At 72.0% G+C, this 57,671-nt stretch carries 40 protein-coding genes (1 of these 40 running past the window's edge); 14 read left to right on the plus strand and 26 right to left on the minus strand.

Annotation, left to right across the window (positions count from 1 at the left end; genetic code table 11):
* Nucleotides 1–464: 464 nt before the first annotated feature.
* A complete protein-coding gene (locus tag AC07A4_RS21640) occupies nucleotides 465–647 on the minus strand; it encodes a hypothetical protein (protein WP_478601089.1) in 183 nt (60 codons plus the stop codon).
* Nucleotides 648–803: 156 nt separating this feature from the next.
* Entirely contained in the window at nucleotides 804–1,856 is a 1,053-nt protein-coding gene (locus tag AC07A4_RS21645; protein WP_478601091.1) for a fatty acid desaturase family protein, read from the minus strand.
* A 248-nt stretch (nucleotides 1,857–2,104) separates the two neighbouring features.
* Between AC07A4_RS21645 and AC07A4_RS21650 the strand changes: the two genes are divergently transcribed.
* From AC07A4_RS21650 to AC07A4_RS21660, 3 genes are all read left to right on the plus strand, one after another.
* On the plus strand, nucleotides 2,105–4,975 hold the full coding sequence (locus AC07A4_RS21650) for an SNF2-related protein (protein WP_478601093.1): 2,871 nt from the start codon (nucleotides 2,105–2,107) through the stop codon (nucleotides 4,973–4,975).
* A complete protein-coding gene (locus AC07A4_RS21655) occupies nucleotides 4,972–6,342 on the plus strand; it encodes an SWIM zinc finger family protein (protein ID WP_478601095.1) in 1,371 nt (456 codons plus the stop codon). Before AC07A4_RS21650 ends, AC07A4_RS21655 begins: the two co-directional genes overlap by 4 nt.
* A gap of 479 nt (nucleotides 6,343–6,821) precedes the next feature.
* Nucleotides 6,822–8,192: an esterase-like activity of phytase family protein gene (locus AC07A4_RS21660; protein ID WP_478601097.1), complete on the plus strand. Its 1,371-nt coding sequence runs from the start codon at nucleotides 6,822–6,824 to the stop codon at nucleotides 8,190–8,192.
* A gap of 105 nt (nucleotides 8,193–8,297) precedes the next feature.
* On the opposite strand, the gene AC07A4_RS21665 is transcribed toward AC07A4_RS21660, so the two are convergent.
* Both AC07A4_RS21665 and xylA read right to left on the minus strand, forming a co-directional pair.
* A complete protein-coding gene (locus AC07A4_RS21665; protein ID WP_478601099.1) occupies nucleotides 8,298–8,543 on the minus strand; it encodes a hypothetical protein in 246 nt (81 codons plus the stop codon).
* 369 nt (nucleotides 8,544–8,912) lie between these two features.
* A complete protein-coding gene (gene xylA / locus AC07A4_RS21670; RefSeq protein ID WP_478601101.1) occupies nucleotides 8,913–10,079 on the minus strand; it encodes a xylose isomerase in 1,167 nt (388 codons plus the stop codon).
* Between the two features lie 296 nt (nucleotides 10,080–10,375).
* On the opposite strand from xylA, the gene xylB reads away from it, so the two are divergent.
* From xylB to exaC, 5 genes are all read left to right on the plus strand, one after another.
* The gene (gene xylB / locus AC07A4_RS21675; RefSeq protein ID WP_478601103.1) at nucleotides 10,376–11,842 is read left to right on the plus strand and encodes a xylulokinase; all 1,467 of its coding nucleotides are present in this window, start codon (nucleotides 10,376–10,378) and stop codon (nucleotides 11,840–11,842) included.
* 168 nt (nucleotides 11,843–12,010) lie between these two features.
* The gene (locus AC07A4_RS21680; RefSeq protein WP_478601105.1) at nucleotides 12,011–13,252 is read left to right on the plus strand and encodes an ROK family protein; all 1,242 of its coding nucleotides are present in this window, start codon (nucleotides 12,011–12,013) and stop codon (nucleotides 13,250–13,252) included.
* Nucleotides 13,253–14,344: 1,092 nt separating this feature from the next.
* Nucleotides 14,345–15,016 carry an N-acetylmuramoyl-L-alanine amidase gene (locus AC07A4_RS21685; protein WP_478601107.1) on the plus strand — a complete coding sequence of 224 codons (672 nt, stop codon included), beginning with the start codon at nucleotides 14,345–14,347 and terminating at the stop codon, nucleotides 15,014–15,016.
* A gap of 231 nt (nucleotides 15,017–15,247) precedes the next feature.
* Nucleotides 15,248–16,546, plus strand: coding sequence for a winged helix-turn-helix domain-containing protein (locus AC07A4_RS21690; RefSeq protein ID WP_478601109.1), 1,299 nt, complete (start codon nucleotides 15,248–15,250; stop codon nucleotides 16,544–16,546).
* Between the two features lie 279 nt (nucleotides 16,547–16,825).
* Nucleotides 16,826–18,349, plus strand: coding sequence for an acetaldehyde dehydrogenase ExaC (exaC, locus tag AC07A4_RS21695; protein WP_478601111.1), 1,524 nt, complete (start codon nucleotides 16,826–16,828; stop codon nucleotides 18,347–18,349).
* Nucleotides 18,350–19,400: 1,051 nt separating this feature from the next.
* On the opposite strand, the gene AC07A4_RS21700 is transcribed toward exaC, so the two are convergent.
* The gene (locus AC07A4_RS21700; protein WP_478601113.1) at nucleotides 19,401–20,363 is read right to left on the minus strand and encodes a WD40 repeat domain-containing protein; all 963 of its coding nucleotides are present in this window, start codon (nucleotides 20,361–20,363) and stop codon (nucleotides 19,401–19,403) included.
* 388 nt (nucleotides 20,364–20,751) lie between these two features.
* Between AC07A4_RS21700 and AC07A4_RS21705 the strand changes: the two genes are divergently transcribed.
* A complete protein-coding gene (locus tag AC07A4_RS21705) occupies nucleotides 20,752–21,156 on the plus strand; it encodes an FKBP-type peptidyl-prolyl cis-trans isomerase (protein WP_478601115.1) in 405 nt (134 codons plus the stop codon).
* Between the two features lie 305 nt (nucleotides 21,157–21,461).
* Here the strand turns inward: AC07A4_RS21705 and AC07A4_RS21710 are convergent, their stop codons facing one another.
* The 3 genes from AC07A4_RS21710 to AC07A4_RS21720 form a co-directional block, all read right to left on the minus strand.
* Nucleotides 21,462–24,329, minus strand: coding sequence for an AfsR/SARP family transcriptional regulator (locus AC07A4_RS21710; RefSeq protein WP_478601117.1), 2,868 nt, complete (start codon nucleotides 24,327–24,329; stop codon nucleotides 21,462–21,464).
* 404 nt (nucleotides 24,330–24,733) lie between these two features.
* Entirely contained in the window at nucleotides 24,734–27,679 is a 2,946-nt protein-coding gene (locus AC07A4_RS21715; RefSeq protein WP_478601119.1) for an AfsR/SARP family transcriptional regulator, read from the minus strand.
* A gap of 382 nt (nucleotides 27,680–28,061) precedes the next feature.
* On the minus strand, nucleotides 28,062–28,697 hold the full coding sequence (locus AC07A4_RS21720; protein WP_478601121.1) for a helix-turn-helix domain-containing protein: 636 nt from the start codon (nucleotides 28,695–28,697) through the stop codon (nucleotides 28,062–28,064).
* A 145-nt stretch (nucleotides 28,698–28,842) separates the two neighbouring features.
* Here AC07A4_RS21720 and AC07A4_RS21725 point away from each other — a divergent pair, with 145 nt between their 5' ends.
* Nucleotides 28,843–29,928, plus strand: coding sequence for an alpha/beta fold hydrolase (locus AC07A4_RS21725; RefSeq protein ID WP_478601123.1), 1,086 nt, complete (start codon nucleotides 28,843–28,845; stop codon nucleotides 29,926–29,928).
* A complete protein-coding gene (locus AC07A4_RS21730; protein WP_478601125.1) occupies nucleotides 29,925–31,094 on the plus strand; it encodes a serine hydrolase domain-containing protein in 1,170 nt (389 codons plus the stop codon). The genes AC07A4_RS21725 and AC07A4_RS21730 overlap by 4 nt, the downstream gene beginning before the upstream one ends.
* 164 nt (nucleotides 31,095–31,258) lie before the next feature.
* Here AC07A4_RS21730 and AC07A4_RS21735 read toward each other — a convergent pair whose 3' ends face one another.
* The 5 genes from AC07A4_RS21735 to rsgA form a co-directional block, all read right to left on the minus strand.
* Nucleotides 31,259–32,770: a carboxypeptidase M32 gene (locus AC07A4_RS21735; RefSeq protein WP_478601127.1), complete on the minus strand. Its 1,512-nt coding sequence runs from the start codon at nucleotides 32,768–32,770 to the stop codon at nucleotides 31,259–31,261.
* A gap of 40 nt (nucleotides 32,771–32,810) precedes the next feature.
* Nucleotides 32,811–34,052, minus strand: a complete 1,242-nt coding sequence (locus AC07A4_RS21740) for an aspartate aminotransferase family protein (protein WP_478601129.1) — start codon at nucleotides 34,050–34,052, stop codon at nucleotides 32,811–32,813.
* A 48-nt stretch (nucleotides 34,053–34,100) separates the two neighbouring features.
* Complete coding sequence (locus AC07A4_RS21745) at nucleotides 34,101–35,402, minus strand: MFS transporter (RefSeq protein WP_478601131.1); 1,302 nt, start codon at nucleotides 35,400–35,402, stop codon at nucleotides 34,101–34,103.
* 276 nt (nucleotides 35,403–35,678) lie between these two features.
* Nucleotides 35,679–38,909, minus strand: a complete 3,231-nt coding sequence (locus AC07A4_RS21750; RefSeq protein ID WP_478601133.1) for a non-ribosomal peptide synthetase — start codon at nucleotides 38,907–38,909, stop codon at nucleotides 35,679–35,681.
* Between the two features lie 147 nt (nucleotides 38,910–39,056).
* A complete protein-coding gene (gene rsgA, locus AC07A4_RS21755; protein WP_478601135.1) occupies nucleotides 39,057–40,085 on the minus strand; it encodes a ribosome small subunit-dependent GTPase A in 1,029 nt (342 codons plus the stop codon).
* A gap of 398 nt (nucleotides 40,086–40,483) precedes the next feature.
* On the opposite strand from rsgA, the gene AC07A4_RS21760 reads away from it, so the two are divergent.
* Nucleotides 40,484–41,317 carry an alpha/beta fold hydrolase gene (locus AC07A4_RS21760; RefSeq protein WP_478601137.1) on the plus strand — a complete coding sequence of 278 codons (834 nt, stop codon included), beginning with the start codon at nucleotides 40,484–40,486 and terminating at the stop codon, nucleotides 41,315–41,317.
* Between the two features lie 32 nt (nucleotides 41,318–41,349).
* On the opposite strand, the gene AC07A4_RS21765 is transcribed toward AC07A4_RS21760, so the two are convergent.
* The 5 genes from AC07A4_RS21765 to AC07A4_RS21785 all read right to left on the minus strand — a co-directional run bounded on the left by AC07A4_RS21765 (nucleotide 41,350) and on the right by AC07A4_RS21785 (nucleotide 47,336).
* Complete coding sequence (locus tag AC07A4_RS21765) at nucleotides 41,350–42,216, minus strand: acetoacetate decarboxylase family protein (RefSeq protein ID WP_478601139.1); 867 nt, start codon at nucleotides 42,214–42,216, stop codon at nucleotides 41,350–41,352.
* The gene (locus AC07A4_RS21770) at nucleotides 42,213–43,430 is read right to left on the minus strand and encodes an aminotransferase class I/II-fold pyridoxal phosphate-dependent enzyme (RefSeq protein WP_478601141.1); all 1,218 of its coding nucleotides are present in this window, start codon (nucleotides 43,428–43,430) and stop codon (nucleotides 42,213–42,215) included. Before AC07A4_RS21770 ends, AC07A4_RS21765 begins: the two co-directional genes overlap by 4 nt.
* A complete protein-coding gene (locus AC07A4_RS21775; protein ID WP_478601143.1) occupies nucleotides 43,423–44,556 on the minus strand; it encodes an aminotransferase class I/II-fold pyridoxal phosphate-dependent enzyme in 1,134 nt (377 codons plus the stop codon). Before AC07A4_RS21775 ends, AC07A4_RS21770 begins: the two co-directional genes overlap by 8 nt.
* Before the next feature lie 237 nt (nucleotides 44,557–44,793).
* Nucleotides 44,794–46,614 (minus strand): non-ribosomal peptide synthetase, encoded by a 1,821-nt coding sequence (locus AC07A4_RS21780; RefSeq protein ID WP_478601145.1) that lies wholly within the window; start codon nucleotides 46,612–46,614, stop codon nucleotides 44,794–44,796.
* A gap of 326 nt (nucleotides 46,615–46,940) precedes the next feature.
* On the minus strand, nucleotides 46,941–47,336 hold the full coding sequence (locus AC07A4_RS21785; protein WP_478601147.1) for a GNAT family N-acetyltransferase: 396 nt from the start codon (nucleotides 47,334–47,336) through the stop codon (nucleotides 46,941–46,943).
* Nucleotides 47,337–47,779: 443 nt separating this feature from the next.
* Between AC07A4_RS21785 and AC07A4_RS21790 the strand changes: the two genes are divergently transcribed.
* Nucleotides 47,780–49,144 (plus strand): condensation domain-containing protein, encoded by a 1,365-nt coding sequence (locus tag AC07A4_RS21790; RefSeq protein WP_478601149.1) that lies wholly within the window; start codon nucleotides 47,780–47,782, stop codon nucleotides 49,142–49,144.
* On the plus strand, nucleotides 49,137–49,415 hold the full coding sequence (locus AC07A4_RS21795; protein WP_478601151.1) for a hypothetical protein: 279 nt from the start codon (nucleotides 49,137–49,139) through the stop codon (nucleotides 49,413–49,415). The genes AC07A4_RS21790 and AC07A4_RS21795 overlap by 8 nt, the downstream gene beginning before the upstream one ends.
* 57 nt (nucleotides 49,416–49,472) lie before the next feature.
* Here AC07A4_RS21795 and AC07A4_RS21800 read toward each other — a convergent pair whose 3' ends face one another.
* From AC07A4_RS21800 to AC07A4_RS21835, 8 genes are all read right to left on the minus strand, one after another.
* Nucleotides 49,473–50,855: a GMC oxidoreductase gene (locus tag AC07A4_RS21800; RefSeq protein ID WP_478601153.1), complete on the minus strand. Its 1,383-nt coding sequence runs from the start codon at nucleotides 50,853–50,855 to the stop codon at nucleotides 49,473–49,475.
* Between the two features lie 58 nt (nucleotides 50,856–50,913).
* Nucleotides 50,914–52,131, minus strand: coding sequence for a non-hydrolyzing UDP-N-acetylglucosamine 2-epimerase (wecB, locus tag AC07A4_RS21805; protein ID WP_478601155.1), 1,218 nt, complete (start codon nucleotides 52,129–52,131; stop codon nucleotides 50,914–50,916).
* Nucleotides 52,128–52,781: an HAD family hydrolase gene (locus AC07A4_RS21810; RefSeq protein WP_478601157.1), complete on the minus strand. Its 654-nt coding sequence runs from the start codon at nucleotides 52,779–52,781 to the stop codon at nucleotides 52,128–52,130. The genes wecB and AC07A4_RS21810 overlap by 4 nt, the downstream gene beginning before the upstream one ends.
* Nucleotides 52,781–53,740 carry an NAD-dependent epimerase/dehydratase family protein gene (locus AC07A4_RS21815; protein ID WP_478601159.1) on the minus strand — a complete coding sequence of 320 codons (960 nt, stop codon included), beginning with the start codon at nucleotides 53,738–53,740 and terminating at the stop codon, nucleotides 52,781–52,783. Before AC07A4_RS21815 ends, AC07A4_RS21810 begins: the two co-directional genes overlap by 1 nt.
* Nucleotides 53,741–53,751: 11 nt before the next feature.
* Nucleotides 53,752–55,203 (minus strand): class-III pyridoxal-phosphate-dependent aminotransferase, encoded by a 1,452-nt coding sequence (locus tag AC07A4_RS21820; RefSeq protein ID WP_478601161.1) that lies wholly within the window; start codon nucleotides 55,201–55,203, stop codon nucleotides 53,752–53,754.
* Nucleotides 55,200–56,375 carry a hypothetical protein gene (locus AC07A4_RS21825; RefSeq protein ID WP_478601163.1) on the minus strand — a complete coding sequence of 392 codons (1,176 nt, stop codon included), beginning with the start codon at nucleotides 56,373–56,375 and terminating at the stop codon, nucleotides 55,200–55,202. Before AC07A4_RS21825 ends, AC07A4_RS21820 begins: the two co-directional genes overlap by 4 nt.
* 83 nt (nucleotides 56,376–56,458) lie before the next feature.
* Nucleotides 56,459–57,628, minus strand: coding sequence for a glycosyltransferase family 4 protein (locus AC07A4_RS21830; RefSeq protein WP_478601165.1), 1,170 nt, complete (start codon nucleotides 57,626–57,628; stop codon nucleotides 56,459–56,461).
* On the minus strand, nucleotides 57,625–57,671 hold the end of the coding sequence (locus tag AC07A4_RS21835; RefSeq protein ID WP_478601167.1) for a DegT/DnrJ/EryC1/StrS family aminotransferase. It continues 1,171 nt past the right edge of the window; the window shows 47 of its 1,218 coding nt (coding positions 1,172–1,218); its start codon lies off the right edge, out of view; its stop codon occupies nucleotides 57,625–57,627. The genes AC07A4_RS21830 and AC07A4_RS21835 overlap by 4 nt, the downstream gene beginning before the upstream one ends.

Here is a 57,671-nt window from a genome sequence, read left to right on the forward strand (position 1 = left end):
CCACCAGGTACGACAAGACCGCCCAGTCCTACACAGCAGCCGTCACCCTCGCATCACTCCTGATGTGGGCGTGACACTTTGACGACAACTCCTAGAGCCTACTCGCCCGCGGGTCTGCGATCCGCTCACCCACGGGATCTTCCACCTGCGGGCCCTCCACTCGCTCGCCCCTCGGATACGCGATCCGCCACGCCGGGGGCGCGCTCCGCCCGCCCGGGGCGTTCTCGACGCGCTCTGCTATCCGCTGATCGAGGCGCCCCGCCGTCCGCTGTCGAGACGCCCAGCCGTCCGCGAGGCGTCTGGTGCTCCGCCCCACGGCACAGCCGACGCCTGACGCGTGGCGAGGAGCCGTGACCGTTCGGGACGGATCCGCCCGCGTTCGAGACAGAGCCGTCCTCGCTCCGGGGAGCGGTCCTCGCCACTGATCCGCCACGGTCACCGCGGCGGCGTGGCTGCCCGTGCCCTCAGCGGCCGAGTTCCTTGCGGGTGATGCGGCGCAGCCTGCGCCGCTGCTCGGAGTCGAGCGCCAGATAGGCGGCCGCCGGGACGCCGAGCACGATCAAAAACGCGATCCACCAGGGCAGCCAGATCAGCAGAATGATCCCGACCGCCACGCCTCCCGCAGCGATCTTCGCTTTCTTCGACATGTCCGTCGCCTCCTTCGCGACCGTTGTCGCTCTCTGCCTTGAGAAACGGGATCGGCCCGTGTCCAGTTCCAGGTCACGACCCTGACCGATCCCTGAGGCGCGACCCCGAGGTGACCCTGAGAGTGCCTGCCCGCTGACGGGCGACGCCCTGTGGCATCACTCGGCCCTGAGAGGCTCACCCACCTCGTACATGTGGCGCAGCACCTGCCGGTAGGAATCGATCAGACCGGTCTCCGCATAAGACATACCCACAGCATGGCAGTGCGCGCGGACCAGTGGCTGGGCCAGCCGCAGATGGGGACGGGGCATGCTCGGGAACAGGTGGTGCTCGATCTGATAATTGAGGCCTCCGAGGAACCAGTCGGTGAGTGTGCCGCCCCGGATGTTCCGGGAGGTCAGCACCTGCCGCTGGAGGTGCCCCCAACGCTCGCCGTCCGGGTCGGGCATCTCCATGCCCTTGTGGTTGGGCGCGAAGGCCATGCCCAGGTGCAGACCGAAGAGGGCCTGATGGAGAGCGGCGAAGACGAGTGCGTGCCCCACAGGCATCGCGGCGAGCAGCAGCGTCACGTACCCCACGAGGTGAGCCACCAGGAGAGTGCCCTCCAGCGCCCGCCCACGGGGGCTCTGCCGCCGCAGGCTCTGGAAGCCGTAGACCTTCATGGCGATGCCTTGAAGCAGGGTGAGGGGGAAGAACAGCCAGGCCTGGTGGCGGGTGAGCCAGCGGCGGAAGCCGACACGGACCCTTGCCTGCTTGCTCGTGAACACCAGGACGTCGGCCGCGACGTCGGGGTCCTTCTCGATGTGGTTCGGGTTGGCGTGGTGGCGGTTGTGCTTGTCGTTCCACCAGCTCACGCTCATACCGAGCAGGAGGTTGCCGTGCACGAGACCGATGAGCCGGGCGACTGCGCGGTTGCCGGATATCTGGGCGTGTCCTGCATCGTGGCCGATGAACGCGGTCCTGACGCAGAGCACCGACAACGCGGGGGCGAGCAGCAGGACCCACCAGGTGTGCCCCAGGGCGAACAGGCCGAAGGCCACAGCCGTGAGCGCCGCGGCGTTGACCGCCATCGTGCGGACGTACCATCCGACGCGCCGTTCCAGGAGCCCGTGCGCCCTGACGGTGCGCAGGAGCGGGGCGAAGTCGCTCCCGGCGGGCCCTGGCCAAGAATCTGCGGGATGGTCCGCGACAGCGGTGGTGGCCTGGGGCATGGTCCGGTCTCCGGTCTGCGTGAGAACGTGCTGACCTGAGGAAACGTACGGATCAGTGACCCGCGGCAACCATGAGGTCACCACCCGGATCCGGTGGGGTGTCAGCCCCAGACCATAGGGGTGGTGGATACACCCCACCCTCCATTAGTGATCAGGATCACAACCCTGCGCCCCCCATCCGGTTGGAGTGTGATGTACTCTCGGCCGCTCCGGTCTCATTAGTCAAATTTGAGGAATGCGCCATCCCTGTGCCCAGGCTCCCCGCTGTCACTCCCTCCGAGATCTCCGAACTCTCTCAGTGTTCTGTCGTGTTCGTGCCCGGCGACCCCTGGCGCAGCGGACACGTCGCCTTCTGGCGCCCTGACGGCGACACCCCGCCGACCCCGGCCGCGAGCACTGTGGAGGACCTGACCGTCGCCGTACCGGGCGACGCCGGTGTTGAGCTGAGCGTCGTCCCGGCGGCGCTGCTGCCGGTACGCGCCGCGCTGCCCGTCCTGACCCGCGCGCGGGCCTCCTCGGGCACCCACCCGACCGCCGCCTTCTGGGGCACCGCAGCCGTGCTCGCCCTGCAGCTCGCCGCCCGCGGCCTGCTGCTGCCGGGGCTGACGGACAGCGACCACGACGCATGGCGCGCGGGTCCGCTCGGCGCCGCCGACCTGGAGCGGCTGCGCGAGCTCGCCGCCGCGATGCCGCCCAGCGCGCACGCGGTCCCGCTGGAGGGGTCCGCTCCCCCGCGGCTGCCCGCTCCGGAGCGGCTGCTGCGGGAGTTCCTGGACGCGGTCGCCGACACCCTGCCCCGCTCCCCCGCCGCCGTCGCGGCCGCGGGCCACCGCGCCTTCGCCGCGCCGGAGCCCCAGCACGTGCCGGAACAGCGGCCCTGGGCCACCGATGTCGCGGCCGGGCACGACGCGGGGGTGCGCATCTCACTGCGCGTCGAGGTGCCCGGTCTGCTGGCCGAGGCCTCCGAGGACACACGGCTGCCGTTCCGGGCCGTGGTGCAGATCCACAGTGTCAGTGACCCGACGCTCGTGGCGGATGCCGCCGAGATCTGGGCGGGCGCCGGGGCTGCGGAGAACTTCGGTCCGCGCGCGCGTATGGACGCGCTGCTGGCGTTGCGCCGTGCCACGCGCGCGTGGGCTCCGCTCGGCCCGCTGCTGCAGGCGACGGTGCCCGACGCCATCGAGCTGGCCGACGAGGAGGTCACCGAACTCCTCGGCGAGGGGGCGCGGATGCTCGCGGTCGCGGGCGTCGACGTGCACTGGCCACGGGAGCTGGCCCGCAGCCTCACCGCACGCGCGGTGATCGGCCCGGCAGACGACGACGCCGACCCACAGGGCCCCGATCGGCTGTCGTCGGACACACCGTCCCACCTTTCCGCCGACGCGCTGCTCGCCTTCAACTGGCGCTTCGCGCTGGGCGATCAGGAGCTGAGCCGCGCGGAGCTGGACCGGCTCGCGGAGGCGAACCGTCCGGTGGTGCGCCTGCGCGACCAGTGGGTGCTCATCGACCCGGACGCCGCGCGGCGCGCGCTCGCGCAACAGGACCGCAAGGTCACCCCCGTCGACGCGCTGAGCGCCGTCCTGTCAGGCACCACGGACGTGGACGGACAACGCGTCGACGTGCAGCCCACGGGCTGGCTGGCGACGCTGCGCGAACGTCTGACGGACCCCGAGGGCATGGAGCCCGTAGGGCAGCCCGCCGCTCTCGCCGCGGAGCTGCGCGACTACCAGCTGCGCGGCCTCAACTGGCTGGCCCAGATGACCTCTTTGGGGCTCGGCAGCTGCCTCGCGGACGACATGGGCCTCGGCAAGACCATCACTCTGATCTCATTGCACCTGCACCGCCAGGGCGACACGGAGACGGCCGGGCCGACCCTCGTCGTGTGCCCCACGTCCCTGATGGGCAACTGGCAGCGGGAGATCCAGAAATTCGCGCCGGGAACGGCCGTGCGACGCTTCCACGGTGCCCAACGCGACCTGGAGGGCCTCGCGGACGGCGAGTTCGTCCTCACCACCTACGGGACGATGCGGCTCGACACTGACCGGCTCGCCGAGGTCCCCTGGGGCCTGGTGGTCGCCGATGAGGCGCAGCACGTCAAGAATCCCTACTCGGAGACGGCCAAGCAGCTGCGCGCCATCGGGGCACGTGCGCGCGTGGCGCTCACCGGCACCCCCGTGGAGAACAACCTCTCCGAGCTGTGGGCGATCCTCGACTGGACCACTCCAGGGCTGCTCGGCAAGCTGAGCACGTTCCGCACCCGCTATGCCCAGGCGGTGGAGAGCGGGACTGATCCAGCCACGGCCGAGCGGCTGGCCAAGCTGGTGCGCCCCTTCCTGCTGCGCCGCCGCAAGTCGGACCCGGGCATCGCGCCGGAGCTGCCGCCCAAGACGGAGACCGACCGTGCCGTCTCGCTCAGCACCGAACAGGCCGGCCTGTACGAAGCGGTGGTGCGCGAGGCGTTGGCGGAGATCTCCGGAGCCGACGGGTTCGCCCGCCGCGGGCTGATCGTCAAGCTGCTCACCGGCCTGAAGCAGATCTGCAACCACCCCGCGCAGTTCCTCAAGGAGGACAAGCCGCGCCTCACCGGTCGCTCGGGGAAGCTGGAACTCCTGGACGAGCTCCTGGACACGATCCTGGCCGAGGAGTCGAGCGTGCTCGTCTTCACGCAGTACGTGCAGATGGCGCGCCTCATCGAAGGGCACCTGGCGGCGCGTGGGGTCCCCACGCAGTTCTTGCACGGCGGAACCCCGGTGGCCGAGCGAGAGGCGATGGTGCAGCGCTTCCAGGACGGTGAGGTCCCGGTCTTCCTGCTGTCCCTGAAGGCGGCCGGTACCGGGCTCAACCTCACGCGCGCGGGTCACGTCGTGCACTACGACCGGTGGTGGAACCCGGCGGTCGAGGCGCAGGCGACCGACCGCGCGTACCGCATCGGGCAGACGCAGCCCGTGCAGGTGCACCGGCTGATCGCGGAAGGCACCATCGAGGACCGCATCGCCGAGATGCTGCTGCGCAAGCGCGAGCTGGCCGACGCCGTTCTGGGCTCCGGCGAGGCGGCGCTCACCGAACTCACCGACGCGGAGTTGGCCGACCTGGTGGAGCTGCGAGGAGGTGCGCGATGAGTGACGCGTACGACGGGACGTACACCAGGACGCACGAAGACCGCGGGGACAGCAGCAGGGGGAGCGACGACGTGACGGCGTACGACGCAGAATCGACAGCTGACGACAGCGAGCGCACCTTCGCCGCGCTGCCGCCCGCGCACGGGCGGGGTTTCGCCCAGACGTGGTGGGGCCGCGCCTGGCTTCAGGCGCTGGAGGACACGGCGCTGGATCTCCAGCAGCTCAAGACGGGCCGGAAGCTCGCGCGGGCGGGCTCCGTGGGCGCGGTCTCGGTACGCCCTGGGCGCATCACGGCGGTCGTCCAGGACAAGGACGGCACACCGCACCGCTCGGACGTGCTGCTTCAGCGCCTGGACGCGGAGCAGTGGGACCGGTTCCTGGGCATGACCGTCGAGCGCGCCGGGCACATCGCCGCGCTGCTCGACCGGGAGATGCCGCCCCACCTGGTGGAGGACGCCGCGGCGGCGGGCGTGGAGCTCCTGCCGGGCATCGGCGACCTGGAGCCGGAGTGCGACTGTGAGGCGTGGGACCACTGTGGGCACACGGCGGCACTGTGCTATCAGATGGCGCGACTGCTCGACGAAGATCCGTTCGTGCTGCTCCTGCTGCGCGGACGGGGCGAACGCGAGCTCCTCGACGACCTGCACGTCCGCAGCGTGGCCCGACAGGGCACCGTGGACGTCCCGCGGGTCGAGGAGCGGGAAGCCGCTCAGGACGGCGTAGACGCCGCCGAGGCGTACGAGGAGGGCATCATCCTTCCCCCGCTGCCCGAACCGCCCGCGCTGCCGTCAGAGCCGGGCATGCCGCCTTCCCTGGACACGGACACCGAGCCGGCGGCCGGAGTCGACGCCACCGCGCTCGCGTTCCTGGCGGCCCGCGCGGCGGCCGAGGCGCACCGGATGCTCACGGAGGCGCTGTCTCCGGGCCATGACCGGCGGCCCGTCGAGCCCGAGTTGACGCTCGCGGAGGACTGCGTGCGCCTCGCCGCGGGCCGACCGGAAGCCGCCATCTCGGCGCGCCTGGCGGAGAGCTCCGGCAGGGACAGGGATGGGCTCGCGTGCTCCGTGCGGGCCTGGGAGTACGGAGGACGTGCCGCACTCGCCGTCCTGGAGGAGGAGTGGACCCCAGAAGGCGATGTGCTCGCCCGCGCGCGTGCCGCGCTCGACGCCGCGTGGGACGAAGGCGAAGGGCCGACGCTGCGTGCCTCGCGCAACCGCTGGACGGCGGCAGGGGGCGACGCCCAGCTGCGCCATGGACGCGACGGCCGTTGGTGGCCGTATCGCAAGGAGAAGGGCCGCTGGGTGCCCGCTGGCCCCGCGGCACACGACCCCGCGACGGCTCTGGCGGTGGCGACAGGCGGAGAGTGAGCCGTCGAGGGCGCAGCCAGTGACGCGTGGGGGCGTGCGGCGCCCGGGAGGGCGTAGTCGGTTCACGTGGCTGCCGGTGGCCGAAACGTGTGCGGCGGCCACCGGCGTGCCCACGAGGTCATCGTGTGCGCCGGGAACACCGGCGCGCGCACTCGCCCCGGCCAGGGATTGAGCAAGGTCATGACATCAAGGACCGTGGAGCGCGCCGGTTCAGCTGTGCGGACCCAGCCGAGAGGGGAGATGGCGCAGTAGGTACCCCTGCCGCAGCTGATCGCCCGGTGATGGCCGACGGCGCCTCCTGCCCCTCGCGGGAGGCGCCGTCACCGCGTACCACGCCTGGGCCCCGTGATCCCGGCGGGTCCACGAGCTCCCAGCGATTCACCCACGGAGCCGCCGACGGTTCACCCTCGCGACACCTCGCGTTCGTCAGGGCCGCGAAGGGTGGCGCCGTCACCGATCTCGTGCCTCTGGAGGCCCTGATGTCCTCGCCCGTCGCCGGCCAGCGCCGTGTCCGCCGTGCCGTCTCTGTCGGCGTCCCGCTCGCTTTGGTCACCGCTGTCGCGGTGGCAGGCACCGCCATCGGTGCCCCGGGCGGGACGCCGCACGCGGGCTCGGAGGCGCGAGGTACGTCCCGTGTCGTCTCCCAGGCCATGCTCGGCGACATCCCATTGGGCGCTTTCAGTAACCGTCTGCTGCCCGGGACGGTGCGCGACGACCGGGGCGTCGATCTCGGTGGGATCGGCAGCGACATCTATCCGGCGGGCCGCAAGGGCGAGTTCTGGACGGTCACCGACCGAGGGCCGAACGGCCAGATCAAGGTGGACGGCACGAAGCGCCGGACGTTCCCGGTGCCCGGCTTCGACCCGGCGATCGTGAAGATCCGTGTTTCGGGCCGCTCCGTGAAGGTCGTGGACGCGCTCGCGATCACCACGCGTTCCGGGAAGCCGGTCACCGGTCTGCCCAACCAGAAGACGCGCGACGAAGCACCGTACTCCTATGACGCGAGCAAGCCCCTCTCGTACAACCCGAACGGTCTGGACACCGAAGGCATCGTCCGGGCCAAGGACGGCAGCTTCTGGCTGGTCGACGAGTACGGTCCGTCGCTGGTGCACGTCTCCGCGCGTGGGAAGGTCATCAAGCGCTATGTCCCCAAGGGGCTGAAGCTTCGGGGCGCCGACTACCCGGTCGTCGAGGCGCTGCCTGGCGTGCTTCTGCACCGGAAGGTCAATCGTGGCTTCGAAGGCCTCGCTCAGCTTCCGGGCGGTGACCTGGTGATGGCGGTGCAGAGTCCGCTGTCCCTGCCGGACACGGATGCGGGCGAAGGCTCGCGCACCGCCCGGCTCCTGCGGTTCTCGCCCGCCAAGCAGGCGATCACCGCCGAGTACGCGTACCGCTTCGACCCGGTGGGCGTCGTCGATCCCGGAGAGGACGACACCTCGGAACTGAAGATCTCTTCCGTCGTCGCTGTCAGCCGTGACCGGCTGCTCGTGGAGGAGCGCACCGACAAGGCGGCCCGACTGCAGTTGGTGCGCCTGGACCGTCGCGCGAACATCCTCGGCAAGCGGTGGGACGACCCCGCCACCCGGCCCTCCCTCGAGCAGCTCGACGATCCCGCGGCCAAGGGTGTGCCGGTGCTGCGCAAGCGCCTGGTCGTCGATCTCGGCGCCGTCAAGGGCGTGCCCGGAAAGATCGAGGGCGTCGCTCGGGTTGACCGCCGCACGCTGGCGCTCATCAATGACAACGACTTCGGGATGACGGACGGCCCGGAGGCCTTCGACAAGGACGGGCGCCTCGTGGACAGCGGCGTGGAGACGTCCGTGACGTACGTCCGGCTTCCCAAGGAGCTGTAGGCGTAGCCTCACTCCCTGCCGTACGCCTAGGAGACGCGCGGTACGAAGGGGCCTCTTCAGGGTGTGATGGTGCACCAGCATTCCTGAGCGGACGCCAAGGGTTCTCTACGGCACGTCGTTCGCCGCTGGTGTCGGGAAGAGGGAGTCGAGTTCGCTCGGCAGGCCCGTGGGCAGCGACGGGAAGTCGCTGGGCAGCCTAGTGGGCACCCTTGTGGGCAGATCGCTTGGCAGGCTCGTCGGGATCCGAGAAGGGATGCTCGGCGAGGGCTTGGGGCGCGGTTCACTGCTCCTGCTGCTCTCGGTGGGCTTCTTCTTGTCCGGCGAGTCGTCGCTGCCGGTGACGGCGAACACCGCGGTGGCGACGGCTCCGACGCCTACGAGGGCCGCGATCAGGATGAACAGCCCGCTGCGTCGGCCAGGCGGCCTTCCCTCTGGGGGCGGCTGCCATGCGCCACCTCCTGGAGGGGGTCCGTATCCGCCCGGAGGGGAACCGTATCCACCGGGCGGTGGCCCATAGCCCCCAGGAGGGGGTCCATAATCGCCACCTCCAGGAGGCGGAAGGTCACGGGGCGGCTGCGGTGGTTCGGGCGGCATGGTCATACCGTCAAGAGTCGGCGCGAACCGGTCACGCCGCGACCCCCGCGCGGAAGTTGCTACACAGGCGCCGCACGGACCGTACGATTCCGGCACGCTGCGGCTGTGCGGCCGCGTGCCGTGGTGTCAGCCCCGTACCCCCAACAGATGGTCCATGGCCAGCTGGTCGAGGTGCTCGAAGGCCATCCCGCGCGCGGCGGCCGCGGCCACGTCGAAGTCCTCGTAGGCGCCTCGGTCCGCGAGCAGCCCGGTGAGGCCGTCGGCGGCGGTGGGCTCGGCCAGCTCGTGCAGACGCGCCTCCCGCAGCGCTTCCTGCACCTCGGGGTCGGCACGGAAGGCGGCCGCGCGGTCGCGCAGGATGAGGTAGTTGCGCATGCACCCGGCAGCGGAGGCCCACACGCCGTCGTAGTCCTCGGTGCGCGGGGGCTTGAAGTCGAAGTGGCGCGGCCCGTCGTAACCGCCCCTCTCCAGGACGTCGACGACCCAGAAGGCGCTGCGCAGGTCGCCCGCGCCGAACCGCAGGTCCTGGTCGTACTTGATGCCGCTCTGGCCGTTGAGGTCGATGTGGAAGAGCTTGCCCGCCCACAGGGCCTGCGCGATGCCGTGCGGGAAGTTGAGGCCCGCCATCTGTTCATGGCCCACTTCGGGGTTCACTCCGTAGAGTTCGGGCCTCTCCAGGCGCTCGATGAACGCGAGGGCGTGCCCGACGGTGGGCAGCAGGATGTCGCCGCGCGGCTCGTTCGGTTTGGGCTCGATCGCGAACCGCAGGTCGTATCCCTGCTCGGTCACATAAGCACCGAGGAGATCGAACGCCTCCTTCATGCGCTCCAGGGCATCACGCACGTCCTTGGCCGCGCCGGACTCCGCACCCTCCCTGCCGCCCCAAGCCACGAAGGTCGGCGCGCCCAACTCCACCGCCAGGTCGATGTTGCGGATCGTCTTGCGCAGCGCGTACCGGCGGACGTCTCGGTCGTTGGCGGTGAACGCGCCGTCCTTGAACACGGGGTGCGTGAACAGGTTCGTGGTCACCATCGGGACGACGAGACCGGTGGCGTCAAGGGCCTGGCGGAAGCGCTTGACGTGGGTCGCCCGATCGGCGTCCGAGGAGCCGAACGGAATGAGGTCGTCGTCGTGGAACGTCACTCCGTAGGCACCGAGTTCCGCGAGACGGCGCACGGACTCGGTCGGGTCCAGCGGCGCCCTGGTGGCATCGCCGAACGGGTCCCTGCCCTGCCAGCCGACGGTCCACAGTCCGAAGCTGAACTTGTCGTCCGGGGTGGGCTGGTACGTCATGTGCGACTCCTTGACGGCTCCTGGACTATTTCGTCATGGCGATTGACAAATTAGTATCCCGACGAGCGCCTGAGAAGACCGTGGGCACGATCGGGTACGTCCGCGGGGACAGAGCGACAGGTACGCGTACGGGCACGGGCACGACTTCTGGGGCAATGGCTTACCTAGGGGCACGCGCGCGTCCCTGGAGAGCCTCCCCGGAGAGCGTCCCTGGAGGGCGGGAGAAACCCTGGTCCCCTGCCGGAGGGTCCGGGTCCGCACCGGGAAGCACAGAGCCAGCCTGAACGGAGACTTGCATGTCGTCAGCGTCAGCAGCCGAAGGTCCTCTCGTCGTCGGGGTGGACAGCTCCACGCAGTCCACGAAGGTTCTGGTCGTCGACGCGGCCACGGGGCAGGTCGTCGCGAGCGGGCAGGCGCCCCACACCGTCACCACCGGCACGCTCCGGGAGAGCGACCCGGAGCAGTGGTGGAGGGCCCTCGGCGAGGCGCTGCGCCAGTGCGGCGCGCCCGCGCACGAGGCCGCCGCCGTGTCCGTCGCCGGACAGCAGCACGGCCTCGTCACGCTGGACGAGCACGGGGATCCGGTGCGGCCCACCCTACTGTGGAACGACGTGCGCTCGGCGCCGCAGGCACAGCGCCTGGTCGAGCGGTTGGGCGGCGCCAAGGCCTGGGCCGACCGCGTCGGCAGCGTCCCCGGACCATCTTTCACCGTGGCCAAGTGGGCCTGGCTCACCGAGCACGAGCCCGCGTCAGCCCGCGCCACCACAGCGGTGCGCCTCCCTCACGACTACCTCACCCAGCGCCTCACTGGTTCCGGCACCACCGACCGCAGCGACGTGTCCGGTACCGGATGGTGGGCCTCGGCGAGCGAGTCGTACGACGACGAGATCCTGGAGCTGGTGGGCCTGGACCCCGCGGTGCTGCCGCGCGTGGCACGCCCGGGAGAGGTCGTCGGCACCGTGCGCGGCGACGGTGAGCTTCCCTTCTCGAAGGGCACCCTGGTGGCGCCCGGCTCCGGCGACAACGCGGCCGCCGCCCTCGGCCTCGGTCTGCGCCCCGGTACGCCCGTACTCAGCCTCGGCACTTCCGGAACGGTCTACGCGGTCTCGGAGCGCCGCTCCACCGACCCGACAGGCACGGTCGCCGGGTTCGCCGACGCACACGGCGGCTGGCTGCCGCTGGCCTGCACGCTCAACTGCACCATGGCCGTGGATCGTGTCGCGTCGCTCTTCGGCCTGGACCGCGAGGCCGTCGAAGGGGACGGGTCCGTCACCGTCCTGCCGTACCTCGACGGTGAACGCACGCCCGCCCTGCCGCACGCCTCAGGCCTGCTGCACGGTCTGCGGCACGACACGTCTCCCGGCCAGATCCTGCAGGCGGCCTACGACGGTGCCGTACATGCCCTCCTCGGCGCTCTGGACGCCGTCCTCGGCGTGGCGGCGGACCGTTCGGTGCCCTTGCTCCTCATCGGCGGCGGAGCCCGTGGAGCCGCCTGGCAGCAGACCGTACGGCGCCTGTCCGGGCGGCCTGTCCGGGTCCCCGAGGCGCGCGAGCTCGTAGCTCTCGGTGCTGCAGCCCAGGCGGCGGGGCTGCTGACCGGCGAGGATCCGGCATCGGTGGCACGGCGCTGGGACACGGCGCGCGGACGCGAGCTCGACCCCGTGGAACGGGACGAGGCGACGCTCTCCAGGATCACGGAGATACTCTGCGACGCGGCCTCCTTGCTGAACGGCCCTCGTGAGACGCAACGCCCCTCTACGTAGTCGCGTGTTGCGTCGGCTCGACGTAGTCGCGTGTTGTGTCGGCGCATCCGTCAGGGTGGCACGTCGGCACGGTGAACAGCGGCACGGAAGTTGACGGCGCCGATCGATGCCCGGCACGGAATGGCTGGGGCCGATGACACAGAATGGGTCGAGAGGGGTGACACAGGGATGAGCGCACCGACGCACGAGGCCCGCTCCGGTGCGCCCGGACGCCAACTGCCCGACACCCAGCACGGAATGCGGCGACGCAACCTCGCGCGCGTCATGCACACTGTCGCCGCGCAGGGCCCGCTCTCCCGCGCCTCCGTGGCCACCCGCATCGGACTGACCCGGGCCGCCGTGTCCACCCTGGTGGACGAATTGATCCGGTCGGGGCTCTTGGAGGAGCTGGGACCCGCACGTTCGGGCAGGGCGGGTCGCGGCCGACCGGGTTCCGCGCTCGCCGTCAGCGCGAGGGGGCCGGTCGGCATCGGAGCCGAGGTGGGTGTCGACCACCTCTCCGTGTCCGCGGTGGACCTGCGCGGTGACGTATGGGCGCGTGCCCGACATCGCGTCACCAATCGAGGGCGGGCCCCTGAGGCCGTACTCGCGGAACTCTCCGCTCTGGTTGAGCGCGTCAGCCGGGAGGCCGAGCGAGCGGGCCTGCGTCCCGCGGGCCTGGCGGTCGCGGTCCCTGGCCTGGTCGCTCGCGACACGCACACCGTCGTGCGCGCCCCCAACCTCGACTGGCACGAATCCGACATCACCGGACTACTATCGTCCGGGCTGCCGTTGACCGTCGACAACGAGGCGAACTTCGGTGCCCTGGCGGAGCTGTGGCTCGGTGACGGCACGCCGGATGACTTTCTGCACGTGTCGGCGGAGATCGGCATCGGCGGTGCCCTCGTGGTCGACGGACAGTTACTGCGTGGCAGCCGTGGTTTCGCCGGGGAGCTGGGCCATGTGCCGGTCCATCCGGACGGGCCGGCGTGCGGGTGTGGTGGGCGCGGGTGCCTGGAGCAGTACGCGGGTGAGGAAGCGGTGCTGCGGGCGGCGGGGCTGCGCCCGGGGCCGGACCAGCTCGATCTCCTCGTCGAACGCGCCCTCGTGGGCGACGAGCACGCGCGCCGAGCACTCAGCGACGCCGGTCGTGCGCTGGGCATCGCGCTCACCGGCGCCGTCAACCTCCTCGACCCCCGCGCGGTCGTCCTCGGTGGGGCGCTGTCACGGCTGGCACCGTGGCTTCTGCCCTGCTTGGAAGAGGAATTGGCGCGACGCAGCCCCAGCCCTGGCTGCGCCCTCCGCGTGTCCGTCATTGGTTCCGAAGGGCCTCTCCTCGGGGCGGCGCACTCCGTGGTGCGAGCGGTGCTCGACGATCCGGTCGGGGCGGTCGGGGCGGTCGGGGCGGTCGGGGCAGGGATCCAGGGTTAAGTCCCAGTCTCCGGCTCTGCCCGTTGAGGGCTTGGTTCCGCCTGGCGGGAGCCCAGCGACTGCCGCAAGGGCGCCGAGTTCTCGTCCACGCCTCTGAGCCGACCCTTCGCCTCTATGTCGGAGAGCGGACCGCTGGTTTGACATGAATCGCCGAGAACTTCTCGGACGTTCCGGCGCGGCACGGTGAACACCCCACGGCAGCTCGCCGTTGCCATTCTTAATTTTCATGGGCAGTCGGCGATAGATGATCGACGTCGCCGACGCAGGATGCCCCCACAGGCGAGTCACCCACAAGAGTGACCAGGTTTTCCACAGTCATCATGTCGTGCACAGATGCGCCGCAGGCCCTTCCACCTCAATCGACAAGGCCCGTACGGTAATTCACATGAGCCGCCACAGCGCGAGCGGCAAAGGCAGGGCCTCATCGATCGGGGGAATCGCATGGTCAAGGAAAACAAGGCTCGCCCTGGCGCGTCAGCGAAGGGAGACCGCCAACGAGAATGCCACCCTCGTGCTCACCGCATCTCGCGGGATTCAGGTGGACAGCGCGGAGCGGAGGAGAGACGGATGAAGGCCTTCAATCCGTGCGCCAGGCTGGACGCACCACGGTTCGCGACTCAAACTGTCCAGGCACCCCTGGCGAACGTGTGCGACACGGATGACGCGATAGACACGTGCGAGTCACAGCTCCGGAGAGAGCGGCTGCTCACAGGTGAGAACCTCCCCGGCCCGCGGCGCCCCGGCACCGGGATACGGCCTCGACGCTCACCAGATCGATCAGTCTGAGCACGGCCACCTCGTCCTTGGCTCAGTGCTACTCCGTACGGCACGAGATACGAAGCCTCTCCTCCGTCAGACCCCCATCCAGACACGGGTGCACGCTCTGAGTCACGCCCGGCCAACCACGCACGGTAGACCACGCACCCAAGCACAGCCCCCGCACCGCGCCACCCCACTAGAGGCAGCACGCCTCACCATGCCCCAAATGACACATGTACGACGTGGCTCCCCATGCAACGCGCACCACACACCACCACACACCACCACACCACACACGCCAGCTGCTCCCCCCACCCGAGAGGCACACCAGCGATGGACCAAGCAAGTGAACGACCCTCAAGCGAAACGCAAGGCACCGCAGCCAGCGGAATCCAGCCCGAGCCCTCGCGAGCGACCCGGTTCCTCCCCAGCCGACGCAGACTCCTCCAGGGCGCGGCTCTCGCCGCCGTGCCGTCCGCGCTGCTGACCTCACCCCGTGCCATGGCCACACCACGCGCGGCCGCCTACCCTCCCACCGAATGGGTTCCGGCGAGCAGTTCCAACTACACGGCCTCCAACCGGCCCACCAGCTATCCCGTCACCTACGTGGTCGTTCACGTCACGCAGGAGACGTACGCCGACACCCTGGCCATCTTCCAGAACCCGGCGAAGAAGGTGTCCGCGCACTATGTGGTCCGTTCCTCCGACGGCCACATCGCGCAGTGCGTCAGCGAACGCAACGTCGGCTGGCACGCGGGCAACTGGACCTACAACACGCGCAGCATCGGCATCGAGCACGAAGGGTGGGTGGACCAACCTGAGTACTTCACCGACGAGATGTACCAGCAGTCCGCACTTCTCACCGCGGCGATCTGTGACAGATACGGAATCCCCAAGGACCGGCAGCACATCATCGGCCACAACGAAGTCCCCGGCGCCGACCACACCGACCCAGGGCGGCACTGGGACTGGTCGCGCTACATCAGACTGGTCAACTTCACCTGAGCGTCCATACGACAGGGTGGCCCACCGCCCCGTTGGCTCAAGTCCCGCTACCCGCAACCCGCCGTCCCACAATCGCCTATTCACGAGCCACTAGCCTCCCCTCGCCCCGGCACTCTCCATCGGGGTCGGCGAAGTCCAGCCAGCGGCGGTGCGCGGACGCTTGTCGGCTTCTGTTCCCGGGGTGACGATGGCAGCGCCCGCACCGCTGTCATCGCTGTCCCGGAGGCCGAATTGACCGATCCATGGGTGGCTCTGGAGCCCGGAGCCGACCCCGTCGAGCGGGTACGCACGATGCGTCGGGCCCATGAGAGCTTCACCGCGGCGGGCACCGTCGCCCGCCCGGTGCGCTCCGTGGTGGCCGATTCCTGGCGGCGTTCGGCACGAGCGCGCGTCAGCCCCGAGGACTCGGGGGCTTCGGTCGAGCTCACGGCAGGTGACCTGGGGGCTTATCGGGCCGAGCATCCACTGGCGCGGGTCATGCCGTTGTTCCGTGAGCTCATGGGCGGATTCGCGAAGGACGGGGAGCATCTACTGGCGGTGTGCGACGCGCACGGTCGGCTGCTCTGGGTTGAGGGACACCCGGCAACGCGGACGCGGGCAGGGCAGATGAACTTCGTGCCGGGCGCGCGGTGGGCGGAATCGGCGATCGGAACGAACGCTCCGGGCACGGCGGTCGCCGTCGGCCGACCAGTGCAGGTGTTCGCCACGGAACACTTCGTCCGCAGCGTCCAGTCGTGGACGTGTGCCGCGGCGCCGGTACACGATCCGCGTACCGGACGGCTGCTTGGGGCCGTCGATGTCACCGGCGGCGACGGGCTGGCGCATCCCCACAGTCTGGCGTTGGTGCAGGCGGTGGCGCGAGCGGCGGAGTCCCAACTGTCCCTGCTGGGGCCGCTGGTACACGACGAGGACAGCCTGGAGCTGACGGCGCTCGGCCGGGACGAGGCGCTGGTACTCGTGGGTGGCCACAAGCGGCGGCTGAGCCGACGGCACAGCGAGATCATGGTGCTGCTGGCCCGGCACCCCGAGGGCCTGAGCGGGGACGAATTACTGTGCGCGCTGTACGAGGACGAGTCGGTGACGCCGGTGACGCTGCGGGCGGAGCTGGCGCGGCTGCGTCAGGTGCTGGGACCTGAGGTCCTGCGGTCGCGACCGTACCGCCTCGCGGTCCCGGTGACGTCGGACGTGGACGTGGTGGAGCGGCGGCTGGGCTGCGGGGCGGTGACGGCGGCGTTCTCCCTGTACACAGGACCGCTGCTGCCGGGAGCGCAGGCGCCAGCGGTGGCGCGGTTGCGGCGGCGGCTCACCGACCAGATGCGGGCGGCGCTGATCGCCCGTGGTGACCCGGACCTCCTGTCGGACTGGGTGCACGCACCGTGGGGAGAGGAGGATGTGGAGGTATGGCGGGCCCTGGCCGCCGTGCGGCCGACGGCGCCGGTGGTGGCCCGGCTGCGCACCCTGGACCGAGAACTGACAGCGGATGCCCAAGGCCGGGCACTGCGTCCCCAAGCCAAGCGTCACGCCCACTAGCCGAGGTCCCCCCTCCGCCGCAGAAAGCCAACCAGACCGCCAGGCAGCCAGCGGCGCACGGCACACCAGGCCGAGCCAACCCGATCTGGGCCAATCCCGTCTGGGCCAATCCGGGCCGAGCTGAGCTGGACCTCGCCCCACCTGATCCCGCCCCACTCCACTCAACTCAACTCCACCCCGCCCCACCCCACCAACGCAACGTGCATGCAACCTCCCCCTCCCTACGCTCCCGCCGAGAGCTGCCCAACGGCGGGCAGCGTGTCCGGGGAGGCAGTCAGGATGACCCGTTACGCGGCGCCCGGTAGCGAGGGTGCAGTCATCTCCTATCAGGACCGGTACGACCACTTCATCGGGGGCGAGTACGTGCCGCCGGCGCGGGGGCAGTACTTCGAGAACCCGAGCCCGGTCAACGGGCGGCCGTTCACCGAGATCGCGCGGGGCACGAGCGAGGACGTGGAGCGGGCGCTTGACGCCGCGCACGCCGCCGCGCCCGCGTGGGCCCGTACGTCGGTGGGCGAGCGCGCCGCCATCCTGCGGCAGATCGCGGACCGCATGGAGGCCAACCTGGAGCAGCTCGCGGTGGCCGAGAGCTGGGAGAACGGCAAGCCGGTGCGGGAGACGCTGGCCGCGGACATCCCGCTGGCCATCGACCACTTCCGGTACTTCGCGGGGGTGATACGGGCGCAGGAGGGATCGCTCAGCGAGGTCGACGAGGACACCATCGCGTACCACTTCCACGAGCCGCTCGGTGTCGTGGCGCAGATCATCCCGTGGAACTTCCCGATTCTGATGGCGACGTGGAAGCTGGCGCCCGCGCTCGCCGCGGGCAACGCCGTCGTGCTGAAGCCCGCCGAGCAGACCCCGGCGTCGATCCACGTCTGGCTGAGCCTGGTGAGCGACCTGTTGCCACCGGGTGTGGTGAACGTCGTCAACGGCTTCGGCGTGGAGGCGGGCAAGCCGCTCGCGTCCAGCCCGCGCGTGGCGAAGGTCGCGTTCACCGGGGAGACGACGACCGGGCGGCTGATCATGCAGTACGCCTCGGAGAACATCAAGCCGGTGACGCTGGAGCTGGGCGGAAAGAGCCCGAACATCTTCTTCGACGACGTGTGGGCCGCGGACGACGACTTCCGCGACAAGGCGCTCGAAGGCTTCACGATGTTCGCGCTCAACCAGGGCGAGGTCTGTACGTGTCCGTCACGGGCGCTCATCCAGCGCGGTCACTACAGCGAGTTCCTGGAAGCGGCGATCGCCCGCACCGAGCAGATCAAGCCGGGCCACCCGCTCGACACGGACACGATGATCGGCGCGCAGGCGTCCAACGATCAGCTGGAGAAGATCCTCTCGTACCTGGACATCGGGCAGCAGGAAGGGGCGAAGGTCCTCACGGGCGGTCAGCGCATCGAGTACGACGGCGAGTTGGCGGGCGGCTGGTACGTACAGCCGACGATCTTCGAGGGTGACAACCGGATGCGGATCTTCCAGGAGGAGATCTTCGGACCGGTCGTCGCGGTCGCGTCGTTCAATGACTTCGATGACGCGATCAAGACCGCCAACGACACCCTGTACGGCCTGGGTGCGGGGGTGTGGACGCGCGACATCAACACCGCGTACCGGGCGGGCCGTTCGATCCAGGCGGGCCGGGTGTGGACGAACTGCTACCACGCGTATCCGGCCCACGCGGCGTTCGGCGGCTACAAGCAGTCGGGCATCGGCCGCGAGACGCACAAGATGATGCTGGAGCACTACCAGCAGACGAAGAACCTCCTGGTGTCGTACTCGCCGAAGAAGCTCGGCTTCTTCTAGAGGCCCGAAGAAGGCGCCTGACCTGGACTCTTGCCGGTCAGGCGCCTTCCGCTCGGCCCACTCAAAGCAGGGCCCGGTGTCGGCCGGGTCCACACCGGAGGACAACCAGAACGAGATCCCGGACTGCCTGAGGTCGTAGGGCCGCTCGGCCAGCCCGGAGGTGAGTTCCGTGCGGGTCAGGCGTACCGCCGTGCACGCGCCCACGTCTTGCCATACGCAGCCGCATCCACGCAGTTGCCAGCCCGATTCCGAAACAGCCGACCATCCGGCACCACGCCGAACCGTTCGAAGTGGGCAGCGGACCGCTCCACGCGATCCACCGTGGAGAGCCCTGACAAGGTCAGGAGTAGACCCAGCGCCACGCGTTCGAACTAAGCCTGCACGTGATCCGCTGACCGCTCGCAGTTGTCGTCGCGGCTCCATGGTCGCTGTTCCGGCAGAACTGTCCAGCCCGGTAGCAGTTACCGGAGTTGGAGACGATCGAGCACTTCCCTACCGGGGCCTTCGCAGTCGGTGCGGGCGCAGCGGGCGCGGTGGTCCGCCGAGACGGCGTGGGGGCGGGAGCCTGCGCCTTGACGGTCTTGGTAACCGTAGGACCGGGTTCGGGGGACGCGGTCTCCGTCACCATCACGGTCGCGGTGGCCTTGGGCGAAGGCGTGCCAGCGGCAGCGTCCTCGCCGGTGCTGGTGCCGCCGATGGCACCGAGGGCGAAGAGCGCGATGCCGCCGAGCCAGACTCTCTTGCGTCTACGCAGGGGGCGGGTATCCGCTCGTAACGGCTCTGGCGGCGTGGCATTCGGACTGGGCATCTGTCCCCTCTCAGGCGTGGCAGGCATGGCAGGCATGGCAGGCATGGCAGGCGCGACGACAGTAGCGCCTGCAACACGCCGCGTAGAGAGGAAGTGGAGCAGTAGTGATGACCTTGTGATCATCGAGGATCGCGGGCGTGGCGGTGCTGTCCGGGCAGGCGCCCCCTCGCGCAAGCGGAGGCCGCACCGCTCCCACGTGGGTACGAGCGGTGCGGCCTCCGAAGAGGGCGGCAGCAGGGGCGATCAAGAGAAGCGACGGACGAACACGTCGGACTTGCCGTTGGTGTCACCGGGCACGATGTCGTCGGCCGATGACGCGAAGACCACGTCGCGCCCACCGGCGCTGACCGCGTCGACCCCGGCCGAGGCGGGCTGGTTTGAGACAGCCGCGTCGGTGCCCGCCCGCAGGTCGCGCAGGATGAGCGACGGTCCGGTCGGCTCGTTCGGGGCGTACAGCAGATGGTTGCCGGTGGGATCGATGGCCAGGCCCTTGACGCCCGGCACTCGTTGAGCGGTGCCCGAGCTCACGTCGTGGACGTAGGTGTCGGAGCCCGAGAGGTAGACGACCTTGCTGCCGTCCTCGCTGATCTGGACGATGGTCGCCTCCTTCGACGGGCCCTCGATCGGGTCGGAGGTAGAGCCGTGGTCCCGGTCCCACACGAGGACGTCCTTGGCCTTGCCATCCTGGTAAGCGACGAAGCGGCCGTCACCACTGATGGACGGCCGGGACGGCGCGGTGTGGTCGAACCAGGCGAGTTCCTGCTTGGTGTTGGCGTGCCAGTCCCATACGTCGATGCGCTGACTGGACGACGGCCGGCCGATGGTGGCGACATTGGCGACGTAGCGGCCGTCCCCGCTCAGAGACGGCTGACTGCAGTTGAGGGCATCGCAGTTGAGGCCGATCGAACTGCCCGCAGTCCACTGACCCAGCTTGACCTTGGTGTCCCTGAACAACAGCACCCAATAGGCGGCATACTCCCCGTCGCCGCTGATCACCGGCGAGGCGATCGGGTGGCTGCCCACATGCTTGAACTGCCCCGACGGCTCGTCGCGCAGGTACACCCTTTCACTTCCCGCAGCATTGCCGGGCGTGACGTTCTTCGCCGACGACGAGAAGACAATGCGGCGTCCGTCGGTCGCGATGGCGCCACCGGTGGAATCGCCGTCGAACTGAGTGCCGTCGGCCGCGACACTGATCCTCTCCACACCGGCTCCGCTGTCCCGCGCGGCGCCCGCAGGCTCGGCCGAGGCGGCTCCCGGCAGCACCGTGATGACCGCGCACCCCACCATCGCCGCGCCTAAGGCACACCGGACACGTCTAGCGATGCTCCGGTTTGTTTTTCCCTTCATTTTCCCCCCAGTCAGGAAGAGGTCTCGCCCCGGCTCCCCGCCGAAGGGCCCCAAGCATGCAACCGCGACGGCCCTGAGGGGTCAATGCGTCACATGACATGTGAGAGGCGTCGTTTCGGTCATGAGGCTCCGAGAATCGGCATTCTCGATAGCGTGGCCATCTACTGCATGGGGCGCCCATGTGTCCCGCTGGTCCGTGCGAGGACTTTGACAGAGAGTTTTGACAAAGAGTGGTGAGGCCGCGATGAGTCAACTGACGAAACCCGAGGTCAACGTTCCGGAGGGTGATGCTCCTACCGAGCTGACGATCCGAGACCTGGTCCTCGGGGATGGTGCTGAGGTGAAGCCGGGCATGGTGGTCAGGGTCCACTATGTCGGGGTGACCTTCGAGTCCGGGAAGGAGTTCGATGCCTCCTGGGACCGGGGCCAGCCGTTCAAGTTCACCCTGGGCAGTGGAAGGGTCATCAAGGGCTGGAACCGGGGGGTGAGAGGGATGAAGGTCGGCGGTCGGCGCGAGATCATCGTTCCCCCGCGTCTCGGCTACGGCAACCAGTCGCCCTCGCCGTTGATCCCGGCAGGCTCGACCCTGGTCTTCGTGGTGGACCTGCTTGACTCGTACTCCAGCACAGGCGGGTGGAGCAACGCCTAGTGCCGCTCTCGGACCTGCGGATTCAGCCTCAGTTGACCCGTTGTTGAGCGGTGGCTGGGCTACTGGGAGCTCGTGTTCCGTTCGTGTCTGGGAGGGTCATGATGCTCAGGTGGGTACGTGGCGTGGCGGTCGGTGTGGCGGCGGTCTTGGCGCTCGTCGTCGCGGGCGTGTCGGCCTCCGCGGGTTCAGGGCCGCGCGCCGCGGTGGAGTCCGCAGGCTCGGTGAACCCCGAGGGGTGTGCCGGTAGCCCCTCGGGCTGCACGTGAGCTAGTACGCCGACAGCACGTGACATTCGGCCGTGTGCCTCAGAGTTCCGTGAGGTGCCGTGCGATGTCGTCCGCGTCGGGCAGGCCGAGTTCGTGGAAGACGCTCTGCGCGCGGCGGTAGTGCTCCCGGGCCTGGCCGGTGTCGCCCTGGGCCCGGTGGGCGTGGCCGAGTTGGGCGAGGGCGCGGGCGACGATGCCCGCGTCGCCGCGCGCCTCGGCGATGTCCCGTGCCCGCGCGGCGTGTTCGGCGGCCTCCGCGGGCCGCCCCGAGAGGTTGTGGGCCTGGGCGATCGCGCCGAGCAGGAGGCCCTCGCGGAAACGGGAGCCCGTCTCGCGCCACAGGCGCAGGCTCTCGTACAGGCGGTCGAAGGCCTCGGACGTCCGCCCGGTCCGCAGGCAGACCTGGCCGAGGTTGTGCAGCGCGTTGGCCTGACCCGCGACGTCACCGGTCGCCCGGGTGACGGCGACGGCCTCGCGGCAGTGCGCGAGGGCCTCATCGGCGCGCCCTGTGGCCAGCAGGGCCAGGCCGAGGAAGCCGAGCGCGTACGCCTCGATGCCGCGGCTCGCCACGGCTCTGCCGTGGGTCAGCGCCTCGGTCAGCAGCGCGTGCGCGGTGGTGAAGTCGCGCAGGGCGAGGGCACCTCCACCCCGGGTGATCAGGACGTGGGCGAGCAGCGTCCGGTCCCCGGCCTCCCGGCACAGCTCGATGGCCCGGTCGAGGTCGGGGGCACCCTGCCGCATGGCGAAGCGGTGCTGCACGGAGCTGCCGAGCATGTACAGGGCGCGTGCCTCCGCGGTGCGGTGACCTGCGGCGCGCGCGGCCTCGGCCAGGGTCCGGGCGGCGCGTTCGATGCCGTAGGGCTGCGCGCCGAGGCGGCCGAGCGGGTCCGCGGCGAGCAGCAGGTCCGCGACCACGGTCAGCGACAAGGAGGCGTCGCCCGCCGCCTGCTCGATGAGCCCCAGGAGTGACGTCTGCTCGTCGAGCAGCCAGGCGGCGGCCTCCTGCGGTCCGGTGAAGTCCAGGCCCTCGTAGCGCAGCGCGGCCACGTGCCCGGGGAACACGTCGTCGGGCAGCGAGGCCCGGTGGGCGCCGAGGGCGGTGGCGAGGCAGAACTCGAGCAGGCGGGTGTGCGCGGCGGTTCGCTCGTGGTCCGGCACTTCGGCGTGTGCGGTCTGACGGGCGAAGAGCCGGAGCAGGTCGTGGTAGCGGTAGCGGCCGGGGGCGACCGACTCGAGGAGGCTCAGGTCGACGAGGGACTCGCACAGCTCCTCCGCCTCCCGCTCCGGTCGGTCGAGCAGCGCCGCGGCGACGGGCACACCGAGTTCGGGTATCTCGGGCAGGGCGAGGAGCCGGAAGGCGCGTACGTGCTCGGCGTCAAGGAGTTCCATGCCGAGCCGGAAGGTCGTCTCCACGGCGGTGTCCTCCGCCCGCAGCGCGCCGAGGCGGCGCCGCTCGTCGGCGAGGAGCGCGGCGGTCTCGGCGAGCGTGTGGTCCGGCCGGGCGACCAGGCGGGAGGCCACGATGCGGATGGCGAGCGGCAGATGGCCGCAGGCGTCGAGCACCTCGGCGGCGGCGTCCGGCTCGGCGGACACGCTCGGTACGCCGACGATCCGGGTCAGCAGCTCCAGGGCCTCTGCCCGCGCCAGGGGCCGCAGGTCCACCAGGGTGGCCCCGGTCAGGCCGGCGAGCCGGGAGCGGCTGGTGAGCAGCACCGCGCTGCCGGGCGTACCGGGCAGCAGGTCGCGCACCTGGGCCGCGTCGCGGGCGTTGTCGAGGACGACGAGCACCCGCCGGGTGGCGAGCATGGAGCGGTAGAGGGCGGCCCGCTCCCCGGGCAGCGTCGGGAGGTGACCGGCGCGGACGCCGAGGACGCACAGGAAGCGGCCGAGGACCTCCATGGGCTCCGCGGGCCGGGGGTCGGTTCCCCGCAGGTCCGCGTAGAGCTGTCCGTCCGGGAAGCGGTGGCGCATCCGCTGGGCCACGTGGACGGCCAGGGCGGTCTTGCCGATGCCGCCCATCCCGCTGATGGAGCTGAGGGCGACCATCCCGCTCTGCTCCAGGGCGGCGCACAGCCGGTCGGCCTCGTCGTCGCGGCCCGTGAAGTGGGCGATGTCCTGGGGCAGTCGCGCCGGTCCGTAGGACCGGTCCGGAGCGCGGAGCCCGGCCGCCTCGCCTGCCTGCCGCCCGGGTCCGTCGGTGAGGATCTTCCGCTGGAGCCGGTCCAGGCCGGGTCCGGGGCGGGTGCCCAGCTCGTCGGCGAGCACGCGGCGGACGTGCGCGTGGACGTCGAGCGCGTCCGCCTGCCGTCCGGCCTGGTGCAACGCTGTCATCAGCAGCTCGTGGACCCGCTCGCGCCACGGGTGTTCGGCGGCGAGGGCGCGCAGCGGACCGATCGCGTAGTCGTTCCCGCCCAGCGCGATCTCGGTCTCCCAGCGGGCCTCGACCGCTGACAGGCGCAGCTCCTCGAGGCGGGTGCGCTGGGCTTCGGCGTACGGTCCTGGCACCCCGGCGAGCGGCCTGCCGTGCCACAGGTCCAGGGCGGAGACGAACAGGGACCGAGCCTGTTCGAGCCGTCCGGCGGCCCGGGCCCGCCGTGCCTCGGCCGTACGGAGCTCGAAGACCGTCAGGTCGACGTCCTCCGGGGCGACGCGCAGGGTGTAGCCGTCGCCCGTCGTCAGCAGCGTGCGCGCGGTGGCGCGGGGAGCCCGGCCGGGCTCCAGGAGGCGGCGCAGGGTGAAGGCGTGGGTGCGCAACGACCCCACCACACCGAGCGGGGCCTCGTCGCCCCAGACCGCGGCGATCAGCTCCCAGGCGGGCACGTGGGTACGCGCCCGGAGCAGCAGCACCGCGAGCACCGCCTGCAGCTGGGGCGCGCCGACGGGCACCTCGGCCGACCCGTCGTGCACGCGAAGGGGACCGAGAACGGTGAAGCGGTGGGCGGGGGTTCGCCCGGATTCGCCGCCGGAGGAATGACCGGAGGAGTGGCCGGAGGATCGGCCGGACGAGGCAGTGGGGGGCATGGGACGTCTCCAAATGACGTGAGGACCATTTGGCATGGGGGCCTTGTGGCGTGGGGGCCTTGTGACGAGGGGGCGTTTTGACGAGGGGGCGTTTTGACGAGGGGGTCTTTTGACGAGGGGTCATGGAAGAGGGATCGCCCGTGAGGCCGGTTCCGCCGTGACGGGTACGGCCGTGACGGGTACGGCCGTGGCGCGTGCCGGGGTGCCGGGGTTCCGCGATTCCGCCGTAACGGCCTCCGCCCTGACCGATCCGGCACGCGAGGAGACCAGAGCGCGCCGCCCCTCCCCCGTCAGGGAACCGGTGCCGGTGCGGCCCCGCCCCGCCGCTCGGGCTCCTCTCCGAGCAGGACGAGGAGGTCGTCGGCCTCCGGCATACCCAGGCGCGCGCAGATCTCGTACGCGCTGTGCCAGTGCGCCCGGGCGCCGTCAGCGTCCCCGAGCCGGTCGAGGGCGGAGCCGAGTACGGAGAGCGCGTGTCCGCGGCCCCAGTCGTTCCTGACCTCCTCCATGGTCACGGCGGCGGTCCGGGCCAGCCGCGTGGCCTCCTCGGCGCGGCCGGTGGCGAGCCGGTTCTGCGCGAGCCGGAAGAGGGTGAAGCCTTCCCACAGTCGATTGCGGCGGTCACCGAAGAGGGCCAACGCCTCGGTGAGGCGCCCGGCGGACTCGGCGGTCCGCCCGGCGCCGCCGAGGACGACGCCCAGTTCGTACAGGGCGAACGGCACCCGGCAGCCGTCACTCAGACCCTGATGGAGGGCCAGTGCCTGCTCGGCGTCGGTGACCGCCAGGTCCGTCTCGCCCGCCGACTGGCGCACCCGGCTGCGCGCGCCCAGGACGTTCGCCTCGCCGAACCGGTCGGCACCCGCCTGGAAGACCGCCGACGCCTCGGTGAGGAGGGTGCGGGTCTCGTCGTAGCGACGCAGGTGGTACGAGCAGCGCGCGAGGAGCACCAGGGCGTCGGCCATGACGAGCACGTCGCCCGCCGCGCGGCTCGCCGCCACCGCCTGGCGGCAGACCCCGACCAGTTCGCGCAGGCGGGCCGCGTAGTAGTAGCCGTGGCCGAGGGCCAGGTAGGCGCGTCCCGCGCTGCGCTGGTCGCCCAGGCGGAGCGCCGCGGCGACCACCGCGTGGGCCGCCTGCTCGAACTCCGTCCCGGGCCCCCCGCGTTCCAGGAACTCCTCCATCATGAGCAGCAGGTCGGCCGCCGGGGCGACGTCGCAGGCGGCGGCCTCGGCCGCTTGGCGCACCACCGCGAACAGGCACGGCGCCTCGTCGGCCAGCCAGGCACCGGCGTCATCGGCCGTGGCGAACGAAAGGCCGGGGACCGTCGCGGTCACCTCCAGGCGTTCGGCCCTGCCGAGGGCGCCGGGGTGCGAGGTGCGGACCGTGGACACCAGGAACTCAAGGAGGCGGCGCAGGCTCGCGGCCCGTCCCTCGGGGCACTCCTCCGCGCTCGCGCGTCCACGCGCGTAGAGGCGCAGCAGGTCGTGGTAGCGGTAGCGGCCGGGGGTGGGGGACTCCAGGAGGCTGACGTCGACCAGGGACTCGCACAGCGCCTCGGCCTCCGGCTCGGGCAGGCCGAGGACGGCGGCCGCGGCGGCGGACGAGATGTGCGGGCCGTCGGGCAGGGCGAGCAGCCGGAAGGCGCGCTGCTGGTCCGGCCGGAGCTGGGCGTGGCCGAGTGCGAAGGCGGCTTCGACGGTCAGGTCGGCGACGCGCAGTTCCGCCAGGCGGTGCCGCTCGTCGGCGAGCCGGTCGTGCAGCGCGCCGAGCGGCCACGCGGGGCGCGTGGCCAGGCGGGCCGCCACGATCCGTACGGCCAGCGGCAGATGGCCGCAGGCCGACACGAGCCGGGCGGCGTCGTCCGCCTCGGCGTCGACGCGGGCCCGGCCCAGGACCTTGCCCAGGAGTTCGAGTGCCTCATCCGGGGTCATGACGTCGAGGTCGACCAGGCGCGCGGAAGCAAGGCCCGCGAGCTTGGCGCGGCTGGTGACCAGGACGGCGCACGAGGGCAGCACGGGCAGGAAGGGCCGCACCTGTTCGGGGCCGTGGGCGTTGTCGAGGAGGATGAGCACGCGGCGCCCGTCCAGGCGGGCGCGGAACAGCGCGGAGCGTTCCGCCAGGCCTTCGGGTATCGCGGCGTCGTCCACGCCGAGGGCCCGCAGGAACGAGCCGAGGACGGCGGCCGGGTCGGCCGGGTGGCCGCCGACGCCTTGGAGGTCCATGTAGAGCTGTCCGTGCGGGAAGGACTGCCGTACCCGGTGCGCGACGTGCACGGCGAGGGCGCTCTTGCCCACGCCGCCTGCTCCGGACACCGCCACCATGGCGGCGGCTCCGGGGCGGTCGGACGTCAGCAGCGCGCACAGGTCCGCCACGTGTGTGGCGCGGCCGGTGAAGTCGGCGTGGTCGCCCGGGAGCTGGGCGGGCAGCGGCGGCACGGCCGGGTCCGGGATTCCGGTGCCGCCGGTGGGGTGCGGCGCCGTGAGGAGCTCCCGTGCCTCGGCGAGGTCGCGGCCGGGTTCGAGGCCGAGTTCCTCGCTCAGCAGCAGGCGGGTCTCGTCGTAGGCGGCGAGCGCTTCGGCGGACCGGCCGTCGCGGTGCAGCGCCTGCATGTGGAGGGCGCGCAGCCGTTCGCGCAGGGGATGGTGCGCGGCCAGGTCGGCGAGCTCGGCGAGGACCGACCGCGGGCCGTCCAGTTCCAGGTCGAGCTCAAGGCGGGCTTCGAGGGCCGTCAGGCGCTGGTCGGCGAGCCGGGCGCGGTGCGCGTCCATGGCCTCGCCGGGGATGCCCGGCAGCGGGTCGTCCTGCCAGGGTTCGAGGGCGAGGTGCAGCCGGGCGCGGGCCTCCGCGAGCTGTCCTGCCGCCCGGGCCCGGCCCGCCGCGGCGACGTGGTCCTCGAACCGGGCGTGGTCCACGGCCTCGCGCGGCACGTGCAGCGCGTAGCCGTCGGGGACGGACACCAGGACCCGGGGGGACTCCCCCGCGGCCCGCTCCGGCTCCAGCGACTTGCGCAGTCGCGAGGCGTACGTCCGCAGGGCGCCCACGGCGCGGGGTGGCGGGTTTCCGCCCCACAGCGCTTCCACGACGTCGCCCACCGAGGCGGCCCGCTCCTGGCTCAGCAGCAGCACCGCGAGGAACGCCTGCTGCTGCGGCGAGCCGAGCTCCAGCTCCCTGTCGCCGCGCCACGCGCGCAGCCGCCCGAGCAGCGCGAACCGCAGCCCGGTGTCCCCGGTGACCATCTTCCGCCCCACCCCGTTGATGCCTTCAGGCGCGCAGGCCGTACGCCGGGCCGGCCCCGTCTTCCCGCCGGGCGCTCGGCACGTCGTCCCCACGGCGTGCGCTGGCCTGGATATTACCTGGGCGATCTGGCCTTCCCAACGTCGCCGGGCTGCTATAGGGGGCTATAGGGGCATGGCCGCCCCGCGGGCGGCCACCGCGTCGCCGCGCAGGGCGGGGACCACCACTGACACCCTCATCGGCGCCGCGGGGCATGGTCACTGACGACGAGGATGGGCGCTGGCGACGAGGATGGGCGCTGGCGAAGACTCGATGACCTGAACGAGTTGGCCGTCGGGCACGTGGTCGGCTCCCGGTCGATGCCGTGAGACGCAGGGCCGTGGGTCAGAGAGTCTCTCGGTCGGCTGTCGGGTGGACGCGCGGTCGCAGGCGTTCGCCCTGCGGCCCGAACATGATCAGGTAGGCGACCGGTCCGTCGGTTCCGGCGTTGGCGACTCCGTGCGGGGTGCGGGCGTCGAACTCGGCGACTTCTCCGGCGGTGAGGATGACGTCGTGCGCGCCGAGCGCCAGCCAGAGGCGCCCGGACAGCACGCACAGCCACGCGTAGCCTTCGTGCGACGCCTGCCGTGGCCGTGTCGGCTGATCACCGGTCGCGGGCAGGACGTGCTTATGGGCGTGCAGCCCGCCGACGTAACGGGTCAGCGGCAGTATCGCCTTGTCGTCCACCGGACGCCGCGCCGGGAGACCGTGCGGTGTCCGTGGTGACGGGCCGTGCGGCGTGCGTGCCACGGAAGGCGCGGTGCCCGCCAGTTCGTCCAGGGAAACGGCGTACGCCTGCGCCAGGCGCAGCAGCAGCTCCAGGTTCGGTCTGCGGCGGCCGTTCTCCACCCGCGACAGCGTGCTCAGGGGGATGCCGGTCGCACGGCTCACCTCGGTGAGCGTGTGCCCGTGCCGCTCGCGCACGGCCCGCAGCCGCGGCCCCATGGCGGCCAGCGCGCCCGCGATCCCGTCGTCGGTCATCTCGCCTCCATCCCCTCGATGCGGTCCGCGCGCAGCGCCCGCGCCCTGCAAGTTTGCCAAAGCGTCAAGGCTGGTCGCCTAGTTGGCGACCCGCGTCGCATCATCGGTGCGTCACCGCGGCCACCCGGGAACCCGAGGAGAAGCCATGCCCAAGACCACACCGTCCGCAGAGCCGCGCCACCGCACCGTCGACGCGCCCGCCGGACGCCTGCACCTGGTCGAGCAGGGCACCGGACCGCTGGTCCTGCTCGTGCACGGCTTTCCCGAGTCCTGGTACGCCTGGCGCCATCAGCTTCCGGCCCTCGCGGCGGCGGGATACCGGGCGGTCGCACTCGACGTGCGCGGCTACGGCCGCTCCTTTCGACCGGCCGCGACACAGGCGTACCGGATGCGTGCCCTCGTGGCGGACAACGTCGCCCTGGTGCACGCCCTGGGCGAGGAGACAGCAGTGGTCATCGGGCATGACTGGGGCTCCGCCATCGCGGCCGCCTCGGCCCTGCTCCACCCCGACGTCTTTCGCGCGGTGGGCCTGCTGAGCGTTCCCTACGCCCCGCCCGGCGGCCCGCGCCCCAGCGAGGTCTTCGCGCGGATGGGCACAGACGAGGAGTTCTACGTCTCGTACTTCCAGGAGCCCGGCCGGGCCGAGGCGGAGATCGAGCCCGACGTCCGCGGCTGGCTCGCGGGCTTCTACGCGGCCCTGTCCGCCGACACCATGCCCGCGCGCGGGGAGCCCGACCCGCACTTCGTCAGCGACGGCGGAACCCTGCGCGACCGGTTCCCGACGTCCCGGCTTCCCTCATGGCTCACCGAAGCCGATCTCGACCACTATGCCGGGGAGTTCGAACGCACCGGCATGACCGGAGCACTCAACCGATACCGCGCCATGGATCACGACTGGGAGGACCTCGCCGCGTTCAACGGCTCCCCGCTCACCCAGCCGTCCCTGTTCATCGGCGGGGCCCTGGACGCCTCCACGACCTGGATGGCCGACGCGATCGACGCCTTCCCTGCCACGCTTCCCGCACTGGTCTCCTCCCATCTCCTGGACGGCTGCGGCCACTGGATCCAGCAGGAGCGCCCGGAGGAGGTCAGCGCGCTGCTGACTTCCTGGCTGGCCGCGGTGACAAGATCGGCGCTGGACACGGCCCCCGCTGGGGGATATCCCCCGCCCCCATCCGGGGGCTTACCGGCTGGGCCGCGCCGGGGCGGCGGAACTAGCGTTCAGGCATGACGTCGACTCTGCGCAGGAACCTCGCCGTGGCGGTCGGGATCGCCGTGCTGCTCGTCGCCGAGGTGGCGAGCGCCGTCGCCCGGCCCGGCTGCCCCTCGCCCGTGGCACGGCTGCGCCAGGACGTGGAGGCGATCCACGCCTTGGGGGTCAGCGGTGTGCAGGCCCGTGTGGTCGCGCCCGATGGCCGGCAGTCGGTCGCCACCAGGGGCACCGCCGACCTGAGGACCGGGCGCCCGGTCCCGGCCGACGGGTTCTTCCGCATGGCCAGCACGTCCAAGACGCTGGTCGCCACCGTGGTCCTCCAGTTGGAGGCCGAGGGCAGGCTCTCCCTGGACGACACCGTCGACCGCTGGCTGCCGGGAGTCGTGCGGGGCAAGGGGAACGACGGCAGCCGGATCACCCTCCGCCAGCTGCTCCAGCACACCAGCGGCATCCACGACGACTTGCCCGGCTATACGACACCGAAGGAGTACTACCAGCAGCGCTACGACGTCCACAGCTCCGATCAGCTGATAGCCCGCGCCATGGCGCACGCACCGCACTTCCCGCCCGGCGAGGGCTGGGCGTACTCCAACACCGGCTACGTCCTGCTCGACATGACCATCCAGAAGGTCACCGGGCGGCCCGCCCACCAGGAGATCGAGGACCGCGTCCTGCGCCCGCTCGGCCTCGACCGGACCCGGTGGATGGGCACCACACCCACCTTGCCCCGGCCGCACGCCCGGGCCTACCAGTTCTTCGGGCCCGGTTCCCGGGTGGATGTCACCGAGCAGATAGCCGTGGACCACGAGAACCTGTCGTGGGTCACGACGACACAGGACGAGAACGACTTCTTCCGCGCGCTGCTCACGGGCCGCCTGCTGCCCGCGCGGCAGCTCGCCGAGATGAAGCGGACCGTCCCCGTCAGCGCGGAGGTCCAGCAGCTGTGGCCGGGTGGGCGGTATGGGCTCGGTCTCGTCGAGCGCCCCTTGAGCTGCGGAGGAACCTATTGGGGCCACGAAGGCGGGGACGGCGGCTACATCACCCTCAACGGCGTCACCGACGACGGCGGGCGCAGCGCCGTGGTCTCCATGTCCGAGGCCCGCGGCGACACCCCCGAGCACATCCTGGAACAGGAGAACGCGGCGAGCGCCCTGATCGACCACGCGCTGTGCGCCACCTCCTGAGTCGCTCATGGCCCACCGCTCTGCCCGCAGCTCTGCCCGCACCCATACCCGCGTTCGCGCCCACGCCCGCGCCTGCGCCCGCGCCCGCGCCCGGCGATGTCCTCGCGGTGATCGCCGGGCTTGGGCACGTACAGGGGCTGGGCGCGGTCCCCGGTGGGCGAAGGTTATGTGTCGACGCCGTACTTGGTCCGGAGGTAGTGCACATACGGCGCCGCGTCCAGCGGGCCTCCGGCGGCTCGCCGGAGGGTTTCCGGGGTGCTGAACTTGCGGCCGTGCACGTGCAGTTCACGGGCGAGCCAGTCGACCAGGACGCGGAACTCGCCCCGCTCGAAGCACTCGTCCAGGTTCCCCAGTTCCGACTCCGCGCGCTCCCAGATCTGCAGGGCCACGACGTCGCCGAGGGTGATGGTGGGGAAGTAGCCGAAGCCCAGGTCGAACCAGTGCGGGTCCTGGAGCACCCCTTCGGTGATGTCCCGCGGTTCCACGCCGAGCAGCTCCCGCATGCTGGCGGCGAACGCGTCGGGGAGGTCCCTCGGTGCCACCGAACCGGCCAGGAGGTCCCGTTCGAGCTGGTAGCGCAGGATGATGTGCAGCCCGTAGGTCACCTCGTCGGCCACGGTGCGCACCGCGGTGGGCCTGACGGTGTTCATCGCGCGGTAGAAGCGTTCCAGCGGCACCGCGCGCAGCTGATCGGGGAACTCCTCGCGCAGTCGCGGGTAGGCGAACGTCCAGGTGGACATGCGCCGCCCGACCACGTTCTCCCACAGGCGGCTCTGGGACTCGTCCAGCGCCGACGAGGGCGGTTCGCGCAGGGGGGAGCGGCTCAGGGAGGAGGCCACTTGGCGCCGGTAGAGGCCGTGTCCGAACTCGTGCAGGACGCCGAAGATGCCCCGCAGGCCGTCGCCGTCGAAGCGGCCGGTCACGCGTACGTCACTCGCGGCGAGCGAGAGCTGGGAGGGGTGGACGGACTGGTCGAGGCGCCAGGAGTCAGGGTCGAAGCCCCAGTGGCTCAGCAGCCACAGCACGAACCGCCGCTGCCGTTCCGGGTCGAACCGCCCGGACAGCACATCGGTGTCGCCCCCTGCCGCCGTGGGGGCGTGCGAGGTGTCGCGCAGGTTCGCGAGCACCTCCCCCAGGGCCGGTTTGAGCTGGGCGAACACCGTGTCGACCTCGGCGGAGGTGACATCGGGTTCGTAGTCGTCCAGGAGGGCGTCATAGGGGTCCGCGAGGCCGTCGAACGACGCCGCGTACGCGCGCCGCAGGTCCACGACCCGTTCGAACTCCCCGAGCAGGATGCCGAAGTCCCGTTCGGCTCTGGCCTTCTGCCACAGTCCGAAGCTCCGCGTCTGGCACGCCGCGATCTCCAGGCGGAGTCCCTCGGGCACCCGTCTGGCCTTGTCGCTGTCCCGGCGCATCACCCGCACCAGGGTCGAGTCGTCCGACTCCGGGTCGAGGCGTTCCGCCATCGGGGCGGCGCGCTCGAGGAGCCGGGCGAGCGCGTCGGACGCCCAGCGTTCCTGCACCGCGCGCTCGACGGCGGCGTGCTGGTGCATCCGCTCGTCGAGCCCCCCGGACGGCATGTGGGTCTCCTCGTCCCACACCAGCAGATAGCCCGCCTTCTCCAGGTCGGCGGTCTCCGCGGCGAACGTCCACAGTTCCTCGATCACCCGGTCCATCGGCACGTCCCTCCCGTCACCGGGCCCCGGCCGCCGGGCGTCATGCCGCGGCCGCCTTGAGCAGCGTCAGGAAGCCCTCGCGGCAGGCTTCGAGGGTGCGGTCGATGTCGTCCTCCGTGTGGGAGGCGGACACGAACCAGTGGTGGTCGGGCTCGAAGTAGATGCCCCTGCGGACCGTCTCGCGGAAGAACGCCTCGCGCCCCGCCGCCCGCCGGCCGGGGTCGGGGTCGGTGAACTCCAGGAAGGGCATGGGCGGGTAGCCCACGGCGCGCGCCGGCACGTCGAGCTCCGCGATCAGGACGCGGAACCCTTCGAGCAGCCGCTCCCCCATGGTCCACACGTGGCGCAGGGCGTCGGTGTCCCGCAGCGTCGTCACCGTCGCCACCGCGGCGGCCATCTCGGCGCTGTTGGTGAAGAACGTGGACTCCATGTGGGTGCGGGACAGGCCCCGCATGACGTCCTCGCGTCCGGCGACGGCCGACAGGATGTGGCCGTTGGACATGGCCTTGCCCACGGTCACCAGGTCGGCGTCCACGCCGAAGAACTCCTGGGCGCCGCCAAGGGCCATGCGGAAGCCCGAGCGCAGCTCGTCCAGGACGAACAGCGCCCCGTGGGTGTGCGCGATCCGCCGCACCTCGTGCAGGAAGGAGGGCTCGGGGGCGTCGGTCTCGAAGGGCATCATGATGACGCAGGCGATGTCGTCGCCGTGCTCGGCGAAGGCCGCGCGCACCGACTCCAGGTCGTTGTACTCGAAGGACAGCGTCTCGCGCCGGACGGCGGGCAGCAGGCCCTCCGTGCGGGGAGTCGACCACTCGTGCCAGCCGTGGTAGCCCCACTGGAGCACCTTCTTGCGGCCGGTGTGCAGTCGGGCGAGGCGCACCGCCGCCGCCGTGGCGTCCGAGCCCGTGCGCATCGCGTACACGAGGTCGGCGTTGGGGAGTACGGAGGTGAGGAGCTGGGAGAGCTCCACCTGGGTGGGGCGCCACAGCGGTGAGAGGCAGGTGCCGCTCGCCAGTTCCCGGGTGACGGCGTCCAGGACGCGGGGGTGGGCGTGGCCCAGCAGGACCGTTCCGTAGCCGAGGATGTAGTCGATGTACTCGTTGCCGTCCGGGTCCCACACGTGGCTCCCGGAGGCCCGCGCGGCGAAGCGGGGGTAAGTGCCGCAGGTGAACGTGTCGAAGTCGAGGCCCTGGGTGAAGGTCGCCATCCAGGCGTCGTGCCGCTCCCCACGGGAGAGCAGCTCAGCGGTCGCGTCGAGGGGAAGGGGCGGTATTCCATCCATGACGGTGCTCCTTGTGTAGTCAGTCGGCCGCCCGATGGGTTACGTCAATCAGTCGCCCGTCCGGTGGCCGCCCGAGTCGTCCCCGGCCGGAGCCGCGGCCGGGACCTCGGAGGGGTCAGCGTCGGACGGCATGACGATGTGCCGGAGTTCGACGAAGGCCACGAACGACAGGCCGACGACGGCGGCTCCCGCGACCAGCAGCGGCACGCGCAGGCCGAACACCTGGGCCACCGCGCCGCCCACCAGCGAGCCGAGCGCGGTGCCTCCCCAGGCGATGACCCGGTAGGAACTGATCACCCGGCCGAACAGGTGCTGGGGGATGTACGCCTGGCGGAAGGTGACGGTGACCACGTTCCACACCCCGCTGGCCAGGCCCGCGAGGGAGAATCCCGCGAGGGCGACCCACAGGTTCGAGACCGTGCCGATGGCCAGGTAGCCGAGGCCGAAGACGGCCAGGGACGCGACGAGGGCGTAGCCGCCGGGGATCAGCCGGGTCACGCGGGGGGCGACCAGCGAGCCGAGGATGGACCCGACCGCGCTCGACGTCATCAGGAGGCCGAAGCCGGCGGTGCCGAGGCCGAGTTCCTCCAGGGAGAACAGGACGAGGACCGCGTAGACGCCGCCGTCCACGATCATCCAGGCGCCCAGGATGAGGGCCATGGTGCGGATGGGACGTTCGTTCCAGAGCCAGCGCAGTCCGCTGCGGACGGCGTCCATCATGCCTTCGGGTTCCGCTTCGGCGGCCGCGTGGCGTTCGAGGACACCGGGGGGAAGCCGGATGGCGGCGACCAGGACGGCGGCCAGGAGGAAGCTGGCCGAGTCGAGCAGGAAGGGCAGGGTCGCGGCGACGGCGAACAGCAGACTGCCCAGCGGGGGTCCGACGAACTCGCTGCCGGTCAACTGCAGTGACTGGAAGCGGCTGTTGGCGGTGACGAGCTTGTGCTGGGGCACCACCGCGGGCAGCAGTGCCTGGGAGGCGGGGTCGAAGAGGGTTTCGCCGACGCCCAGGAGGAAGGCGATCACGGCGACGAGCAGGAGCCACTTCCATGACTCGGGCGAGGCGATCGCGATGACGGCGAGCACCAGGACGAGGACGGCGCGCGCTCCGTCCACGTACACCATCGTCCGGCGGCGGTCCCAGCGGTCGACGAGCACGCCGCTGAAGAGGGCGACCGTGAGCCAGGGCAGCCAGCCCGCGAAATTGACGATGCTGACCAGAAACGCGTTGTGGGTGAACTCGGCGGCGAGCAGGGGGACGGCCGTCGCGCGGACGCCGTCACCCAGGGTGGATATCGCCGCGGCCGTCAGAAGTGCGTAAAAGGGGCGGCCGAGCCCCTTCTCCGATGCCATACGCGTTACTCGCCCGTGCCGGGGACCAGGGTCGGCCGCCGGGCTGAACGAGGGGCATCAGTGCGGGAGAAACCAGCGAATAAGAGGGTGAATTCCACTGCCCCGTTCCCTGCTTTACGGTGGAGAGAGACCACGGGCGAAACTCCTCGGACGTAGCGTTCGTCGAATCGAGGGCGCGAGTGCTTGGCAGGAGAAACTGTGTTAACAGTAGCGCGCGGGAATCCCTCCGCGCTACCTCCGTCACCGCCCTTATCAAGCCTGTGTGACATTCCCCGGCTACCGCTGCCGCTGGAGCCCGGCGCCCGAAGTCGCCGCCGTCGCGAGGCCTCTGATGGTCTGGTGCTCGAAGGCGTCGGTCAGGGTCAGGCCGATGCCCTGGTCGTCGGCCGCGGCGATCATCTGCATGCAGAGCAGCGAATCACCCCCCAGGTCGAAGAAGTTGTCGGTGCAGCCGACGGTCTCCACGCCGAGGACGCGCCGCCAGATGCCGACGAGGGTCTCCTCGAGACCGGACTCCGGCGCGACGTGCTCGGCCGTCGGCCGGTCGGCGGGAGGCTCCGGCAGGGCCCGCAGGTCCGTCTTGCCCTGCACGGTCCTCGGGATGCGGTCCAGCGGTACGAACACCGCGGGGACCATGTAGTTGGGCAGGACGCGGAGGAGGGCGTCCCGGATCGCGGCGACGGTGGGCGCCTGCCCGTCCCAGCCGAGGAGGTACGCCACCAGGCGGCGCTGGCCGCGGTCGTCGTCGCGGACCACGACCACCGCGTCCCTGGCCACGTCGGTCTCGCGCAGCGCCTTCTCCACCTCGGTCGGCTCGATGCGGTAGCCGCGGATCTTGATCTGGTCGTCGCCCCGGCCGAGGAACTCGAGGCGTCCGTCGGGCAGCCAGCGGGCGCGGTCTCCCGTGCGGTAGGCCCGCTCCCCCGGGCGCGGCGCGAAGGGGTCGGGCACGAAGCGTTCGGCCGTCCAGCCCGGGCGGCCCGCGTAGCCCCGGGCGACGGCCACGCCGCCGATGAGGAGCTCGCCGGGGACGCCCACCGGCAGCGCGCGCAGGGCCTCGTCGACCACGTACACCCGTACGTTCGGCAGGGGCCGTCCGATCGGGGGCCTGCGGCCGGAGACGAGGTCGTCGGGGTCAAGGTCGGTCGCGGTGGCGACGCCGGTGGTCTCGGTGGGTCCGTAGCCGTTGCGCAGCCGCACCTCTCCCCCGGTCACCCGGTGCCAGGCGGCCGCGGCGACCGCGCTGACCGCCTCGCCGCCCACCGGGACCAGGCGCACGGACGGCGGGAGCGGCTGCCCGGCCGCGTCCAGGTGCCGGACGACCTCACTCCAGAAGGCGGTGGGCAGGCCCATGACGGTGACGGCGGCCTCGTCGACCTGCCGCAGGAACGTCCGGGGCTCGGCCGGTTCGACGCCGAGGACGAGCGTGGCGCCGCGGGCCAGCGTCACGAAGATCTCCTCCGCGTGGGTGTCGAACGCGAAGGACGCCAGCTGCAGGACGCGGTCGGCGGGGGTGACGCCGAAGTCGTCGGCGGTGGCCTCGACGAAGTTCACCAGGGAGCGGTGGGCGATGCCGACGCCGCGGGGGGTGCCGGTGGAGCCGGAGGTGTACAGGATGTGGCACAACGCCCCGTCGTGGCGGGGCACATCGAGATCGTCGGCGCTGTGCCTGGTCCAGGCCTCGTCGTCCAGGCTGACCCACACCGCGGTGTCGGGCACGGGCAGCGGCGCCTCGCCCGGCGCCCGCCCCACGACGGCGCTCACCGCGGCGTCCGTGGCGAGCCAGGCCAGGCGCTGCTGGGGCAGCGAGGGGTCGAGGGGGACGTAGGCGGCCCCGGCCTTGAGGACGCCGAGAAGGGCGAGGACGAGTTCGGGCGAGCGGCGCAGGCAGACGCCGACGGAGTGCTCCGCGCCGACTCCGCGCGCCCGCAGTTCCCGGGCGAGCTGGTTGGCCCACGCGTTGAGCTCGGCGTAGGTCACGCGCCGGGCGCCGCTCTCCAGGGCGATGGCGTCGGGGGTGCGGGCGGCCTGGGCCTCGAACAGGTCCACCATGGTGCGGCCTTCGGGGCGCGTGGCGGTGGGGCCGCTGAAGCGGGCGAGGGCCTGGTCCACCGTGGCGTCGCGCAGGGCGATGGCGGAGACCGGGCCTTCGGGTCCGAGCGCGCACATCTGCGCGAGGATGCCGCAGTAGTGGGTGGCCATCCGTTCGATGGTGGAGCGGTCGAACAGTTCCGTGCTGAAGTCCCAGATCATGCGGATGCTGTCGGGTTCGTCGGTGGGCGGTCCGAGGATGCGCCGCCGGGTGGAGGGGATGACGACGATGTCGAGGTCGACCTTGGCCGCGCCCGCGTTGAGGCCTTCGTGGACGTCGATGGTCAGGGCGTCGTCGTCGACGCGTGTCATGGGCAGGTCGTGGAAGCTGAACAGCACCGGTGTCAGGGGGTTGATGGACAGGGTCCGGCCGATCCGCAGGTCGCGGACCACGTCGCTGAAGGGGATGTCCTGGTTGTCGAGGGCGTCGCAGAGCACGGTGTGCGTGCGCTGCAGGAGGGTTTCGACCGTCGGGTCGTCCGCCAGGGGGATGCGCAGGGTGACCGTGCTGACCAGCATCCCGATCATGCGCTGTGCGCTGGGGTGGGAGCGGTTGGCGACGCCGCTGCCGATGAGCAGGTCGGTCTCGTCGCTGTAGCGCCGGAGCAGGACGGCGAGGGCGGCGAGCATATAGCCGAACAGCGTGACCTGCCGGTCCTTGGCCGCCTCCCGTACGCGGCGGGCGAGTTCGGGGTCCATCACGAAGTCGTGGGTGCTGCCGTGGAAGCGCTGGACGGCCGGGCGGGGCCGGTCGAGCGGCAGGGTGAGCGTGCCGGGCAGGTCGCTGAGCTGCTTGCGCCAGTACTCGAGGCCCTCGGGCAGCCGCTCCGCAAGCTCCAGGCGGTCCTCCTCGGCGTAGCTCCAGTACTGCGCGCTCGGCGGCGGCAGCGGGTCGGGCTGCCCGTGGCTGTACGCGTGGTAGAGGCGGACGAATTCGTCGGCGAAGATGACGAAGGAGCCGCCGTCGTGGATGAGGTGGTGCTCGCTCTGCAGGAGGCGGTGTTCGTCCTCGGCCACCTCGAAGAGGGTCCATCGGATGAGCGGGAGCCGGGTGGGGTCGAACGGCCTGGTGACGACCTCGCGCACGGCCAGGTCGTAGGCGTCCTGCCGCTCCGCCTCGGTCAGCGCGGTCACGGAGCGGACCTCGATGTCCGCGGGGACGGGCGCGTGGACGCGCTGGTAGGCGCGGCCCTGGTCGGTGGCGAAGGTGGTGCGCAGGACGGAGTGACGGCGGATCAGTTCGTCCAGGGTCCGCCGCAGCGCGTCGCGGTCGAGCCGCCCGCGCAGGGTGAGCCAGGCCTGGAACATATAGGCGGGCTGGCCTTCGAGTTGGGTCAGGAACCACATCCCTTGCTGTACGCCGGTGAGTGGAGCCACGTGCTCCACCGGAGCCTCCGGGTGGGGGTCTACGGCCATGGGTCAGCACCTCTTTCACAGTCCGGTCGCACGAGGCGGCTGGTGTCGGCGCCGTCGCCCGGGGCGGGGCAGCGCTCGGCGCCCGCTCGGCCGCCCGGGGTGGCCCGGGCGGCGGCGGTGGGTGTTCTCAGAGGGCGCCGACCTGGGTCAGCGCCGCCGGGCCTTGGCCCTGGCCTCGCGTCGGTGTTCCTCCCAGCGGCGGTTCTCCTCGTGCTGGAGGCGGACGTCCTGCCGGGCCCGCGCCACCAGGAGTTCGCGCTGGAGCTTGCGCCAGCTCCGCAGGCGCTCGGCGGTGATCGTGCCGTCGTCCACGCCCTCGAGGACCGCGCACCGCGGCTCGGAGGTGTGGGTGCAGTCCCGGAAGCGGCACTCTTCGGCGAGGGCCGCGACGTCGGCGAAGGCGTCGTCGAGCCCCTGGTCGTCCCAGAGTTGCAGTTCCCGCAGGCCGGGGGTGTCGATGAGGAGGCCGCCGCCGGGCAGGAGCAGCAGTTCGCGGTGGCTCGTGGTGTGCCGGCCCTCGTCGCCGCCCGCGCGGGTGGGCGCGGCGGCCATCACCTCGCGCCCCACGAAGCGGTTGACGAGGGTGGACTTGCCCACGCCGGAGGAGCCGAGGAGCACCGCCGTGGTGCCGGGCTCGATGCGCGCCCGCAGTTCCTCGCAGCCGAGGCCGGTGTGGGAGCTGATGACGTGGACGGGGACGCCGACGGCGACCTCTTCGACCTCGGCGAGCATCTCGCTCACGTCGTCGAAGCGGTCCGCCTTGGTCAGTACGATCTCGGGCGCGGCCCCGCTGGACCAGACGGCGACCAGATACCGCTCCAGGCGCCTGGGTTCGAGGTCGGGGCCGAGGGACGTGACGACGAAGGCCACGTCCACGTTGCTGGCCAGGGTCTGGGCGGTGGTCGCGCGGCCCGCGGCGTTGCGCACGATGGCGGAGGTGCGGTCGAGGACCTGGCGCACCAGGCCTTCGGACAGGCCGACCCAGTCGCCGACCGCGGCCTCCACGCCGTCGGAGAGCAGCCGCCGCGGCAGGCGCGTGCGGATCGTGCCGTCCTCCGTCACCACGTCGAAGGCGCCGGAGTGCACGGCGACCACGCGGCCGGGCTCGAGTTCCTCGTTGAGTTCGCCGGCCCGCGACGGCTGCCAGCCGTAATCGATCAGCGTTCCTGATAACACAGCTCTTACCTTCGCTTGTGCAGGCGGATGAGGGCCCGCGTGGTGGCCATGGCTCGGGGGTGGGGTTTTAGGTCAGATTTTATGGGGCTCATCGGAACGACGACAAGGGTGCGTACTGTCCGTCAATTTTCCGCCATCCGAAGACGGACCACGGCGTTTCTTTTCCACCTGCATGTACCGGGCGGGCACGCCACGGCACATACGCTCCGAAGGAAATGGCTGACACTCTGTCTGCCTATTTCCGGTGCGCGCGGAGATGATGGCTGAGGCCTCTCCGATGCACGGAAATCACCAACATGGGGAGGGGCACGGGAATCGGGGCGTGGGAAAGGGGCGGACGCCGGGGGTGGAAAGCGCGTACAGGAAGCTCGATCGCGGTCGAACAGAAAGCGAAGGACATGACGACTCACATCCCGACGTCCGACGAGCGGCACGGCCAGGCGCGACCCGGGGCGGCGGCCGCACGGACTCCTCCCGCGATGCTGCGTTCGCTGGCCTTTCTGGTCTCCCCGCCGGAGGCGACGGGCGCCGTCGTGGTGCCGCACGCCTTCGGCGGTGTCTCGCTGTTCGCGCGGGCCCTGGTCGGCCGGCTGCCGCGGTCGGCCGCCCTGCTCACGCTGCAGGCGCACGGCTTGTCCGGCGGCGAGCCCGACCGGTCGCTCCCGGACATGGCCTCCCGGTACGTCGAGGAGCTCAACGCGGCCGGGCCGCCGCGGCCGACGCTCGCCCTCGGCTTCTGCATGGGGTACGGCATCGCGTTGGCCATGGCCTCCAGCGCCCCGGAGCGCTTCGCCTCGCTGGTCCTCATCGACCCAGGACCGGACGAGCCGAGCGGCGACGACAACGTCGCCCTCTTCGCCTTCGACCAGATCCCGGAGCAGCACCGGCCGCCGTGGCCGGTGTTCCGCCGGGCGGACCGGGCGACACGCCTCGCCTGGCTCACCGACGTCTTCCGCCGCAAGGGCGTCGGCGAGGCCGCGGCGGCGCGGATCGTGCACGGGATGTACCGCGTGTGGGAGGCCAACGCCGGGTGCGCGCCGCTGCGCGACGCCGATGTGGTGCCCGCGGAGACCCGAGTCGTCCTGCTGACCGAGGACCCCGAGGGGCTGCGCGACCGGCTGCGGTGGACGCGGCCGGTGCGGGTGGAGCGCATGCGGCCGCGGCGCGGTCCGCGCTTCACCGACCTGGACCTGGACGCCGTCTCCCGGGTCGTCGGCGAACTGGTGACGTGAGTCCACGGCCCGCGCCGCCTTCCTGTCCGGTGTCACGGGTCGAGCAGTTCTCCCCCGACCAGGGTCTCGGCGAAGGAGAAGCGGTAGCCGCCGAGCACCTCCCGGGGGGCGAACGCCTCCAGGTCGCCGACCGGGGAGTCGAACAGGGCGAGTTCGGCGTCCCCCGACCACACGTCGGCGTAGGTCTGGTTGGTGCTGCCGCCCGTCACCAGCTCCGTAAGCCCGGGCCGGTCCGGGGTCCAGGCGGGGAAGCGCCGGGTGTGCACCATCGGGTACGTCATCAGGGCGGGCGGTTCGGCGGGGCGGTCGAGGACCACGCGGGCCTCGGCCAGCCTGCGGTGCCCGGCCGCCAGCGTGCCCGCGAAGGAGGTGCCCGCCTCGACCGCCGCGCCCGCCCTGCCGATGCCGAAGCTGCGGGTCATCGCGATGTCCCCGAGCTTCTTGGGGTAGCCCTGGATGAGGCCGCGGACCAGGGAGAAGTCGGTGTCCACCCAGGCGAGGGCGCAGCGCGACGCGGGCCTGCCGCGCCAGGTGCAGGCGAGCATGAGGGAGAACTCACGGTGCTGCGCCCGTACCGGGTCGTCGAGTTCGGCGCCGTCGTCGCAGCAGGACTGCCAGTCGCCGAAGACGGCCGCGGCCGTGCCGTCGATCTCTCCCTGCCTCAGGGCCGGGGGCAGAAACGCCCGCACGGCCTCCGGGTCGGTCCTGAACTCGACGAAGAAGACCTCTCCGGAGAAGTGCCAGGGCGGTGGCGGGACCAGTGAGGACCGGCCGTCGGGCGACAGGGGCAGGGTGTAGCCCGAAGGACCGTCGGCCGCGGGGGCGAGCGTCGTCGGGGGCGCCGCGGCGCGGCGGTCCGCCGCGGCCGTGGTCTCCTGCCCGTTCGGTGCGATGGTCATGGGTTCCTTCCGGATGCCTCGGTGAGGGCCAGGGCGAGGGCCTGGCCCGCGGTGGCGAGCGTGGGGGCGGGGTGCATCGAGTAGGAGACGCGGACGGCCTGGCCGCCGTCGCCGGGGCGGGCCCGGCACAGCGAGCCGTGCAGGACCTGGGTGCCGCGCCGGGCCGCGTGCTTCTCGACGGCGTCGGCCAGGACGCCGCCGGTGAGCCGCAGCCACACGAAGAAGCCGCCGTCGGGGCGCTCCCAGCGGACGTCGGCCCCGCGCGCCGGGGCCAGCGAGCGCAGCAGGGCGTCCCGTCGCTGTCGGTACTGAACGCGCAGGTGCTGGAGGTGGGCGGGGAACTCGGGTGACGACAGGAGCGAGGCCGCCGTGAGCGCGCCGACGTGGGCCATGCCGCCGCCGCTAGCGAACAGCGGGGCCCGTTCGAGGCGGGCCGTCAGCGCGGCGCCGCCGACGACGCAGCCCACCCGCAGTCCCGGCGCGAGGACCTTGGACAGCGTCCGGACGCCGATCACCTGCCCTGGCGCGCCCAGCGCGGTCAGCGACGGCGGCGGCGGATCTCCGAGGTGCAGCTCCCGGTAGGGGTCGTCCTCGACGATGGTGACGCCGAGGTCCGCGCACGCCTCGACGACGGCCGACCGCTGGTCCTTCGTCCAGATCCGCCCGGTCGGGTTGTGGAAGGTGGGCTGGAGGTAGACGAAGGCGATCCGCTCCCCCGCGCGGCGCAGCGAGCGGATCGCCCCGGTCAGCTCCGCCGCGGTGGGTACGCAGTCGTCCGTGCCGACGGGCGAGGGCCGCAGCCGGTGCCGCCGGAAGAGGTCGAGCGCCAGGTTGTAGCTGGCGCGCTGCACGAGGACGAGGTCGTCCGGCGCGCCGAGTTCCTCGCACAGCAGGGCGAGGGCGTGGCTGGCGCCCGCGGTGACGAAGACGTCCCGGGCGTCCCAGTGGCCGCCCTCGGCGGCGGCCGTCCAGGCCGCGAGGGCCGCCCTCGCGGGGAGTGGCCCCGCGTTGGCGCCGTAGGCAAGGGCGGCGGGGCCGTACCGGTCGAGCGCCGCGGCCTGGTGCCGCGCCACCAGGTCCACGGGGAGCAGCGCGGGGGCGGGCTGGCCGACGCGGAGGTCGAGCCCGTCGTGCGGCTCGACCTGAACGACGCCCGGCGCGGTGCCGGGCGCGCACGTCGTCCGTCGATGCGGGGCGGCCACGGCTTCAGTCAAGGACGCGCATCCGCTGCCGCTGCCCCGACCAGACGTCGGCCATGCGGTGCAGCGCGTCGGCGAGGGTGTGGGGGTCGCGGGCCAGGGCGATGCGCACCTGGTCCGTGCCTCCGGACGGGTCGGCCCAGTAGAACTGTCCGGCGGGCAGCACGTGCACTCCGCGCTCCTTCAGGGCGCGCCGGGCGGACAGGCTCTTGTCCGCGGACGGCAGGCGCAGTCGGCACACGCTGACCCGTGAGTCCGGGTCGAGCAGGGTGACGCCGTCGAGGTCGGTGACGGTCTCCGCGACCAACCGCCGGTTGGTGTAGATCAGTTCGTGCAACTGGGACATGCCGTCGGCGGCGTAGTCCTTGGACAACTCCTCGACCAGGCGCAGGACCAGCGGGGATACGCTCAGGAGCACCTCGCTCATGATCTTCTTGAGGGGTCGTTCCATGCGGGCGCTGACCGCGAGGAAACCCAGTTTGAGTTCGAGCATCGGCCAGAGCTTCCCGGTGTCCTCCAGGAGGATGTAGTCCGTGCCCGCGGCCTCCAGGATCCGGTACATGTCGTACTGCGTGCGCTGATCGAACCCGCGGAAGGAGGTGTCGACGCAGAGCAGCACCTCCCGCTCGGCGCTCCAGCGGGCCAGTTCGGTCATGGCGGCCTCGTCGAGCCGCCAGCCGGTCGGGTTGTTGGGGACGGTCAGGTACAGGCAGGTCACGTCGGTGGCGATCGCGCGGTCCCAGTCGCCTTCGGTGAGGACGGGCTCGGCGATGGGGAGCAGGTCCACGTGGCCGCGCAGGAGGTCGGCGATGCTGTCGAACGTCGGGTGGATCAGGGCGACGCGTCCTGACCTGCGCTGGAGCAGCCGGCCGACGGCCATGGTCGCCACCGAGGAGGAGTAGACGCTCAGGACCCGGCCCGCCGCGACGGGTGCCCGGTCCTGGTGCAGGGCGGAGAGGAAGGCGGTCTGCGCCCTGTGCTCGAGCTCCTCGAACGGCGCCTCCCTGACGTCGGCGAACCACTGCGGGATGCGCTCGACGAGCGCGTTCTGCGACGGCGTCGGGGCTTGCCTGGCATGGCCGTCGGACAGGTTGATGGGGGCGTCGAGGGCTTGCTGTTCGAGCTCCGTGAGGTTCAGCACGAAGCACCGACTCCGCGAACACCGGAAACAGACGACGGGCTGTACATAGACGTGTCCTCTCCACAGCGGGGGTGAACGGCCTCAGGGACGCAAGGCGCGTCGAACGGGCAGGCGGCGGCAACGGCCTGCCGCTCAAGGGGAGTTCTCAGGCACGCGCGACTGGAGGAGCCTCATGCGGCGGGGGCGGAGGCGGAGGCGGTGAATGCGCTGAGCTCAGGCGCTCAGGCGCGCAGAGGTTCAGGCGGGATGGCGTTCGGACATGCTGGTGGTGCGTTTCTCGCGGGCGGCGCGGTGTTCGGAGACGTACCGCGCGATGTCGCGCAGGGTGGTGTCCGGGTCGAGCAGCATCGACGTACGGAGGCGGACTCCCAGCTCCTCCTTGACCCGGCCGATGATGCGCATGACGGCGAGCGAGTGGCCGCCGACCCGCAGCAGGGAGTCGTCCAGGGCGAGGGTGTCGACTCCCAGGACGTCACGGCACATGGCGATCAGCTGATCCCCCGCGTCCGTCGCGCCCGTCGCGTCGTCCTGCCGCTCCGCCGCGCCCGTACCGCTGGCCTGTGTGTCCGGCGTACCGGAACGGCTCTGGATCTGTCGGCTCAAGGCACCGCGGTCCACCTTCCCGTTGGGGTTCAGGGGGAAGGAGTCGAGCACCAGCGTGCGATGGGGGATCATGTACGCGGGCAGGGCTTCGGCGAGCAGCGCGCGCAGGGCCTCCGCGTCGACGGTGTCGGCCGCGGCGCCGGTGCGGGGCCGTACGCAGGCGACGAGTGCGCGCACGCCGTCCTGTTCTTCCTGCAGGACCGCGGCGTCACCGACGTCCGGCCGCTGTTCGATGACCGCCTCGATCTCGGCGAGTTCGACGCGGTAGCCGCTGACCTTCACCTGGTGGTCGGCCCGGCCCACGAAGGCGAGGGTCCCGTCGGCGAGACGCCGCACCAGGTCACCCGTGCGGTACAGGCGTCGCCCCGGCACCTGGGTGAAGGGGTCGGGCACGAAGCGCGAGGCTGTTTCGGCGGGCCGTTCGGCGTATCCGCGCGCCACGAAGGCGCCGCCGATGAAGAGTTCACCGGTGCCGGTCCCTGCCACCGGTCGCAAGCGCCCGTCCAGGACGTGGAGTTCGTAGCCCCGCAGCGGTGAGCCGATGGAGACGGTGTCGTCCGTGGCGGCGCAGGCGCGCACCTCGTGCCAGGACGCGAACGTCGCGGTCTCGGCCGGTCCGTACATATGGACCAGGCGTCGTGGCGGCTGGGCGGCGAGGACCTCGGCGACGCGGCGCGGATCGACCGCCTCGCCGCCGAACAGCACCGTGTCGACCTGCGCGAACAGCGCCGGGTCCTGCTCGACCAGGCGGTTGAACAGGGCGGTGACCACCAGCATGGTGGTGATGCCGCGCAGGTGGAGCGCCGAGCGCAGCCGCTCGGTGTCGAGCAGGTCCTGGCGGGCCACCTCCACCAGCGTGGCGCCGTTCAGGAGCGCTCCCCAGATCTCCCACGCGCAGACGTCGAAGGAGTGGCTGGCGGCCTGGGCGACCCGGCTGGTGCGGTCGATCGCCGCGTAGGGCTGTTGGCTGGTCAGGTTCACCACGGTGGCGTGCGTGAGGGCCACGCCGCGCGGGCCGCCGGTCGAGCCCGAGGTGAAGACGACGTAGGCGAGGGCGTCCGGCTCCGCGAGGTGCACGGCCCGCACCGGGGCGGGCTCGTGCGCCATGGCCTCGTCGATGTCCAGGAGGCGGCACTCCACGTCGCCGTACCCGGCCCCGGTGCCGGCGTCGACGAGGACGACCTCGGCGCCGGAATCGCTGATCATCGCGGCTCGGCGGGCCGTGGGATAGTCCGCGTCCAGCGGAACGTAGCCGCCGCCGGCCATCAGGGCCCCGAGGGCGCCGATGACCATCCGTTCCGTGCCGGTCACGGAGATGCCGACGGCGTCCTCGGGGCGGACGCCTGATGCCGTCAGTGCCGCGGCCACGGCACGTGCTCGCTGGTCGAGGTCCCGGTAGGTGAGGAGGTGTCCCCGCGCGGTGATCAGCGCGGCGTCATGCGGAGTCTCCCGCACCCGGCGGAGGAAAGTAGAGGTGATCGACGGTCGAGTGGGCTCGGAGGGGTCGTCGGTATGCGAGGACCCCACAGTTGCGGTCGGCTGTCGCATTGTTCGATGGTCGCTTGGTGTGGCCACGTATAACAGCACTCTTTGCGCCGAGATCGAAGCCCCGAACGGAACGCCTGATGCACAGGAGGAATACGGAGTGCTACGACGATAATGCGCCACACCGTGACTCCTGATCCGTCCTGACTTCGGATAACGTCCCTCCTCAACCGGTTGTAGGCACCAGCGACCTCTCGCGGATCATGGCCAAGGAGGCGTCACTTTCAACTTTCGGTTCACAGGGCGATCAGTCCGGCATCCGTCGGCTGAAATCCGCAGGCGTCGAAGTAGAAGGTCCGGTGCTCCGGGTCGAAGTCGACGTGCAGCCACTCGCATCCGGCGGCCCGGGACCCGCGCACCGCCTCCGCGACGAGGCTGGTGCCGACCCCCCTGCGCTGGACCTCCTTGTCGACCAAGGTGTCCAGGACGAACGCGTGCACGCCGCCGTCCCAGGCGACGTTGACGAAGCCGACGAGGCGCCCCTCTTCCCTGGCGACGACCCATCCGAGGCTGTGCCGCTGTACCTGCGTCCACCAGCTGATGGACAGGGCGGAGTGCCCGAACCCTTGACTGTGCAGCGCGTTGAGGGTGTCATCGTCGAAGTCGCCGCGCCACTCGTATGTGATGTGCATGCACCGATACTAGTGGCCTTCGCATGGCCTCCGACGCGGCCAACACGCTTGCGGGGCAAGGGAGTACGCACAGCGGCGCCACCCCCGCACCCGGCCGCCGGACGCGGCACGGACCGAAGCCCTCTGAGGCGACTTCCCGACCGAGTCAGCCGATACGGAATCAGCCGATCGTGCGACGGATCACGCCGTCCGCGCCAGCGCGGAGCGTGCCGCCACAGGAGAACCGAGCACATCTAGGGCAACACCTTTCCGTCCCCCGGCCTCCCTCAGGGGGCCACGTCGCGCAAAGGGGTGTCACCAGCCGATGTCTTCGACTGCCACCGCACCACCTTCTCCGCGGGCGCCCTTCCGCCCCGCGCACCGAATTCCCTCGCCGCCCACCCCGTTCCCGTACCGCGCCGAACGGGCCGCCGCCGCCCTGGCGTGCGAGGACCGGCGCGGCCATGCCTGACACATCGTCAGCCACGGGCGGGCCGCTCACGGGCCCGCTCCTGCCGGAGCAAGCACGGTTCCTCGAACGCGACCTGCCCAACCCGCACCACTGGAACGTCAGTCAGTTGTACGCGGTGCCACCGGAGCTGGGCATCGAGCGCATCCGTGCGGCGGTCCGCGGCATTGTGGCGCGCAATGACGTGCTGCGCCTTCGCATGGACGCGAACGGGGACGGGTACGGCCTGCTGCCGCCCGACGAGCGGTTCGACGCCACGGCCCGCGACACCGAGGCGCTCACCCCCGCGGAGCTGACCGCGTTCGTCACGGCCGACGCGGAGAAGCTGCACCAGGAATTCGCCCTGGACCAGGGGCCCTTGATCCGCTGCGTCCACTATCCGCACCCGGTCGCGCCCCGGCTGCTGCTCCTGTGCCACCACTTCGTCGTGGACCAGGTGGGGTGGCTGCTCCTCCAGGCCCAACTGGACGCCGGGCTGCGCGGGGCGGAGGTCACACCCCCGGCCGTCTCCTACCTCGACGCCACCCGGTGGCTCGCCGACCGGGCGCGCTCGGCGGAACTGGCCGCCGACGCCGACGTCTGGGAAGAGCTCGTGGCCGCCGGCGAGCCTCCGGAGCCGGGCCCCGGGGGCGGCCCCAACAGCGTCGGCCTGACCCAGCTGACCTGCGCCCGCCTTCCGGCCGCGGACGTGCGGAGCCTGCTCGATCCGCTGGGCGCGGGCAACCGGGTCACCATCAACGCCGTCGCCGTCGTCTCCGTGATCAACGCGCTTTTCCCTGGCCGGGACGACGTGCGGGCGACCGTCAATCTCATCGGCAGCGGGCGGCGCGGCATCCCGGGCATGCCGAACCTGTCGCGCACCATCGGCGACTTCACCTGCCTGTATCCCGTGACGGTGCGCCTCGCGACGGCCGCACCCGTCGTCGACCAGCTGCACGAGGCGCAACGGCATCTGGACCGGGTGCCGTCGGCCGGGATCAGCTTCGGGCTGCTGAAGTACCTCGGGGAGCCCGGGGTGCGGGAGCGGCTCGGCCGGCTCCCCATCGGGGACATCACCGCCAACTACGTGGGGCGCAGGCTGCCTTCGCGGCTGACCGTGCTGCGGGAGGTGCCCGAGCCCTCCGGTGACGACCTGCCGCTGGGCGGCGAGCGGGACAACCTGCACGAGGTGGACTTCGTGCTCGACTCGGGGTCGCTGGAGATCCGCTGGTACACCAGCGGCGGGTGCTATCCGGAGGAACGGGTCGAGAGCTATCTGGCGCGCGCCCTGGGCACGCTGACGGGGCCCGACGGGCCGAACGCCGTTCGCGACGAGGGCGGCGTACCGGCCGAAGAGCGGGAAGGAGCCCGGCATGGGTGACACGACCACCAGCGACACCGTGGTCAGCGAGGTCCGCGCGTACGTCGTGGCCGTGACCGAGGGGCGCCTCGACCACGCCGACGTGGACGCGGACAGCCTGCTGTGGTCCCACGACGGGGACCGGGCCCTCGGGCTCGACTCCGTGGAGATCATCGCCCTGATCTACAAGCTCGAAGAAGTGAGCGGCGGCCCGCTGCCCACGCAGTTCGAGCTCATGACGTCGGTCAGCGTGCGGGACGTGGCGCTCCTCCTCGCCGAGACCCGCGGGTAGCTCCCTCGGCGCGCGGCTCCTGGCCGGGCCCGGTGGATCCGGGCCCGGCCAGGGCGTTCAGAGGGAGCGCAGGACGTGCTCCGCCACGTACCGGCTGAGGGCGAGCGTGGTCAGCGACGGGTTGGCGGCACCGGCGCGCGGGAAGAGCGAGGGCCCGGCGACGTACAGCGGTCCGAGGTCGCGCGCCCGTCCCGTCGCGTCGACGACAGGACCGCCCAGGGGCAGGGAGCACGACTCGTGGTCGAGGCCGCCGAGGGGGGCGTGGTACGGGACGGCCCGCCCCGGGACCCGCCGCGCGCGGTCCACGGCCTCGTCGAAGCCGAGGTCGTCCCCGACGGGCACGGGGCCGGGGCCGTGCGCCACGCCCAGGGCGTCGGCGAGCGCGTGCAGGAGCGTTCCCTGCCGCTTGAGCACCTCAAGGTCGTCGACGCTGTGGCCCGCCTCGCAGCGGGCGCCGCCCCCCTCGTCGAATCCGAACCGGCTTGCTGAGGACGGGCGTTGCTCCCCCATGGCCCACACGTCGAGGAGCGTGTCACCGTTGGCGCCGGTCGTCTCCACCATCACGTTGGAGCGGGCGTCGGTGTCGCGGACGGCGAGCACGGAGGCGTCGACAGGACCGTCGCCGGGCACCGCGGCGACCCACCCCCGTACGAGGTGGTCGACGATGGCGAACGAGGCGGGCACCGCCACGCCCGCGCGGCGGCCCGCGCGGGTGAGGAGGCGGGCGTTGTGCACGGTGCCCGCGCACAGCACGACGGCGCGGGCCCGGATGCTCTCGGCGCCCTCTCCCTGGGCCGCGCGCACCTCGACGGTGCCGTCCGGCGCGGGCACCACCTCCTCGACGGGCCAAGGGGCGCGCACGGAGGCGGCGGGGACGCCCGCCACCGGGGAGTACGCCTCCCACAGGCACGCGGCGTGCGCGTCCTCGCCGAGCACGCGCACGGCTCTCGGGGTCACGGTGGCGTCGCCGTATCCCCGGGCCCGTACGGTGTCGAGCAGGGCGGACTCGCGGGCGTCGCGCGGTGTGAGCAGACAGCGGCCGGTCCACCGCTCAAGGTCCGCCCACACCTGGCCGTAGAGTCCTTCGCCCGTCGGGGTGCCGAGCCGTCGCCGGACTTCGGCGGGCCAGTCGGCGAGGGCGTAGGGCTCGACGGGCAGACAGATCCCGCGCCAGTACAGGGACCGGCCGCCCACGCGTCCGCGCAGCCCGCAGTGGCCGTCGTAGTGCGGCCCGGCGGCCTCGGCGAAGAAGGGGACGAAGTCCTCGTCGGCGCCGGGCTCCGCGAGGCCGGCCGTCTCGGGGTCGGCCGCGACGTGGCGGCGGCCGGAGTCCGGGCCCGCCTCCAGGACGACGACGGGGACTTTGGCGCGGGCCAGTTCGGCGGCGACCGCGGCCCCGCTCATGCCGCTGCCCACCACGGCCACGGGGATGTCCTTCACGTTGTCCTCCTCGTCGGTTCCGCTCGGTCGGCAGGCGGGGCTCCGGGAGCGGGCGCCGTCATCGCACCGCGTCCTCGGAGCCGTGGAGCAGCTTGCGCAGTTCCTCGACGACCCGGTGGGAGGCGTAGCCGTCACCGAAGGGGCAGAGCAGCCCGGCCAGGCGCAGGCGCCGTTGCTCCGCGGTGGAGAGCCAGTGCCGGATCGTGTCCCCGAGGCCGTCGCCGGGCGGCACCAGGGCGCCGAAGGTGCCCTGGATCTCGGGCCGTTCGGTGCTCTGGCGGACCACGATGATGGGCCGCTTGAGGATGCTGGCCTCTTCTTGCAGGCCGCCGGAGTCCGAGACGATCAGGGCGGCTCCCGAGGCCAGGGCCAGGAACTCGGGGTAGTCGAGCGGGTCGGCGGTCCGCAGGGGGGCGAGCAGGGGGCCGAGGCCGAAGCGGACGATGCTGGACCGGGTCCGCGGATGCACCACGAACAGGACGGGCATGGGGGCCCGGCCCAGTTCGGTGAGCAGGGTCCGCAGCATCTCGGGGGCGTCGACGTTCTCGGGCCGGTGCAGGGTCACCAGGACGTACTGGTTCTCCTTGACGGCGTGCGCGCGCTGCAGGGCCTCGCGGGCGGCGGTGTCGGGGAGGACCTTGGCGACGGCCTCGACGACGGTGTTGCCGGTGACCGCGATCCGGTCCTTGGCGATGCCCTCGGCCAGCAGGTTGTCCTTGCTGACCGAGGTCGGCGCGCAGCACAGGTCCGAGAGGTGGTCGATGAGGACGCGGTTGTGCTCCTCGGGCATGCGCCGGTCGTAGCTGCGCAGGCCCGCCTCGACGTGCACCAGCGGATGTCCGCCCGCGTTCGCGGCGAGGGCGCCCGCGAGCGCGGAGGTGGTGTCGCCCTGGACCACCACGGCCCGCGGGCCCCAGCCGTCGAAGAAGCGGTCCAGGGCCGCGACGGCCGCGCCGAGCTGGCCGCCCCTGCTCTTGCCCCCGACGTCGAGGCGCAGGCGGTAGCGCCGGGTGCCCATGCTGAGGCTCACGCGGTCGGACATGGCCGCGTCGAAGTGCTGGCCCGTGTGCACGACGTGGGCGCGGCGGCCGAGGAGCTCTATCACCGGCGCCAGTTTGATGATCTCCGGGCGGGTGCCGAGCACGATGGCGATGCCGTCGTGCTCGGGCGGCGGGTGCGTCTCGCCGTCGCGGCCCGCGCTCGACGGCGCGGGGTCCGCCTCCACCGACCCGGACACCGGCCGTCCCAGGCCGTCGACCGGCGTCTGCGCCCTCATCCCGGCCCCGCCTCGGTCACGGCCCCGGTCAGCGCGCTCAGCGCCGCGGGGACGGCGGTGGCGAACCGCGCCGGATCGGTCAGATGCACCACGGACAGGCCGAAGTCGGCGACGGCGGCGGCGACTTCGGGGTTGTCGTCGACGAACACCGCTTCCTCGGGGCGGCAGCCGCAGGCCTGAAGGAGGCGGGTCATGTAGGTGCCGCTGGGTTTGACGGCCTGGAGCTTCCAGGAGGAGGCGAGCACGTCGAAGTACCCGAAGTGGCCATACGCCCGGTCCTTGGCCCGGTCCCACGCCTCGGCCTCGTTGTTGGCCAGGGCCAGGACGAGGCCGGGGTGGTCGGCGCGGATGCGGGCCAGGGTGTCGAACACCGGTCGGCTGGCGCGCACGCCCGCCAGGTACAGGGCCGTGACCCGCTCGCGGTCGAGGACCGGGGGGCCCGGCGCCCCGGCCGCCGCGAGCGCGTCGGCGAGCACGTCGAAGACACCGCGCGCGTTCGTCTCGTAGGCGGCGTCGCGCCGGTCGATCTCCTGGCGCAGCCGCTCGGCGTCGACGCCGTACCAGTCGGCGAGTTCGGGCAGGAAGTCGGAGTCCTCGGTGACGTTGTTGAACAGGACTCCGCCCGCGTCCACCAGCAGGGCCCCGCGCATCACAGCCACTCCAGGTTGTCTCGGGTCCAGTCGAGGTTGAGGCGCAGGCCGTCCGCCAGCGTGTGGCGCGGCTCCCAGCCGGTGGCCTTGCGCAGGGCGGTGGCGTCCGCCTGGAGTTTGTGGACCTCTCCGGGCCGGGCCGGGCCGTGCCGCAGCGGCGAGGCGGAGCCGGTGAGGGCGAGGACCTGCCGGGCCAGGTCGAGGACGCTGTGGTCGACTCCGGTCCCGATGTTGTACGGCGTGCCCTCGGGCGGCAGTTCCGCGAGGCGCAGGAACGCCTCGACGGTGTCGGCCACGTACGTCAGGTCGCGGGTCTGCGCCCCGTCGCCGTTGACCACCAGGGGCAGGCCGCGCAGCGCGCGGGCGAGGAAGAGCGGCACCACGTCGTAGACGTGCCGGGGCCCGTAGCAGTTGAAGGGGCGCACGATCGTCAGGGGCAGGCCGAACGCGTCGTGGTAGGAGCGGGCGAGGCGGTCGCAGGCGACCTTGGAGGCCGCGTAGGGGGTCGCGGGTTCCAGCGGGTCGCCTTCGGCGATCGGCCCGGGGTGGGTGCCGTAGACCTCGCTGGAGCTGGTGACCAGGACGTGGTCCGGGGCCGCCGTCCGGGCCGCCTCCAGGACGTGCAGGGTGGAGGCGATGTTGGTCTGCACCACGGTGGCGGGCTGGGTCAGGGAGGCGGGTACGTAGGCGTCGGCGGCGAGGTGGAACCAGGTGCGGGTGCCGGACGCGGCCAGGGCCGCCACCGCGTCAGGCCCGGCGAGGTCGACGTGGAGCAGGGCGTGCAGGCCCGCCACGGTCCGTGTCGACAGGTTGCGGAAGCGGGCGGTGACCTGGGAGCGGGAGGTCCTGCGCACCACGGCGGTGACGCGGGCGCCGCGGTCGACGAGCGCGTCGGTGAGGTGGGAGCCGACGAACCCGTCCGCTCCGGTGACGAGGACGGGGTGGTTGTTCCAATCCATGGCGACCGCCCTCACAGCGCTTGGGGGTGCGAGTGCGACAGGGCCGGGGGTGGCGCGGTCGCGGGGCCTGGGGGCGCCGCGGCGGGCACGTCCGGTGCGGGGACGCGTTCCAGTGCCTCGCGCAGGCGCGTGGTCAGGAAGGCCAGTTCGTCGGCGGAGGCCGTCAGCGGGGGCGCGACGATGAGTCCTTCGCCGCCGCCGTCGTGCCGGTAGCCGTTGAAGGGGTACAGCAGCAGGTCCCGCGCGCGGGTGGCGCGCATGGCCTCGCCCAGGGTGCCCGGGGCCAGCTCGATCCCGTAGAAGTGGCCGCGGCCGCGGACGTCGGTGACGGCGGGCAGCCCGGCCAGGGAGCGGCGCAGGTCCGTGCCGAGGCGGGCGCCGAGGCCCTGGGCGTCGGTGAGCGCGCCGGTGTCCTCCAGGACGTCGAGGACGGCGAGGCCGACGGCGGCCTGGAGCGGCGTCGCGGACATCGTGCCCATCATGGGCACCGGCGCTCCCCCGGCCAGGATCAGCTCGGCGAGGTGAGGGGCCACCAGGACCGCGGAGACGGGCAGATATCCGGCGCCGAGCCCTTTGGAGAGCACGGTGATGTCGGCCGTGGCGTGGGGCCAGTGGTCGGCGGCGAGCGGGCGCCCGGTCCTGCCCAGGCCGGTGAGCACCTCGTCGTGGACGGTGAGCGCTCCCTGCTCGGCGCTCAGGTTCCGCAGCCGGGACAGATAGCCGTCGGGGGGCGTGTGCGCGCCGCCCGTGGTGCCGTTGACCGGCTCGACGAGGACGGCGGCGACACTCTCGGGGTCCGGGAGCAGGGCGTCGCGGACGGCGTCGGCGCAGTCGGCGCGGCAGCGCGTGTGGCGGCAGCCGCGGTGCAGCCCGGGGTAGGGCGGGTCGAAGGCGGGGGCCAGGCCCATCGCGTCGTCGGGGTGCGGGCGGCGCCGGTGGTGCCCGGACAGGGCCAGGGTCAGGGCGCTGTTGCCGTGGTAGCTGACCGTGGCGGTGAGGACGCGGTGGCGGCGGTGGCCGCCTCGGGCCCGCTGGGCGAGGCGCGCCAGGGAGAGGGCCATTTCGACGGCGGCGGTCCCGGTGGACGTGAACACGACGCGGTCGTCGGGGCGTCCCGCGAGCCGGGCGAGCCGTCGGGCCAGGCGCTCTTGGAGGGCGGGGCGGAGCGCTCCGGGTGAGGCGAAGGCCCCGGTCGTGGCCTGTTCGGTCAGGGCGCGGACCACGTGCGGGTGGCCGTGGCCGATGTTCACGCAGACCAGGCCGCTGGCGGCGTCGAGGAGGCGGCGGCCGTCGGTCAGGTGGAGCCAGGAGCCTTCGGCGCGGTCGAAGGGCAGCGGCGGCACCGACTGGCGTGCGGCGAGCAGGTGGGGCCGGTCGCGGGTCTCGTCGCCGCATGCCTGGGGCGTGGGTCCTGCCGGGCGCGTGGCCGGGTCGGGGCCTGCCGTGGAAAGGGGATTCGTCACACGAGCTCCTGCCAGTGCATCGAGGGGCGGGGGTGGGCGGCGAGCCTGAGGGCCTGCGCGGCGAACATCGACGCCCAGGTGTTGAGGTGCCGCTCAGGGGCGCCGGGCCGGTAGGGAAGGGCGGCCTGGCCGTCGGCGACGTGCCGCAGGTCGGCGCTGAGGAGCGCGGCCTGGGCGGCGGTGTCCACGTCCGGCAGGCGGTGCAGCAGGGCGAGGCGGAGGGCCTGGGCGAAGACGTCCGACTGCCGTGCGCCGGACGCCGCCGGGGCGGGGGCGTCCCGGGCCAGGTCGACGAAGCCGGGGAACCCTCCGGTGGGCAGCCGCTGCCGCCACACCCAGGCCGTCAGCGCGCGGGAGCGGTCCAGGGCGCGGGTGTCTCCGGTGCGGCCGCTCCACATCCACAGTCCCTCGGCGGCGTAGCACAGGGCGTGCAGGCTGATGAGGGTGCTGCCCGGCTGGGTGGGCGGCGGGAACGCGTGCGGCTCCCGCCAGGTGTGGGTCTCCGCGACGAGCGAGGCGGCCAGGTCCTCGGCTCCGGGAAGTCCTTGGTCCGCCGCGGCCAGCAGCGCTTGTACGGCTTTCAGGAGGTGGACGCGGCCGCGGGTGGACCATGCGGCGGGCAGGGGGCCCGGTGCGGTGCCGGGCAGGACGGGGGGCAGGGAGCCGTGTTCGGCGGCCGCGCGCACCAGGACCGCGGCGTACGTCAGCCCGGCGTCCACCAGGCGGGGTGCCGCCGAGACCCGGCCGAGGCGCAGCAGGCCGTGGGCGATCATCGCGAGGTCGAAGGTGTAGACGGCGCCCTCGGTCTTCTCCGGGCGCGCCGAGAAGTCTCCGGACGCGGCACGGGCCGCGAGCCAGTCGGCGGCGGCGTCGGCGCGGCCGGCCGCGGTGGGGTCGGCCGCGGTGGGGTCAGCCGCGGTGGGGTCAGCCGCGGTGGGGTCAGCCGCGGTGGGGTCAGCCGCGGTGGGGTCGAGGCCCGCGAGGAAGGTGAGGATGTAGCCGGTGATCTCGGGGTACGGTGCGGAGAGTTCCCCGGTCTCCTCGTCGCGCCAGCCGCAGAACGCGCCCAAGGGGTGCTGTGCGGAGCCGGACGCCAGCCACCGGCTCAGGTCGTCGGCGGCTCTCGCGCTCGCGGCGTGGGAGACGTCGGTGGACGGGGTGCGGATGCTCATCTGTGGCCGAACCTCCTCAGAACGAGGCGGGCGGGGGCCGCGGTGGGGTTCCGCCCGCTGGGGTCAGGCGCGCTCGAGCGTCGTCAGGCGCCGCCGAGCAGGGACGCGTAGGCGCTGATGTGGTTGCGTACGACCGCGTCGATCGAGAACCGGTCCAGGGCCTGTGTGCGGGCTCGTTCGACGAGCGCGGTGGTGTCGGTGTCGACGACGGTGCGCATCGCCTCCGCGAGCGCGGCCACGTCGCCGGGGCGGTACAGGAGTCCGGTCCGCTCGTGCGTCACCACCTCGTCGTGTCCTTCCACGTCCGTGGTGATGACGGGGCGGCTGCTCGCCATGGCCTCGTTCAGGGCGATGCCCCAGCCCTCGTGCGAGGAGGGCAGGACGACGGCGTCGGACGCCGCGTACAGGGCGGGCATGTCCTGCCAGCTCAGGCCCTCCTCCCAGATCACGTGCCGCTCCACGCCCAGGTCTTCGGCCTGCGCGACGAGGCCGTCGACGTAGCCGGAGTTCGAGCGGCCGGTGGGCGCCGTCAGGACGAGGCGGGCCCGGGGGTGGGTGGTGCGCAGCGCGGCGAGCGCGGCGATGGCGTCCTCGATGCGCTTGCGCGGTACGGGCCGGGCCGGGACGAGGAAGACCGGCTCGTCGTCGAGGCCGTGCTCCGCCCGCCACCGGGCGCGGGCTTCGGGCAGGGACCCGAAGGCGGTGAGGTCGGTGCCGAACTCCACGACCGTCGCCCGTTCGGTGAAGCCCGCCTCGCGGTACCAGCGTTCGTAGGCCCGTGATCCGCACAGCAGCAGGTCGGGCCGGAGGTTGTCGACGAGGCCGCGCTGGAGCGCTCGTTCCAGTGGGTAGTTGGCCCACAGGTCGAAGACGCGTACGCCGGGGACGAACGTCTCGAAGAGGGAGACGACGAGCTTGCCGCGGACGCTGGGCCGCAGCCAGCTGGTGAGCAGCGCGGGCACGTAGTTGAACACATGGACGATGTCGGCGTCGGCGTCGGTAAGTTCGGCGTGCAGCTGCTCGACGGCGTCCTTGCAGTCGAGGCGCTGGCAGGCGTCGACGAGGCCGGTCACCTCGGTGACCGTGACCTTTCCGGTGCGGTAGAGGTCCCGTTCGGCGCCCGCGGGGGCCGCTTCCGTCACGACGGTCACGTCGTGGCCCGCGTGGGCGAGGCCTTCGGCGAGCTGGTGCACATGGGTCTCGCCCCCGCCGACGACCGGGGGGTACTTCTCGGCGATCAGGGAAATCCTCATGGCGTCTCCCGTAGTGCCTTGGCGAGGGCGGTCGTGGCGAGGC

The organism is Streptomyces sp. NPDC043996, assembly GCF_056435225.1.

Bases quoted from the DNA above. Each gene is read 5' to 3' on its own strand.
- AC07A4_RS21655 (WP_478601095.1), top strand. From the start codon at position 4,972: ATGAGTGACGCGTACGACGGGACGTACACCAGGACGCACGAAGACCGC.
- AC07A4_RS21785 (WP_478601147.1), bottom strand. From the start codon at position 47,336: ATGCACATCACATACGAGTGGCGCGGCGACTTCGACGATGACACCCTC.
- AC07A4_RS21640 (WP_478601089.1), bottom strand. From the start codon at position 647: ATGTCGAAGAAAGCGAAGATCGCTGCGGGAGGCGTGGCGGTCGGGATC.
- AC07A4_RS21705 (WP_478601115.1), top strand. From the start codon at position 20,752: ATGAGTCAACTGACGAAACCCGAGGTCAACGTTCCGGAGGGTGATGCT.
- AC07A4_RS21730 (WP_478601125.1), top strand. From the start codon at position 29,925: ATGACGTCGACTCTGCGCAGGAACCTCGCCGTGGCGGTCGGGATCGCC.
- exaC (WP_478601111.1), top strand. From the start codon at position 16,826: ATGACCCGTTACGCGGCGCCCGGTAGCGAGGGTGCAGTCATCTCCTAT.
- AC07A4_RS21765 (WP_478601139.1), bottom strand. From the start codon at position 42,216: ATGACCATCGCACCGAACGGGCAGGAGACCACGGCCGCGGCGGACCGC.
- AC07A4_RS21660 (WP_478601097.1), top strand. From the start codon at position 6,822: ATGTCCTCGCCCGTCGCCGGCCAGCGCCGTGTCCGCCGTGCCGTCTCT.
- AC07A4_RS21810 (WP_478601157.1), bottom strand. From the start codon at position 52,781: ATGCGCGGGGCCCTGCTGGTGGACGCGGGCGGAGTCCTGTTCAACAAC.
- AC07A4_RS21735 (WP_478601127.1), bottom strand. From the start codon at position 32,770: ATGGACCGGGTGATCGAGGAACTGTGGACGTTCGCCGCGGAGACCGCC.
- AC07A4_RS21715 (WP_478601119.1), bottom strand. From the start codon at position 27,679: ATGGTCACCGGGGACACCGGGCTGCGGTTCGCGCTGCTCGGGCGGCTG.
- AC07A4_RS21745 (WP_478601131.1), bottom strand. From the start codon at position 35,402: ATGGCATCGGAGAAGGGGCTCGGCCGCCCCTTTTACGCACTTCTGACG.
- AC07A4_RS21645 (WP_478601091.1), bottom strand. From the start codon at position 1,856: ATGCCCCAGGCCACCACCGCTGTCGCGGACCATCCCGCAGATTCTTGG.
- xylB (WP_478601103.1), top strand. From the start codon at position 10,376: ATGTCGTCAGCGTCAGCAGCCGAAGGTCCTCTCGTCGTCGGGGTGGAC.
- AC07A4_RS21830 (WP_478601165.1), bottom strand. From the start codon at position 57,628: ATGAGGATTTCCCTGATCGCCGAGAAGTACCCCCCGGTCGTCGGCGGG.
- AC07A4_RS21825 (WP_478601163.1), bottom strand. From the start codon at position 56,375: ATGAGCATCCGCACCCCGTCCACCGACGTCTCCCACGCCGCGAGCGCG.
- AC07A4_RS21720 (WP_478601121.1), bottom strand. From the start codon at position 28,697: ATGACCGACGACGGGATCGCGGGCGCGCTGGCCGCCATGGGGCCGCGG.
- AC07A4_RS21750 (WP_478601133.1), bottom strand. From the start codon at position 38,909: ATGGCCGTAGACCCCCACCCGGAGGCTCCGGTGGAGCACGTGGCTCCA.
- AC07A4_RS21680 (WP_478601105.1), top strand. From the start codon at position 12,011: ATGAGCGCACCGACGCACGAGGCCCGCTCCGGTGCGCCCGGACGCCAA.
- AC07A4_RS21740 (WP_478601129.1), bottom strand. From the start codon at position 34,052: ATGGATGGAATACCGCCCCTTCCCCTCGACGCGACCGCTGAGCTGCTC.
- AC07A4_RS21760 (WP_478601137.1), top strand. From the start codon at position 40,484: ATGACGACTCACATCCCGACGTCCGACGAGCGGCACGGCCAGGCGCGA.
- AC07A4_RS21815 (WP_478601159.1), bottom strand. From the start codon at position 53,740: ATGGATTGGAACAACCACCCCGTCCTCGTCACCGGAGCGGACGGGTTC.
- xylA (WP_478601101.1), bottom strand. From the start codon at position 10,079: ATGACGTACCAGCCCACCCCGGACGACAAGTTCAGCTTCGGACTGTGG.
- AC07A4_RS21725 (WP_478601123.1), top strand. From the start codon at position 28,843: ATGCCCAAGACCACACCGTCCGCAGAGCCGCGCCACCGCACCGTCGAC.
- AC07A4_RS21795 (WP_478601151.1), top strand. From the start codon at position 49,137: ATGGGTGACACGACCACCAGCGACACCGTGGTCAGCGAGGTCCGCGCG.
- wecB (WP_478601155.1), bottom strand. From the start codon at position 52,131: ATGAGGGCGCAGACGCCGGTCGACGGCCTGGGACGGCCGGTGTCCGGG.
- AC07A4_RS21685 (WP_478601107.1), top strand. From the start codon at position 14,345: ATGGACCAAGCAAGTGAACGACCCTCAAGCGAAACGCAAGGCACCGCA.
- AC07A4_RS21790 (WP_478601149.1), top strand. From the start codon at position 47,780: ATGCCTGACACATCGTCAGCCACGGGCGGGCCGCTCACGGGCCCGCTC.